The organism is Pseudoalteromonas sp. MMG024, assembly GCF_021654175.1.
In the GTDB taxonomy this organism is placed as follows: Bacteria; Pseudomonadota; Gammaproteobacteria; order Enterobacterales; family Alteromonadaceae; genus Pseudoalteromonas.
Genome location: NZ_JAKFZO010000013.1, coordinates 1 through 57,671 on the forward strand (window position 1 = coordinate 1; position 57,671 = coordinate 57,671).

Sequence of the window (57,671 nt, forward strand, 5' to 3'; positions counted from 1 at the left end):
TATTTAGCGCCTTTTCTATGTCGTACGTTAACTAATGAAAGTTAAGCAATACCAATATACTTATGCACTTGCACCGATAAGCGCCAGTTTTTAGCCTTACACACTTCAATCGCTAAGCGCGTTGCCTTTGCCTTTTGGCTAATAGGCTGTAAATAAACGAGTTCTGGTGTATGCCCTGCTTCAGCAAATAGCTCTTCTAACTCTTCAACATGGCGCATCATCGCAACTGGGTGCTTAATCTCGTTAGCACGTTGCATGGCGCTTTTAAGTACTTTATAGCCACCACGCATATTAATTTTTGGTGATACCGTTACCCACGTTGTTGCTGGCGCTAAAATTTCAAATGTGCCACTGGTTTCAATTTGCGTAGAAAACCCGTGTTCATGAAGTAATTCACAAAGTGGGTTTAAATCGTACATGCATGGCTCTCCACCGGTGATCACAATATGCGTTGCTTGATATTGCTTGTCGCGAATTAGCGCAAGAATTTGTTCTGCGGTGCAATTAGCAAAATAATCCGAGTCAGCTTTCTTTTCAACTGTGTCAGCAAGATCAACTAAATAAGTATCGTCCGTATGCCATGTTTGCTTAGTGTCGCACCAAGCACATCCAACAGGACACCCTTGCAAGCGAATAAATATAGATGGGCAACCTGTGTAACTTGCCTCACCTTGAATGGTTTCGAATACTTCGTTAATTTTGTACAACGTACGCCTCTAATTACTGCTAGATTTGTCTTCAAGGTCACGAAGGTGTAGACTATCGCGCCCGCAAAAACCGCTATTATAGCTAAAGTGAGAGAAATATGTCGCAAAAAGTTGTTGTAATTTACTCTGGTGGAATGGATTCATATACCGTTTTAAATAAAGCCATTCGCCAAGGTTATGAAGTGTATGCACTTTCGTTTGATTACGGCCAGCGTCATGTTAAAGAATTAAAAGTTGCAGCAGACGTATGTGCGGAATTAAACATTTCTCATAAGGTTGTTGATATTTCAGCAATCAACCAGTTAATTGGTGGCTCATCACTGACTGACGATATTGACGTACCGGAAGGTCACTACGAAGAAGAAAGCATGAAATCTACTGTGGTACCAAACCGCAATATGATTTTATTATCACTTGCTGTTGGCTATGCAGTTTCACTTAAAGCCAACAAGGTATTTTACGGCGCTCACTCAGGCGACCATGCAATTTATCCAGACTGCCGCCCTGAATTTGTACAAAAAATGGATGATGTGTGCCGCATCGCTAACTACGAAGAAATTGAAATAGTTAGCCCATACTTAAATAATACTAAAATTGAAATTTTAACCGACGGTTTAAATATGGGCCTCGATTACAGTAAGACATGGACTTGCTACAACGGTCGAGAAAAAGCCTGCGGTAAATGCGGCGCTTGCCAAGAGCGTTTAGAAGCATTTGAGTTAAACCAGGCAAGCGATCCACTACCATATGAAGCAAATTAACTAAAACCTGTTAGTTAACACACATAAAAAGCACCCAATGGTGCTTTTTTGTTTTCCTCTGTCCATTCGCAAAACCCATTTTCATTGCTGTTATGCACCTTAAAAACTAAAGCCACATTTGTACTCCGCGCATAAGTTACACTCTTTCGCGATAAGCCATTCTAATTTGTTTACAATCTCCTCTTTTTAAGCACCGAAATTACGAATAAACTATTGGCCTTTCCCACAACTGGATTTATTTATGCCTAAGACATTGAAAGTACCTCATACGCTAGTTTTGCTACTCGCGATGATGTTTGTCGCTTATCTTGCTACTTGGATTGTACCCCAAGGATTTTTTGATACCGTAGAAACAGCAAATGGCCGTCAAGCCGTAGTACCTGGCACTTATCAGGTCGCCGCTGAAAGTCATTACCTTACCCCTTGGGACTTTCTAACGGCAATTCCACGTGCATTTGCCGCTGCACAGGATGTTATCTTTTTTGTGTTAATTGTGGGTGGTGTACTCGCAATCGCGCGTGCTACAGGCACAGTAGATGCGTTAATTGGCCGTTTATTAGAAAAACATGGCGATAAGCCGCAAAAACTCATTTTTGCCGTAGTGTTTTGTTTTGCCCTTGCTTCGAGTGCAATTGGTACCGCAGGCGAATACATTCCATTTGTACTTATTTTAGTGGCATTATGTAAAGCCATGCGCCTAGATGCGATGACGGCAGTCGGTATGATTGTTGCTGGCTATGGCATCGGTTATGGCGTATCTGCATTTAATCCATTTACTGTATTAATCGCCCAACAAATTGCCGAAGTACCTGTGTATTCAGGTTTATGGCTACGTTTAGCGATTTTCGTGCCGTTCGTATTAATTGGCTTCCATCATGTATGGTCATACACCAAACAAGTACAAGCAGATCCATCTCGCTCGTTGATGGCAGGCATTCCTTGCCCATTAGAAGGCAAAGAAACCCATGACTATCCTAAGCTTAATCGTAGTCACCAATTGGTGTTATTAAGCTTTATTGCCACCTTAGTAATCGCTGTATGGGGCATTGCAACCAAAGGCTGGTACTTGTATGAACTTGGCGGCTTATTTGTTGCTTGGGGCCTTGTTATTACTGTATTGGGTAAACTTGATGCAAACACTGCTGCAAATAAATTTATTGAAGGCACCTCAGATTTAGTAACAACCGCAATTCTAATTGGTGTTGCACGTGGTATCGCACTTATTCTTGATGACGGTAAAATTCTTCACAGCCTAGTGTACGGTATGAGCTTACCGTTATCTTATGTCAGTGCTGAAATCTCAGCTGTTGGCATGTTGGTTATTCAAACTCTTTTAAATACCTTTATTCCATCTGGCTCAGGCCAAGCATATGTCACCATGCCACTCATGGCACCTCTGGGTGATTTAGTTGGTGTACCACGCCAAGTTGCGGTACTTGCATACCAATTTGGTGATGGTTTCTCAAATATGATTATCCCAACGAATGCCGTATTAATGGGTATCATAGGTATGGCGGGTGTACCTTATGGTCAATGGTTTAAGTTCTGTTTGCCGCTATTAGTGAAGCTAATGATTGCTGCTTCTGTAGTGCTAATTGCTGCGACTTTCTTCGGCTATGGTTTGGATGTACAACCGCAAATTGCAGCGGTTGTTAGTCAATAACAAACTTTTTCTCTTCGTTACAGCAGTCACCCATTTAACTGACTGCTGTAACACATTAACGATTCCATACATTGCTATTTAGCTGTAAACACCACTTCTCCCTGAACATAACTTTGTAATACCCTTGTTTGCTTTATTTGGGCGGCGTCCAAGGTGAGAATATTGCGATCTAATACAATAAAATCAGCTTCCTTTCCTGCAACTAACGAGCCTACTCTATCCTCCTGTCGCATCGCATAAGCCGCATTGATAGTATATGCCTCGATAGCCTGTTCAATGCTAATTGCCTCAGGTGCACGACTCACAGCATGTGCAATACCAACAAAAGGGTTGAGTGTGCTCACGTTCCAATCACTACTAAGCGTAAGCATCGCACCTTGCTCAACTAAACTGGCAATAGGCACTAAACGATCGCTACGTTGATGCCCGAGTAAAGGCGTCATTTCAGGCCAGTGATGGGGCTCTGTAAACTCCCCTGCAACCTGTGCATCTGCTATCACACTGAGCTCTTTAAAACGAGGTAAATCGAGCGAGTCCACAACTTCAAGATGCGTGATACGATGGCGTCCAATGCCTTTGGAGCCTGCTTCAATAGCGTTAAGGGCTTCATGAATGCCACGATCGCCAATGCCATGAATGTTGAAATCAAAACCAATAGGCTCTAACACTTCAATATATTTGGCTAACCGCGCTTGTGTGAAATAGTTAAGACCTTTATCACCATCCAGTGCTAACCAACTGTATTCATAAGGTGCCTTTAATGCAGCCGTTGTATTGACTAGGATTCCATCCATGTAAACTTTAACCTGATCTACTTTTAGTAAAGAATCTTGAGACGCTTGATACAAGGATTTTAATTTAGCTAGTTGAGATTCATCACTGGCTTCAGGGTAAGCCCAAAGCCCCAAACTCACCCGCATTTTAAGTGCATCATCGTTTGCTAATTTAAGCCAGGTATCTAGTTGCCCTCTTTGCCAATAAACACGTGCATCACTGATTGACGTAACGCCATGCTTTAATAATTCAGGCTGGGTATACTCAAGAAAACCAAAATAGTTTTCTGTTGCTTCATCACCCTGGCTTTGCATTGCAAGATCCATCACCAAATTGCCAGCATTGTCATATAAAATGCCATTTAATACGTCACTTTCATCACGACCAAATACTCCGCCGATGGGGTCGCGACTTTGCTGTGTAATATTAGCAATTGAGAGCGCTTTAGAGTTCACCCACATGGAGTGAGAGGTTTGCTCCATAATAATTACAGGTCGGTCATTAACTACTTGATCGATAGCAGCACGCGGTGATTGAGTCAGTTCAAGTAAGCCATCAATATTGTGACCATAACCAATAAGCCACTTTGCATCTGAGTGCTGTATGCTGGCATTCTCAATCACAGCTTGATATTCGTTAATATAGGCATATTCTGGCAAGGTAAAATGTGTTGCCTCTGATGCGGATTCAAGTGGATGAATATGCACATCATGCAAGCCAGGTAATACCAAATTGCCAGCCAAATCTTTAATTTCTGTATTATCACCAATAAATTCATTTACAGATTCATTATCGCCTACATAAATAATCTTACCGTTTTTAATGGCCATACTTTGTGCCAAGGGTGATGCGTTATTAACCGTATAGATAGTCGCGTTGTTTACTACTAAGTCAGCCCCTGTACTTGCTTGATTAGGTGACTCAGATACGCCTCCACAGCCACTCAATGCTGCAGCAATTGCAATAATATTTGACGTCATAACCGTTTTTCTCTTCATAACTAGATGCCTCCGATATCAAATAGCTTACAATTAACAAGGTAACGAAAAGGTAACTGCAGTAATAATAGTCGAGTTATGATTATCCTTTATTGAAACCTTAAAAATAGAATGAAGTGGGAAATAAATGCTAATTTTGTTTGTTGAAGACGACAGGGCACTGGCTGCAAACACGATCGATTTTCTCAATAATGAAGGTATTGAAGTCGATTTTGCCGATAGTGTGCACGCTGCCAAAGAGATTTCTTCCAAGCAAGAGTATGATGCGATTGTTTTAGATATCGGTTTACCTGATGGCACTGGGTTTGTACTCGCTACACATTTTACAGCCGCACAACCAGATACTCCTATCATCTTTTTAACCGCCGAAGCTGCGTTAGATAATAAACTTTTGGCTTTTTCGCTTGGTGCCCTCGATTACTTAACCAAACCCTTTGAGCTGGCAGAGTTAACAATTCGCCTTAAATTGCTTGAGGCTAAAAAACCGAGTATCAGGTCTAAACCTTTTGTGTTGGGTGATCTGACCATTGATTTACAGCAACGAATTGCTACCCGAAGTAAACGTGTTATCAGCCTATCGCCACAACAATGGCTGTTACTTACACTGCTAATCAATCACTACCCAGCACCGGTAAGTAAAGCAATCATTTTAGAAAAGTTATGGCCCGATAATAATGTGACAACGGCTATGTATAAGACGCTCGTTAGCCGCTTAAGAAACAATATAAGCCATCAACAAGAAACGCCGTTATTACATACAATTAAAGGTGTAGGAGTTGTACTTCGTGAAGCCAACTGAATCCTTAACCGCTTACCTTAATCGCAATATTCTCATTCCATTTATTGTTTTTGGTTTATTGTTTGCAGCCTTATCAATAGTTTTTTATTGGTTTGCATTGGACGATACTGCTGAGTTTTATCTTTTTGAGGATGCAGAACAGTTTATCAGTACCCAGCAAAAAATTAGCAGCGGAGCTCGCAAAGTCAGTGACGTACTCTTAGACTTTTCCCTTTTAAATCGTGATCAATTAAACAATTTATCAGAGGTTAATACCGTTTATTTTTTTGAAACCGAGAAACATGATAGTTATTTTCTGATTTACCAAGCCCATGAAACAGCAAGAAAAGTCTATGTTGTGCATCAGTTTGATAAGGGAGAATCATTTGATATTAGACCATTGCTGTTATATGTATGTTTGAGTAGTTTGTTTTTATTCACCTTTTGGTTATCCCATGTTTTATCTAAAGTGCGTAATCAACTATCACGGTTTGTAAAGAGCATTAAAACTCGAGACATAGCTACGGAATTACGCTTTAGTGAGTTAGATACCGTAAAAACGGTAACGCTAAGTGCACTTAAAAATGAGCAACAAGCAATAGCAAGAGAGAAAGCTTTCTCTAGTTTTCTTAGTCATGAAATCCGCCACCCTCTAACTTTACTGGGCCACCAATTGTCTCAATTTGACCATATGGATGATTTGACAGAGCAAGTACTTAAGAAAGTTGCTGAACTTAAGACAACTCATCAAACCTCGGTAAAACTTGCAAATACCATCTTAGGGCTATGGGTAACAGGGGATAAGAAAAATCTATCGAGCACTGACTTTATAAGCTTTTTAAATCATTGGCAGAAAAAGTACAGCGATTCACTTTTAGTAGAAATTAAAGCCGACACCTTCTTTGTGTCATTAAACGAAGACGAATTAAACTTATTAATGGCACAGATTGATTCAAATTTTCGTACTTATGGCGAAGGTAATTTATCTATTACAGTAAGCAAACACAGCATTTCTTTTAGTAATCGCATTAACACAAAACCAAATAACGAAAATAATTATGGGGTAGGCACTTTTATAATAAATGCACTATCGGCAAAAGCGGGGTTAGCAGCAAATAAGCTAACCAATGAGTGTTATTACACTTTAAAAATAACACGCATATAGTTTGGTAGATAAAATGAAGAAATAAAAAAACCCAAGCATTAGCTTGGGTTTTAAATACATGGTGCGGATGGAGGGACTTGAACCCTCACGTGATTGCTCACACAGCGACCTCAACGCTGCCTGTCTACCAATTCCAGCACATCCGCGAAGATGTTATTTATTAATTTGGAACGTCGTTGCTTTTGTCTTGTGAAGCAGGAACGTCTTTATCTTTTGGTTCAGCAACAACTGTAGTTGCAGCAGGCGCTTCTGATGATAAATCTGACCACTCGTCAGTTTGTTTAATCTGACCTGCTGTTAAGTTACCTAACACAATGCTTAAAATAAAAAACACTGTCGCTAAAGTGGTTGTTGTTTTTGTCATAAAGTTGCCAGCACCGCTTGAACCGAAAACAGTTCCAGACGCACCAGCACCAAATGATGAACCCATATCAGCACCTTTACCTTGCTGGATTAATACAAATCCAATTAAAGCAAGTGCGACGATAAGATAAACTACTAATAAAATTTCGTACATTGTTAGCCATTTCCTTTTGCGCTATTACAGATGGTTGCAAAGCTATTAGCTTTAAGGCTTGCTCCGCCTATTAGCCCACCATCAATATCTGGTTGCGCAAATAATTGTTCGCTATTGTTCTCGTTAACACTACCGCCGTAAAGCAGTTGTATTTTTGCAGCTAACTCGCTATTAAGTTCAGCCAGCTTGCTACGGATAAATTTGTGCACAGCTTGTGCTTGTTCAGGCGATGCAGTTTTACCTGTGCCTATTGCCCAAACGGGCTCGTATGCTACCACACTATTAGCAAGTGCATCTACACCTAATTTGCTAATAATCGCATCGATTTGCTGCCAAACAACTTGTTCGGTCAATTCTTGTTCACGTTCTTGTTCACTTTCACCAACACATAGGATTGGTGTTAGATTATTTTCTTGTGCTTTGGCAAATTTAGCAGCAACTGTTTCGTTACTTTCACCGTAAATAGCACGTCTTTCTGAGTGACCAACTAAGGTGTAATTTGCACCTAGTGCGCGAATCAATTGGGCGTCAACTTCGCCAGTAAATGCACCTGCATTATTTTCTGACACTGTTTGTGCGCCTGCTTTCAAACCTGCATCAAGTGCTGATTTAATTAAAGGGAATGGCGGGAAAACTAAAATATCAACGTCAGAGGTATCAATTTTCGTGATTACTTCGGCAAGTTCAGATACAAGCTCAAGTGAGCCATTCATTTTCCAGTTGCCTGCAACCATAGGTTTGCGTTGTGCCATTGCTTACTCCAATTTAGAAAGCGAGCAGGATGTTATCCTGACTCGCTAAAAGTTACAAGAAGTTATTGTGCGTTTTCGAGTTGTTTGCTTATAGATTCAACAACATCAGCAATTTTCTTTGAGAAATCGAAGACTTGCTTCTCTTTTTCTGCTTCAACCATAACGCGGATCACAGGCTCTGTGCCTGACTTACGAATTAACACACGGCCTTTATCACCCAGTTGCTGTTCAACTTCAGCAATCACAGACTTAACATCGTTGCTTGCAAGCGGTTCAGTGCCTTTTGCATAGCGCACGTTAATCATATTCATTGGGTACTTTGTAAAGCCTTGACCTAAATCTTCAAGTGTTTGATTGCTCTCAACCATGGCAGCAAGCACTTGTAGACTAGATATAATGCCGTCACCTGTTGAGATGCGGTCAAGATTTAGAATGTGGCCCGAGCTTTCGCCACCAATTTTCCAGCCTTTTTGCTTTAAAAGCTCTAGCACATAGCGATCGCCCACTTTTGAGCGTTCAAATTCAACGCCGAGTGACTTAAGCGCATTTTCAAGGCCCATGTTAGACATTACAGTGCCAACAACACCGCCGCCAAGTTCACCTTTCTCGAACGCGTATTTCGCAATGATATAAACAATGTCATCACCGTCAAATACACGGCCTTTATGGTCAACCATCATCACGCGATCACCATCACCATCGTAGGCAATACCTACGTCAGCTTTTACTTCAAGCACTTTTTGGATCATGGTATCAACATGGGTTGCGCCGCATTTTGCGTTGATATTTAAACCATTAGGCTCACACGCCACTTTAATCACTTCAGCGCCAAGTTCGCGCATAACATCGGGTGCAATGTGATAAGTTGCACCATTGGCACAATCAACCACAATACGTAAACCTTCAAGCGATAAGGCACTTGGGAACTGGCTTTTACAATATTCGATATAACGTCCTGCCGCAGTATCAAGGCGCTTTGCTTTACCGAGCGATTTTGAAGAAACGCACGTCATTTCTTCATCCATCATGGCTTCGATTTCAAGTTCTAACGCATCATCTAGCTTAGTGCCTTGTGATGAGAAAAACTTAATGCCATTGTCTTGATAAGGGTTGTGAGAGGCACTAATAACGATACCTGCTTCACCACGGAACGTTTGTGTTAAATACGCGATTGCAGGCGTTGGCATTGGCCCTAATAAAATAACATCAATGCCAGCTGCTACTAAACCTGCTTCAAGCGATGTTTCAAGAAGGTAGCCCGAAATACGTGTATCTTTACCAATAATCACTTTTTTAGTGCCCGCTTTAGACAGTACTTTTCCTGCCGCCCAGCCAAGCTTTAATGCAAATTCAGGGGTGATTGGGAACTGCCCTACTTCACCACGTACACCGTCGGTGCCGAAATATTTTCTATTGCTCATTTGTAATTCCTTGTTCACAGGCCTGCCATACATTAAGTGCATCGGCGGTTTCTGTAACATCGTGTACTCGAATAATCTTAGCGCCCTTTTGCGCGGCGATAAGCGCGCCCGCAACTGAGCCAGCTAAACGCTGATCTACATCGCGTCCTAATAAATTACCAATCATCGACTTGCGCGATAAGCCCGCAAGTACTTCACACCCCATCATTTTAAACTCGTCTATGTATTTTAAAATATGGTAGTTATGTGCAAGGGTTTTACCAAAACCAAAGCCTGGATCGAGAATGATTTTATCGCGTGATATACCTGCACCTTCGCAAGCAGCTATGCGCTCAACAAAGAACTGTTTAATATCATTTATCACATCATCATAATGAGGATTTGATTGCATGGTACGCGGTTGCCCTTGCATATGCATTAAGCACACCGGTACACCCAACTCTGCCGCTGTCGCCAAAGCATTGGCTTCTTGCAGTGCACGAACATCGTTAATAATATCAGCGCCCGCATTCACCGCCTGACGCATTACCTCTGCTTTGCTGGTATCGATGGAAATAAGGCAATCTGACTTTTTGCGGATCGCCTCTATAACTGGAATAACGCGCGCAAGCTCTTCTTCGAATGCAACATCAGGTGCACCAGGACGCGTTGATTCGCCACCAATATCAATAATGGTCGCGCCATTTTCAAGCATCGCCACAGCGGAAATGACAGCGCTGTCGACTTGTTGATAACTGCCGCCATCAGAAAAAGAGTCTGGAGTAAGGTTAAGTATTCCCATTATATGGGTTTGGCTTAGGTCAAGTACCTTGCCGTTTGGTAAATTGATAGTAGACATAGAAATGTAGATTTAAAAAAACCCCGAATTGCTCGGGGTTTTTAGGGTTGTTAGTTTACCGATGGTTGATCGGTGTCATCAAGTTTATTTTCAGGTTTTTTCTCTGTATCAACCTGTTTTTCTGCTTGAGGTTCTTTGTCGCCAGTGGCTGTTGCGCCAGCACTTGGCTTGTCATCGTCTTTACGATCATGTGCATCACGTGGTGGGCGCACTTCGCGACGTGCCATTAGGTCATCAATTTGCGCAGCATCAATCGTTTCATACTTCATTAGCGCGTCTTTCATTGCGTGAAGGATATCCATATTTTCTTTCAGAATACCTTCAGCGCGCTGATAGTTGCGATCTGAGAAGTCACGTACTTCTGCATCAATAAGCTTAGCCGTTTCACCAGACATGCTCTTGTTCTGCGTTTGACTACGACCCATGAAAACTTCGCCTTGATCTTCCGAATAAAGAAGCGGACCTAGTTTTTCACTTAAACCCCATTGCGTAACCATTTTGTGTGCAATATCAGTTGCACGTTCAATATCGTTGCTTGCGCCGGTAGTCACTTTATCTGCACCATAGATGAGTTCTTCAGCAATACGACCACCGTAAAGGCTTGAAATCATCGACTCTAAGTGTTGCTTAGAATGACTTACACGGTCTTGCTCTGGTAAATACATAGTTACACCAAGTGCACGACCACGCGGGATAATTGATACCTTGTAAACAGGATCATGTTCAGGCACTAAACGCCCAACAATAGCGTGACCAGCTTCGTGGTATGCCGTCATTTCTTTTTCTTGCTCGCTCATAACCATTGACTTGCGCTCTGCGCCCATCATGATTTTATCTTTTGCAGCATCAAACTCGGCCATGCTAACTACACGCTTATTACCACGCGCAGCAAAAAGAGCAGCTTCATTAACAAGGTTAGCAAGATCGGCACCTGAGAAACCCGGTGTACCACGTGCAATTAGTGCTGGCTCAACGTTGTCTGCCAGAGGCACTTTGCGCATATGTACTTTAAGAATTTGTTCACGACCGCGGATATCAGGTAAACCAACAACTACCTGACGGTCAAAACGACCAGGACGCAATAGCGCTGGGTCTAATACATCTGGACGGTTAGTTGCAGCAATTACGATAATACCTTCATTGCCTTCAAAGCCATCCATTTCAACAAGCATTTGGTTAAGTGTTTGCTCACGCTCATCGTGACCACCACCAAGACCTGCACCACGCTGGCGACCTACCGCATCGATTTCATCGATGAAGATGATACAAGGCGCAGCTTTCTTAGCTTGTTCAAACATGTCACGAACACGCGATGCACCAACACCAACGAACATTTCTACGAAGTCAGAACCTGAAATTGTAAAGAATGGTACTTTTGCTTCACCTGCAACCGCTTTTGCAAGTAACGTTTTACCTGTACCTGGAGGACCTACCATTAGTACGCCTTTCGGAATACTACCGCCCAACTTTTGGAATTTTGATGGGTCACGTAAGAAATCTACTAACTCAGTAACGTCTTCTTTCGCTTCATCACAACCAGCTACATCGGCAAATGTCGTTTTAACTTGATCTTCGCTCATTAAGCGCGCTTTGCTCTTACCGAATGACATGGCACCTTTGCCGCCACCGCCTTGCATTTGACGCATGAAGAATATCCAAACACCAATAAGCAGTAACATTGGGAACCATGAAATGAAGATAGTTGCCAATAATGACTGCTCTTCCGGTTCTACACCTTCAACAATTGCACCGCTTTTGATCAGTTCGTCAACAATGTACTGATCGTGCATTGGAATAACAGTTTTAAACTGTTCACCATTTAATTTTGTGCCATATACGATGCCAGCTGTGCGATCAAACTTCGCTTCGCGCACTTGCTGTGCTCGGGCATCCTTTACAAACTGCGAATATGCGAGCTGGCGGTTAGCGCCTTCGCCTGGATTGAAACTCTGGAATACCGACATTAAAACTACGGCGATTACCAACCAGAGAATTAAATTTTTAGCCATATCACTCAAGGCATTAACCTCTTGTCTTATCTAACATTGAAAAAATATTTATCTTTAAATACTGTACTACAGTTTGTAACCTGTCGCTACTATATAAACTTCGCGAGAACGGGCACGCGACGAATCTGGTTTGCGAATTTTAACGGTCTTAAAACTATTACGTAAGTCTTTAACAAATTGATCAAATCCCTCTCCTTGGAACACTTTGACAGCAAAATTGCCGTTTGGTTTAAGTACTTGATGGCACATATCAAATGCAAGTTCGACTAAGTACATACTACCTGCCTGATCTGTCACGTTATTTCCGCTCATATTAGGCGCCATATCCGACATGACAAGATCAACGTTCTTACCATCAATTCGTGATAACAGTGCATCCAGTACCGCTTCTTCACGAAAGTCACCTTGTAAAAATTCAACGCCAGGCAGAGGATCCATTGGTAAAATGTCACAAGATATTACTGTGCCGTTATCACCAACCTTATCCGCCGCATATTGCGACCAACCACCTGGTGCTGCACCTAAATCCACCACGGTAAGTCCCGGGCGAATTAATTTATCTTTTTTGTCGAGCTCTTCAATTTTGAAGTAAGCGCGCGAGCGATACCCGAGTTTACGGGCTTCATTGGCATATACATCATCAAAATGCTCCTTTAACCAGCGTTTTGAACTTGCCGAATGCTTTTTATTAGCCATTAAATTCTACTCTAGAATTAGTAATATTGGATATATGGCGGTAGAATACCCTTAATTCAAGATTATTTCTGCGAAATTTACTAAATATGAAGTTATCAAACAAACAAAAGCAGTTTTTAAAAGGCGAAGCACACGCGTTAAATCCAGTTGTTCTTTTAGGTGCAAATGGTTTAACTGAAGGTGTGTTACTCGAAATCGAAAACGCACTTGGCATTCACGAACTAATTAAAGTGAAAGTACCAACTAGTGACCGTGAAACTAAAGCGCTTATTTTTGAAGCCATTGTTCGCGAAACAGGTGCTATCAAGCTACAAACAATTGGTCATATTATTGTGCTTTATAAACAAAGCGAAGATAAGAAAATCCAACTGCCAAAAGGTTAATGTAAAACATATGTTAACCCGTAAAAAAACGCGCTTTAAGCGCGTTTTTTATTGTATTGCTTTAACGTTAAATCAATAAAATCCGTAGTCAGTTCGTTCAAAATACCGGCTTCGGCATTTATCATCAAACTAAAGCCTAATTCTAATCTTGGAATAACCAACACATCAGCACGGTACCCTTGTACCCAACCACTGTGATAATAAATTTTCTCGCCTTTGTAGTCGTAAATGCGCCAGCCCAGTCCGTAATGAGCTTGATTGAGGTTTTTACGCCAAACTCGACGCCTTAACTCTTTTTTGGTTTTAATTTGTGGAGTACTTTGCAGCGCTAGTGATTCTTTCGATAACACACTTGGGTATTGACCAAGCTGCGCTTTGAGCCACTGCACCATATCATCTGCACTGGCATTCACGCCTGCTGCAGGACCAACCTTATAGTAATTTGGTTTAATTTTTGTGGTGTACCAACGCTTGCGTGCCCGCACGTGTGGATGAGCATAATTATCATCTTGCATCATGGCTTGTATACCAAGACTCGCGTTTTTCATGTTTAACGGCTTAAACAAAAATTCATTTACCCAAGTGCTGTAATCCATCTGCGTGGATTTTTCGATTACATCACCAATTAGGCTAAACATCACATTTTGATAACCATAACAACGCCCGGGAGAACAAATCGGCTCTACTTCTGCAAGCTTGATTTTAATTTTGTCATAAGGCATGCGTGATTCGATAAGATTGTCATACGCATTGGGTACCAGGCCACTGCTATGGCTTAATAAATGCGACACCCGCAGCTTTTTATCTCGACTGTGGAAATGAAAATCCGGCAGATATTTCGTCACCGTATCGTCAAGCTTTAACTGCCCTTCACTGGCGAGCTTTGCAGCCAAAGATCCCGCAAATGTTTTTGATACCGACGCTAAACGAAAGCGTGTACTGGTGTTAATAGGTTTACCGCTAATGCGTTTAGTTTTGCCATAGCCATAGGCAAACTCCCCCGCATCTACTTTTACAACTGACAGTGCCGCACCCGGGATCCCCTTTTTTCTTAATTTAGATACCATGGTGTTCTTGTAACCTTTAACAAAACGGTCAAAATCAACCTGTTCGTTTGCGTTATCAAGACTATCCGCAACTGAAAAACAACTAAAACTCAAAAATGTTGAGAAAAACAAAAACCGCATATATATCGCTATTCTCGGAATAAATACACACATAGTTTAACAAGCCAATAACAAGGATGCAGGCAAAACTTTTAAATATTTTGTTTGTCCAAGCTGAACAACTACATTTTTTTACATGTGAACTACACATTTATACATATAATACGTATTTTATTAAACAGCATTTAGCCACTGATCAGTACAACTATAATTATTACAATGAACAAAATTACAATTTCACTTCTTATTTTGAGCACCTTGCTTGCGACGCCCTGCCTTGCTAGTAATCGGCTTTATGCAGACAACACACTCGAGGCAAGTGACGGGTTCACGTGGGATTGGAGTTTTGGTGCTGGCTACTATGTCGATAAACACTATTTACAAGGTGTGGACTACCAAGATGGCTTTGAATTAAACATCAATGTTGCCATCAACTACGACAAATTTTATTTTGATGTTGATAACTCACAACTTTCAGGTGGTTTGACGATTGGTTACAACCTCGTTGATAAGTATGACTGGAGTCTCGATTTATTCGCGATTAACGCCCATGAAGGCTTTGACGAAACTGGTACCTTTTACGACGACGATTTAGTATCTGAACTACGCGGAGTGAAAGAACGTGAAGATGACTTTAATGCGGGTCTTCGCCTTACCCGTAAAGAAAAAACCCACCAGTTATCGTTAGAAATTCTCCACGACATCTCAGGTGCACACAAAAGCCTTTGGGCAAGTGGTTTTATTAGTACTATTCAAGATTATCGCAATTGGGAATTTCGTGTTGGCTCGGGCCTAAATATTTATTCATCGGATTTCACCGGTTATTACTTTGGCGTAGATGCCAACGAAGCAATCGCGGGATTTAGACCACAGTACAATCCAAGCGCCGCGTATAGCCTGACCTTTGAAATTCACGCCGAATACCCAATTAATGAAGATTGGGTGTTTCTTGGTGGCTGGTTATCCTCTTGGTATTCCAAAGAAATTAGTAACAGTCCATTAATCTCTAACAGCTTGCGACACAAAGCTAAGGTTGGCATACGCTATGTATTTTAACCTTAAATTTGTCCTGATTAAGCTCAAGCTAATTGCGTTATTTTTCTTCGCAAGCTTGTGCTTTGCCGACGCCGAAAAGAACGTCAATTTGCCACTATCGAATCCTGAACTGGCCATTTTCCCTGAAAAATGTGTGGCATTGCGTCAAGGAAAGCACTGTTACACCAAATTAAAGTTCCAGTGGCATGCGCCGGTCAGAGGCGATTATTGTATTCGCACAGTAAGCGATAAAAAACTGATTCGCTGCTGGTATAGCAGTACCTTTGGCGAATTAGACAGTGAGTTTAACTCGCCAGAAGCAGTGCAATACGAATTAGTTGAAATTAGCTCAGGGCAAATCAGCGAGCCCGCAGAAATGAAAGTAAATTGGGTATACACCAATAAGCGAAAGAAACGTCGGTGGAGACTGTTTTAATGGATATAGCAAAAAAAATACTATTAGTTGAAGATGACACATCGCTTGCACAATGGGTAAGTGAGTACTTAGTTGAACAAGGCTTTGACGTTGTTTTGTGTCATCGTGGTGACGAAGCTGTGCAGGCAGTAAAAAAACATAACCCCGATTTAGTATTACTTGACTTAATGCTGCCAGGTAAAGATGGCATGAGTGTGTGTCGCGATTTACGTATTTTCTATCATCAGCCAATTATTATGATGACTGCTAAAGGTGATGAAATTGATGAAGTACTTGGCTTAGAAGTAGGGGCAAGTGATTATGTCATAAAACCAGTGCGTCCACGTGTATTACTTGCGCGTATCAATGCAGTTATGCGTGAAAAACAAGGGGGCTCGGATGCCAATTCTGATGAGATCAGCATTGGAAGTTTACAAATCGACACCTTGTCACGCGACGTATTTTTAGATGGTGCTAAACTCGCCCTTTCAAATGCAGAATATTCTTTGTTGTTTTACTTGGCATCAAATGCGGATCAAATTCTCGACCGCGATAGCGTGTTTTTGGCGACCAAAGGCAGGGAATACGACGGCTTAGATCGAAGCGTTGATGTGCTTATTTCTGCACTTCGTAAGAAAATTGGCGACGACCCACAAAGCCCAAATAAAATAAAAACCATTTGGGGTAAAGGTTATTTGTTCGTAAGCCAAGCTTGGTAGTTAATGAAAAAGCTTTATATTAGCCTGATCACAGGCGCACTGATTTCATCATTTATTCTTGGTTGGTTAATTGATTCATTAAGTGCGCCTCCAAGCAATCACGATAATTTTAAAGTTGAAAAGCAAATACTTGCAGGCGTGGTTGCTGAAATAAGCCATCACCCTAAAAGCGAACATGAAGCCTTTTTAGAACGCTTCACCCAAGCAAGTCATTTTAGCTTGAGTTACCACAGCAATAGTGAGCTTGCGTTGCCTCGTGAACTACACGGTGAATTACTGGTGCCTGGCGGTATTACCCTAGAAGACGAATTAGGTTTTTATTTGATTCAAACAAGTGCTGCATTAGCTGATAGCCATATTCAGTTGCGTGTTGAAAAGCCGCCAATGCCAACTAATCGTACCGATCTCTTTTTGACCGTTGGTTTTTATCTAGGCATTTGTATTTTTATGTGGTGGTGGCTCGCACCGCTTACCAAACGATTAAGTTTGCTAAACAAGGCCACCGCACAATTTGCCAATGGCAACCTCGATGCTCGTATCAACTTAACCGGGCTAAGCTATATTCGTGAGCTAGAAACCAGTTACAACCGCATGGCCGACCAAATTCAGCAGCTGATCGAAGAAAACCAACTACTCGCATCGAGTATGTCGCACGATATCCGCACTCCCCTTGCGTGTTTACGATTTGGCTTAGATGCCGCGATAGATACCAAAGATCCAACTAAAATTCAGCATTACCTTGAACGCATGGAAAACGACTTAGATCAAATGGAATCCATGCTCAACAGCTATTTAGAATACGCGACCCTTGAGCAAAAATCGTATCAAATATCGCCTACTGCCATCACCAGTACTGAGCTATTTGATAACTGTTTTTATCAAGTTGAACCTAAGCTCAATGCGCAATCTATCAAACTTGAAATAAAATCAGATACCCAGCAGCTTTATGTGGATCCACACTGGTTAGCCCGCGCCATTGTTAATTTACTAAGTAACGCCGCTGACTTTGCAAAAACCACCATTACGATTAGCACGACGCAAACCCACGCTGACACGTTTATTGAAATTGAAGACGATGGCCCGGGCATTGATGAAGCAAACCTAGATAACGTATTAAAGCCTTTCTTCCAGCAAGAAAATCACCGTAACCGCGCGGCCAAAAACTATGGCCTTGGGCTTGCTATCGTAGCAAAAGTCATCGCATGGCATTTCGGCGATATTAAAGTATCTCGCTCAAAAGAACTCGGCGGTGCAAAATTTACTTTACGCTTGCCACATCGCTGCCATTTAAAGAACAAGACCAGTTCATGGTAGCGCGCTCGCCCTTTATCGAATTACGCAACTATTACATTTAACAATTTAGCGAATTTGATTGTTTACATTTTTTTAATCTTATTGATCTAAATCAAGTGAACTCACTCTATTAATTTATTTCAATTTACAGTAGATTGGGCGGCAAACTAATAACGAGAAAAATATATGAGTGCTTCACGTGGAGAGTTTTCCTCTCGACTAGGATTTATCATGGCGGCAGCAGGTAGTGCTGTTGGCCTTGGCAATATTTGGGGCTTCCCAACACAAACGGCAACTAATGGTGGCGCTGCGTTTGTATTAATGTATTTAATTTTAGCGTTTTGCCTAGCATATCCTGCATTTATGGCTGAAATTCTAATTGGGCGATACGGCCAAGCGAATGCCGTAACGTCTCTTGAAAAACTTTCTCGTACGCAAACACAAAAACGCTTCGCATTTATTGTCGGCTTTGGCGGCATTGTTTGTGCAGCGCTTATTTTAAGCTTTTACGGTATTTTAGCCGGATGGATGACATCATACGCCGTAGAGGCAGGTGCAACCATCGTCGGTGCCACCAGCGTTGCAGAGTGGGCCGTTAGCGATAGCGTGGCACGCAATATTTTCTTCTGTGCAATTTTTATGTTTTTAACCGTGATTATTATTCGTAATGGCGTAGAAGATGGCATAGAGAAATGGTCTAAACGTTTAATGCCAGCAATGATTGCTCTGCTTATTTTACTGATCATCTATGTATTAACCTTAGATGGTGCCGACAAAGGATTAGAAGCTTACCTTAATCCTGATATTTCGCGAGTACTTGATCCTGACTTACTAATTAGTGCACTTGGCCAAGCATTCTTTTCACTGTCGTTGGGTACTAGTGTTATGGTGATCTATGGTTCATACATTTCGAAAAAAGAAAACATGGTTACCATCGGCGCACAAGTTACATTTATTGACGTATCGATTGCATTTTTAGCAGGCCTTTTAGTCATTCCCGCAATGTACGTTGCATTGGAACAAGGCGTGCAAATTTTTGCTGAGGATGGCTCACTGCTCGCAGGCCCAACCCTTGTATTCCAAGTCTTACCAAGTTTATTTGATTCTATGGGTCAGCTGGGTGTGTTTGTTGGCTTGGCATTCTTTATCCTAATGTCGATTGCCGCACTTACGTCGTCAATATCGATGTTAGAAGGCCCTGTATCTTATCTTGTTGAGCGCCATAATATTGAGCGTAAAACCGCGACTACGTGGACTGGTATTGGTATTTTAGCAATCAGTTTTGTGATTATTTTTAACATCGGTACGATGCTCGACTTTGTGGCAACATTGGCGACAGAATATGGTCAGCCAATTATCGCGATGTTCTGCTGCGTATTCGCAGGCTGGATTTGGCAACGAAATTCACTTATTGAAGAAATTAAACAAGGTAATGAAAACGTTGAATCAGGCGTGTTCTGGAAAATCTGGCCATGGTACACAAAATTTGTGTGTCCGCTCGCTATTGCGGCGGTATTTATTCATTCATTTATCTAACCAGCAGATAAAGACATAAACAGATAAATAAAAAGCCGATGATATGCATCGGCTTTTTACTTTTAGGCTTAGCAATTTTTTTACAAAACCGCTTTCATATGAATGTGCGGAATACCATCTTCGAGGTATTCTTGCCCGTCTACTTGAAAGCCAAGTTCAGTGTAAAATTCGGTTAAATAGCACTGCGCTGATATTTCAACCCCTTGCTCAGGCCAATGTGAAATACAAATATCTTTAGCAAGCGACACAATAGCGTGTGCAAGCCCTTTGCCCCGCGCATCTTTTTTAACGAGCACTCGACCAATCGCTGCGCTGTTCTCATAGTTAATTTTTGGCGCTAAACAACGCGCATAGGCAACAACGTCATTATCGTCATAACCAATAATATGCTGGGTTTGCGGCTCGCAATCTAACCCATCAAGCTCTTCATACGGGCAGTTTTGTTCAACCACAAAGACATCAACGCGCAACTTTAAAATGGCGTAGAGTTCTGCCGTTGTGAGTTCATTAAATGTTTTACTATAAAATTTTGTCATTATGCACCCAATAAAAAAGGGGCCTAAGCCCCTTAGATAATTATCTTCACTTAGCTGAAAATATGTTCTAGCTGATCGCAAATTTGGCTCAGGTTGACCTGGTCATGCTCAATGGTCAAATCAGCGTAACCATCTGAGCCAAACATTCGGTCTACTTCAATTAACACATGAGTTTTCAATGCCTCAGGCACAAATGACAACTCAACTTCCTTCGGACCAAACACTTTTAGGCCTGCAGGCTTGTATTCAAGCTCTTGATAACACCCTGATGTGGAATTGAAATTAGACGTACGTAAATAGCCTTTTTCAACATCGCTTTTAACCAATTTATAGCCCAATTTTTCCATTGCTAGCATAAAGGTTTTTACCGCTTCATTTGGGTATACATAAACCGGATCTCGGTCGGTTGCGTCGAGCGCAAAATCAATATTTAAACCAGTCGCTATCCAAACTACGCTTTGATTAATGCCCTGTGATATTTCGGTAATTGGTGTTTCTGAGTGCAGGCGCGCTTCAAATGGAATACGTAATTCTTCACCTGGCTGCAATGCTCTTTGATCGACAATCGACCATTTATCTAACACATGGTCTGCAAAATACTCGCCTTCGTCTGACTCTACTTTAACCTTAGTCATTAAGGCTAACTCTAATCCTGAAATATCTTGCTCTACATCGCCTGCTGTTATGATAACTTCTGCTGAAAATTTTTGCCCTGGCAGTAAATGCTCAGTATGTAGCACGGTATCCACTTTTGCCGCACCAATACCGATAGATGCGAGAACTTTTTTGAACATATAACTCACCTTGTTCTTTATACTTATACTGCATATTAACCATAAAAATAATAATTTGTCAGTTAAAAGTTATACTTGTTAAAAGTTGATTACATTTTAGTTTAGATTGCACCTTTGATTGGCTTGCGCTGAGCGTATTTCGTAGCACAGCACGGCGTTTTTAGATAGACTAAGAAAAGCCTTACTATTTAACTGAGAATTATAAAATACTCTATGGAATTATTGTTTTACGCAACAGCCTTTATTTGCGGCTTCATTATTTTACAGTTTAAATTACCACCGCTGATCGGCTTCTTATGTGCCGGTTTTGTGCTTAATCTTGCGGGGTATCAAAGTACCGAGTTGCTTGAAACAATGGCTAATCTAGGCGTGACCTTACTGCTATTTAGCATTGGCCTAAAATTAAAGATTGGCAATCTAATCAAAGCCCAAGTTTGGGGGCCTGCAACCTTGCATATTGTATTGTGTAGCGTGTTGTTTTGGGCGGCTTTACTGGGGCTCAGCTGGTTAAAACTGCCTCTATTTTCTGAATTATCGAGTCAATCAGCGGCCATTTTGGCATTTGCTCTAAGCTTTTCATCCACCGTTTTCGCGGTAAAAGTGCTTGAAGAACGCGGTGAAATGGCCAGCTTACACGGTAAAGTCGCCATCGGTATTTTGGTAATGCAAGACATCTTTGCTGTTGTTTTCTTAGCGGTTAGTACAGGTAAGCTGCCAAACTATTGGGCAATTGCATTGGTGCTTGCCTTGCCACTTATTAGACCCGTATTTTACTGGATGCTTGCACGTTCAAAGCACGGTGAAGTGCTCCCGCTATTTGGTTTTTTCTTTGCATTAGTGGTTGGCTATCACGCATTTGAATTTGCGGGCTTAAAAGGTGACTTAGGTGCACTGATTATTGGTATGATCTTAGCGCCACATAAAAAGGCGAGCGAACTCTCTAAGGCACTATTAAGCTTTAAAGATCTCTTCTTAGTCGGATTCTTTTTAACGATTGGCCTTAATGCCGAGCTCACACTCAATGCACTCTTAGTTGCCGCGGTTTTAATTATTGTGTTACCCCTTAAAGTGCTACTTTATTACCTATTTACTAACGTTTTTCACTTGCGTGCGCGCACTTCCCTACTCGGTGCATTTTCATTATCAAACTACAGTGAATTTGGCTTGATTGTCTGTGCGCTTGCCGTATCGAGTGGCTGGTTAACGGGTGAGTGGCTCGCGGTACTTGCAGTTGCGGTATCCATAACCTTTATTATTGCGTCACCGCTTAATAACAAATCAAACGAGCTTTACGTAAAATATGAGAATTTCTTACTGCGCTTTGAATCAAGCAAACGCTTAGCCGAAGAAATGCCGGTTAACTTAAACAAAGCGAAAATCTTGATCTTTGGTATGGGCCGTGTTGGTACCGGTGCCTATGAAACAATTGCGCAAAGCTACCCTGAATCGGTCGCCGGTGTAGATATTAACCCTGATACAGTAGAAAAGCATATCAAGCGCGATCGATTTGCCATTTTAGCCGATGCCACCGATCCCGATTTTTGGAACCGCATTAACCACTCGGACGTAGAAATGGTAATGTTAGCCATGCCAAAACACGCGCAAAACCTGTACGCCCTTGAGCAGCTAAAAGCGTCGGGCTTCTCTGGTCAGGTAACCGCAATCGCCAACTATCGCGACCAACAAAAAGAGCTAGAAGATATGGGTGTTCATTCAACTTTTAACTTCTACTTAGAAGCTGGTAGCGGTTTTGCTGAACACGTAAAAGAAAAGGTGTTTTCTAAAACGAGCTAGCATAAACCACTCAGCACGATTACGTTCATTTACATTTTTGTAACACTTTTATCGTTATTCAGAGTAATATTTACCTATCTATTACTCTGAATGACGTGACTATGCAGCAACATCCTAAAAAAACCGCATTATCACCCGAAATGCGTGATTTTATCAGTAATGAACTTAAACACCTTGATTCAGACTTAGCCAAGCGCACATTTTATTTTTTACTGCTTGATAAATACGCGGTGCCAAAAAACCATGCCCTGCGCCATAACCCGCAACACCATTTGCCTGTAAACCAACTCGATAATTTATTGCGAGAAAAAGGGTTCACTCCCTCAAAACCAGTCAAAATTAATTGCCATTAAGGTATACTAGCTGAGACTTTCACAATCTCACTTTATTTATGCTCGCAGATAAACACGCTTTATTGGAAGCAATCAATCAGCCTATGCCGTTTGGTAAATATGCCGGCTTCCCACTCTTAAAATTACCAGAACCCTACCTTGTTTGGTTTAAACAAAAAGGCTTCCCTGAGGGAAAGCTTGGACAGCAACTTGCGTTAATTTATGAAGTGAAACGTAATGGCCTTGAAAAAGTGTTAATGCCATTACTTAATTAATATTCAAGGAACACACTGTGACTCAACTTTCTCAGTTATCGCCACAGCCACTGTGGCAAATTTTCGAAAAAATATGCAGCATTCCACACCCGAGCAAACACGAGCAGAAAATTTCTGCGTGGATCCAACAATTCGCTACTGAGCTTGGTCTTGATGTTAAAGAAGACAAAGTAGGCAATCTAATTATTAAAAAACCTGCAACAATCGGTATGGAAAATCGCAAAGGTGTGATTTTACAAGCGCATATGGACATGGTGCCGCAAAAAAATAACGATAAAGAGCACGACTTTATCAACGACCCTATTGAAGCTTATGTAGATGGTGAATGGGTAACCGCAAATGGCACAACATTAGGTGCCGATAACGGCATTGGCCTTTCGGCAAGCCTTGCTGTTTTAGCAAGCAAAGATATCCAACATGGTCCACTTGAAGTATTAGTTACCATAGACGAAGAAGCCGGCATGACAGGTGCTTTCGGCCTTGAAGCAGGCTGGTTAGAAGGCGATATATTACTAAACACTGATTCAGAAGATGAAGGCGAAGTTTACATGGGCTGCGCAGGCGGTATTGATGTAAACATTGAGCTGCCAGTTGAATGGGAAGCGACCAATACAACTAAATCAGCTGTTAACGTATCGCTTAACGGTTTAAAAGGCGGTCATTCGGGTGTTGATATTCACTTAGGTCGCGCTAACGCAAATAAACTATTAGTGCGAGCATTAAGCTTATTAGATATCGACTTTGCCATTGCCAACTTACAAGGCGGCTCACTGAGAAACGCAATTCCACGTGAAGCAGAAGTAACGCTAGTAATTGATGGCCAAGATAAAGACACGCTAGTTAATGCACTTAAAGATATCAATTCACTGTTTTTAGCGGAACTAAGTAAAGTTGAGCCAAATATTTTACTATCGGTTGCTGATGCGTCATTACCCGAAAAACAACTTGCTAAAGTATCGCAGTCCGCGGTAATCAATAGCATAAATGGTTGTGTGAACGGCGTTATTCGCATGAGTGACACCATCGACGGCATCGTTGAAACATCGACCAATTTAGGTGTTGTGTTAACAAACGAAAACGCTGTAAGCGTAAAATGCCTGGTTCGCTCATTAATCGATTCTGCCCGCACTAATACGCAAAATATGATTGCATCAACATTTGCCCTAGCAGGTGCGAGCGTTACTTTCACAGGTGCGTACCCTGGCTGGGAGCCAAAAGACGATTCTGAAATTAAAGATATCTTACGTGAAACCTATCAAGGTATGTTTGGCACATTACCTAAAATTATGGTGATCCATGCTGGGCTTGAATGTGGCTTGTTTAAGGATGCGTACCCACATTGGGATATGGTGTCGTTTGGACCGACGATTCGCTTTCCGCATTCGCCAGATGAAAAAGTGAAAATCGATACAGTTGAGCCATTTTTCAATCTACTCGTTGAAGTACTCGGTAATATTCCAAATAAAAACTAGATTTCGTCTACGCGTTATAAAAAACCGAGCTCTAGATGCTCGGTTTTTTGTCATTAGTGATCTTACTTTTATTCGGCGCAATTTTATTTATGCCTTTTTTTGCACTTAGCTTTAATGATTTTGCAGACTCTAAAAACGGTTTACTATAAATCGCAAATAACGAATCATGGCCGCAATCATACTGCCCTACCCCGATGGAGATCTTGCCAACTTCTGATGCTTTAATTAGGGTACCTGTCATACGGTCCCATATAGCCAGTGCGGAACCCAAGTTAGTATCAAAGTGTTTAGGGTTATCACTGTGGTGGATTTGATGTTGTGCAGGGCTAATAAAAATGCCTTCCAACTTATCGCCCCACGACAACCAAATATGTGAGTGGCGTAAATTTGCGCCAAAAACGTTAAACAAAAACACAAACACATTGGCACCTAACACATCAAACATGCTAATTGCATCGGCAAATAAATAGTAGCCAATACCCACAGCGACTCCTTGTACGATTGCCATGCGGCACGCGTATAAATAACTCTCCACAGGGTGAGAACGATAAATTGTAAATGGCGTGAGTACTTTTGCGCTGTGATGTACTTTATGAAATTCCCATAAAAACGGTATTTTATGCAGAGCGTAATGCAGTAAGAAACGCGTTAAGTCATCAATAATAAAGAGTAGAAAAGTGAAAATAGTGATTACTTGCCACTTGGCCAATGCCAACGGCTCTGTGCGACCGAACAGCCACTCTAAAGCGTCACTTAGCGCAATTGCTATCGGTGCCATTGTTAATACAATAGGGCCGAACATTAAGGCTTTGATCAGTTTATTAACTACCCACAAGGCATAATCTTGTTTGGCACTTTTTGCTAACCAAACGGATTTAGGGAATAAGAATTTAAAAAAGCCTAACGTTGTGCGCTGTTTTGTTGCAGCAAAATACACCGGCAGCGCTAACGCCACCGCACTTAACAAATAAAGGTAAAAAATACGTTTATTCGCATCACTAAAATAACGCGGTAGTTCACTTAAACTTGTTGAAAAAATCTCTAACACAGTAGTTCCTACAAAAAAGGGGCCGATAGCCCCTTATTCGCAATGCCAAAGCTTAAAACTGGTATTTGTAACCAATTACAAACTGTCTTGGTTTATTTGGTCTTGCGCCATACGGGCGGCGACTAATAATGTACGCTTCATCAGTTAGGTTATCAACCTTACCGTAAATGCGGCCATATTGACCAAGATCATACGTTGCGGATACATCGACGATAACGCTCGACTCAGTTTTAAAGCCCGATAACGTAACATTATCACCTGCTGCTTCATCCATTTCGCTTACGTATTTAACGATTAAATTGGTTTCCCAATTATTCGCCGCTAAACCGATTTCAAAGTTAAATTGATGTTCAGGTAAATACTGCACTGAGTCGCCATCCGAAATATCACCCCACTGTTCAAAATCTGATTCAAAGCTTTCTAAAAATTCAGACTTGGTATAGGTGTAAGTAAAGCTATATGGCATATCAAATTGCGTACTGATTGGATAACTTTGACGCAATTGCGCTTCCAAGCCATACACATTCACTTCGCCACCGTTAAACTCACGGTCAAGGTCGCCTTGTGTACCACAGCTTGATTGTGAACAGCTTTCTTTTAAGTTGCTGTAGTCATTAAAAAAGCTAACTAGTTCGATATTAGTAGCACCATCGTTAAAACGACCACCAAACTCATAGTTAATGCTTTTCTCAACTTTCACATCAGATGCCTGTTGCGGACTGCTTGGCACAAAACCTTGGTGCACACCAAATAATACACCTGCGTTTTCTGTCACTTGATAAAAACCGCTCACGCCAGGTAGCCAAATTTGAGTTGATTTACGTTGCCAATCATCTCTGTCCACAAGATCGGTGTAGTACATGTCCATGTCTTCGCCACGAACACCCGCAGACACCGTTAAGTTGCCAAGTTTTACCGTGTCTTCAATATAAACTGAAAGCGCTTCAGTACTTTCGATATTGGTTGTGGTAAATACTTTATCACCAGCTGTTTTCTCAGCATAACCATCAAGCATCTGATAGTTTTCACTAAAGTGTTTACGTTCAATTTCATCTTCATGATAACGCACACCAAACGCTAGCTTATGATCTAAACCACCAAGTGAAAATTCGTAATCAGCATCAATTTGAATACCCTGTGAATAGTATTCGCGGTCATTGGTACCCATAACTAAGAACATCGATGTTTCACCATCTAGCACTGAGTTTTGCTCACCGGTTATAACAGCATATTCTCGTTCATATAATTCTGGGTTTGTCATAATACTTGTTAAGCCGCCTAATTTTCGCCAAGCACGCTCGTAATCATTACGGTAAATACGCGTTGTTGCAGAGAAAACATCGTTAGAGAGATTATGGGTAAACATAATTTGCGTATGCTCAGTGTCCATATTCGCAGGTTGGGAAGCCGCGTAGCGACGATACGGATTTGCATTAAAGTCCGCATCCGTTAACCCTAGGTAAGTTTCATCTGAGTTTTCATCTGCATAGGAAAGCTTAAGTTCAAAACTTTGGTCAAATGCCTGTCCGTCTAACAAATATTTGGTTTTAACAAGTAAATCATTCTTTTTAAAGCCTGAATCACCACCGTTATCAATTTCTTTAAAACCATCCGCTTGTAAACGAACACCTTCAACTAGCAAACCCAAATTTTTGGTTACTTCAGTACCAAAATATCCGTGCGCTTTTTGATAACCATCAGTGCCCGTTGCTAAATCCAAACCACCGGTCATTTCAAATGGCACTTGGCGCGTTACCATATTAAGCGTACCTGCAACCGTTTGCGGGCCGTGCTTAATTGCCGCAGGGCCTTTAAACACTTCTACTGCGGTCATCCGGGTAGTGACTGGAAAATAGTATGCCGCCGGAGCTGAATATGGCGCCGGGCCAATTAACACACCGTCTTCTAAAATAGTTACTTTTTTACTACGCTCGGGTGTAACACCACGAAAGCCAATGTTTGGACGCAGACCATAACCGTCTTCTTCACGAATATTCACGCCCGGTACTTTGGCTAAAATACGGTGAATATCATCGTATTCATATTTTTCGAGTTCAACTTCTGAAACAAGGGTTGCTGAACCTGACTCTGTACGCAGTTTGTCACCATGACTAATTATGGTGATGTGCTCGATATCGTTTGCTTTGTTATCTTTTGCAACAACTGACGTTGCACAGCTTGCAATTGCTAATGCTAAAAGTGTTTTTTTCATAATAAAGCTCTAATCATTATCGCCGGCTGAAGATTTAGGTAATTCAAGCGCAAGTTTGTTAATAAAGTCATGTTTTAACTGATCGGTCACATCTTTTACTTTTGCGTGTGACGTTTCTACTTTGTCTTTTTCATCAATCAGAGCTTGCTGCAGCGAACCATTAATCGCATCTATTGCGGCATTTGATTGCTCAAGGCCAGTTAACATTGCGTCTTTAACGTCTGTGCCCTCTTCTTCTACAAGAAAATCATCAAAACCCGTAGTGTTACCTTGCACTACACCATTGCCAGTAAAGAGCTTTTCAAACGCAGCAAGGTTTGCTTTGATATTAGCGAGCGATTGCGCCGCTATTGGTGACTCAACATCTTGAGGACATGCTTCTAAACCACACGAGTTACTCTCGTAACCTAGCGGTAATGCTAATTTTTGGTCTTTTAGTTCTTCAGTAAGATAGAAAAGTGCGTCGGAAATCACATTAACTGCCGCATGCACGCTATCAAAACTACTGCCAACTTCACCGGCATTTTTTAACGTCATTGCATACCCATTGTCACCATTCCATTTATCAAGTAACACTTGGCTGTTATCAACTAAATCGCTGGCAACTTCAACAGCGAACTCACAGCGCGCGATACGACGTTCGCTATCACTGCGGTTATTCCAAGTTGCAAGTGCATCATTAGCGACTGAACAGCTATGATTTAGCTGCTCTGTGAACAATAAATGTTCAAGGCTTACTAGACCACGACGCGTTGCGGTACGCTGTTTAATATCGTACGGACGCGATGCATTTTGATTAATCACGCCGTCTTCGAAATACACAGTATCTTGATCTACGCCACATAAACTTTTAGCAGGCCAAGAGTAAATTAGATTGCGCAGTTCGCCTTCATTTTCTAAAAGCGGCCCCATTTGCATCAGCTCTGCATGTTGCCAAAGTGCCGTTGTATCGCGCCAACTAGTTTGCGCCGATGCTAATGCAGCTAAACGTTGCTGTTCAGTTGCATCGCCTGCCATGGCTGCTTTTTCAATGGCACAATAGCTTTCAATGTTTTGTTTGTTCGCACTCGCTTGTTGATGAAACGAGGTAAATGTTGGCGTGATTACATTATCTACTAAGTTTGCCACTAACGCTTTTTCATCAAACGTTGTGCCGCCACCATTCCCTGGCTCGCTTGTACCGCCACCAAAATTTGGTCCCTGTGTACTTGAGGTATCTTCCGAACACGCTGCCAACGTCAATACTAATGATGTTGCCAATGCTATCGGTTTAAGTTTTGCGGATATCAACATAAAATTATCCTAAAATCTCGAATTATAAATACAGCAAAAGGTTAGTAACCGAAATTACTAACCTTTTATATCAATTTAAAATGTATTTTAAATTACCAGTTCTCTGAGTTCGCATCAGCAAAGTCATACGCGTTATCTAAGATATCACGAGCCGCAATTAACTTAGCTTTGTAATTCATGAACTCATCTGCACCTGCTAACACTGGCATATCACCAAATAGCTCATGCACTTCAACAAACTTAGCTTCACCTACCGTATCTTTTTTCGGGTTTAGTTCATGGTTTGCAAATGGTGAGAACGGGCTAAATTGGAAGTTCAGTGCGAAACCTTTCATTTCACCCCAATGCTTAGCGTAACCTGCGAATTCAGCTGATGTGTATTCGCCGTCTTCAATATTCTCAATATCAGCAATTACATCATTAATGTAATGCACTACTGTTGCTGCGATTGCTTTTTCCCATGCTAATGCTGCTTGGAATACATGGTTGTCAAATTTTGTTTTGTCATCTGCAGAGAACTCAGCAACATTTTTGCCAACGTTGTCTGAAATCATTTTACGACCAGCAATAAAGTGAGTCATTGCCTGTGCTGTGAAATCTGTCGCTTCTTCTGCGCCAAGGTCACGTTTTGCAGCGTTAGACGAATTCCCCCAAACAAACTCTGACGTTAGGTCAATTACGCCATCGATATTAATATCATTTTTACCTTGGAAGTTTTCGCGACCGCCTTTTTTAGCAATTTCGCTGTCTGAGTATTCTAGGTAGTTGCGCGCAGCACCAAAGTAACCAAAGCCTTCATCAAATTGATGTTCAAGTGCTGTGTAAGTTTTAGTACCTTTGTCAGCTACTTTGTTATCAGAAGCTAAGCCTTCACCTAGGTAATCATCAGTACCTTGTGAGAACATTAATGCGCCAAGTGTGTGCTTTTGAACTAGTTGAACTAAATCTAAGCCTTCTGGTGTGATGTAAGCTTTTGAAATTGCAACACCGTTTGTGTCTACTAGCGCTTCACCGGTATTTACTTTTTCGATTTGTGCGATAAATAAATCGAAATAGTGGAATACTAAGCCTTCAGGTGTGCTCGCTTGTTCACCAAAATTGTTCCAACCTTTAAAGTTGCCCGCAACATGCCACTCTTTATACATTTTTGATGTATCACGACCTGCGATTTTACCGTTTTCACCACCTAGGTTTTTATCAGAAGATGAAATATCTGAGAAAAACTTTTGTTTATACGCAGACAGGTCATCGCCTAAGTGCGAGATTGGTGAATCTGAAATCGCCGCGTAGTCACTCCAAAGAGCGTTTAGATTAGCGCGTACATCTGCAGCCATAATGTTATTGGTTTCAATGTATTCAACTGTCATTAAGCCCATGTAATGCTTAAGTTCTGCTGAAAGCGCGTGACGCGCTGTTTGACCAGAGTACGATACTGACGAGCCAGAAAAGCCGTTTAGTTTAGTGTTAAACTCATAAACGTTAACACCATTTTCTGCTTCGATATCACTTACTGTTAACGTAATCGTTTTAGTAAACGTAAGGCCACCCGCGTCTGTTACTGTTACGTCAACAGCAACTTCTGCTGCTTCTTCAAAATTAAACGCTAAGCTATCTTTTACTTTAAGTTCGCCATCAACAATTTCAAAACGCGCGTCTGATACTGTGAACGTATGACCTGATGTTGCATCATCTGATGCAGTTAGCGCACCAATCGCAACACCAAGTGTATCTTCGGTAATTGAAGATGCAGAGATTTGGATATCAGTTGGAGCTTGGTTTACAGGAGTTACAGGATCTTTTTTGCTATCGCTACCACCACAGCCAGTTAAGCCAAGAGACACAGCAATTACTGCTGATGCTAACGCAGATTTACGAAAATTAATCATTATGTGACCTATAAAGTATAATTTTTATTAATGAAGATTTATAAACTAACGCTATTATAAACCCCAAAACCAATGAGAATCAATCTCATTTAGTTTATTTTAATGTTTTGTTTACAGAAAATCATCATAGCAGTTTTATGTTGCTTCAATTTAGCAGAGATCAAATTAAGGTTTTTTAGGTAACGCAATTACAAAACATGCGCCTTTTAACGGGCCACTTTCAAGGTAACATTCACCTTCGTGCCAGTTTATGATTTTTTGCACGATTGCTAACCCTAAGCCGAACCCTTTGATTTTTTTATTGCGGCTTTTATCTAAACGGGTAAATGGTTTAAATACGTTTTCCCACTCGGATTGTTCAATGCCAGGGCCATCGTCAGCCACTTTAATAAAAATAGTGTTTGAGGTTTGCGTCAATGTAACGATTACTTGCTGCTCTGCGTATTTCAGTGCATTACCAATAAAGTTTTGAATTGCGCGGCCAATGAAATGTGGGTCGGCGTTTAACTCAATGGCTGTGTTTGCTTCAATTTTGATTGCAGCTGCGTGGTTAAAACCAAGCTTTTGCACAAAGTGTTGTGTTTGCGCGACCACATCGTACAACTCAATATTAAGTTGCGGTTTTTCTCTTTCTAATTTTGCAAACTCCAGCATTTCACTCACTAGCGACTCTAGTTCTTGAATGTCAGACTGCATACCGTCAAAGTACGGCTTACTTTTATCGTCGCTTTGTGTTTGTTCCAGCATCGCAATCGCAAATTTAAGACGTGCTAATGGCGTTCTAAATTCGTGAGATACAGACGAGGTCAGTTCGCGCTGACTGTCTAATAAGTGTTTTATACGCGCTTTCATCGCCATTAATGTTTGTTTTATTGGCAATAAAGCAGACTTGTCGTCACCGCTAATTTGTAAATCTTCCGGCGCGCTTATATTGTGACATGCTTTTTCTAACTGATTAAAATCACGCCATAGCCAATAACTCCAGGCCGCAACGGGTAAACCAATAACCAACAACATAATGAAAAATGGCCATACCGAGTCGTAACTATTAACATCAAAACGATACGGACCAATTTTCAGTAATTCTTTATCATTTACCCGCAAATACCAGATTACTTGCTGCGGACCGTCAAACACTGGTACTGCTAGTCCTTGCTTTAAATCAGCGCTTTGTTCTGGCAAAAATGCAACAAGATCAGACGAAATCACTTCGTTTTGATAAATGTCTTTTAGTTTCGTAATGCCATTAGCAGTTTTTGCTAGCTGGGAGAGAGATTCAGTGACTTGCGGCGCAAGCGGTAGCGCATCTATGCCATTGGGTTCAGGCCATAGTTTCTCAAGCGCACCGCTAAGAATAAAAATAGAGATGATAATATAGGCGTATAAGCTAACAAATAACTTGCCCATTTAAATTCCTTGCAGCTTGTGGTTATCCCCAAGCATCTGATACGAACAAGTAGCCTTGTCCCCATACGGTTTTAATGCGATAAGGTTTGTCACTATTATCGCCAAGTTTTTTACGTAGTCGAGACACACGCACATCTACAGTTCTGTCTAAGCCATCGTACTCACGGCCAATCATTTTCTCGTGCACAAAGTCACGGCTAAGTACTTCGCCTGCGCTGTTTGACAGTAACCACAGTAATTCAAATTCGTGCGAGGTTAAGCTCACTTCTTCACCAAGCAACTTAACAATACGGCTGTTTTTATCAATGGTAAGCGTACCAAAACGCAGTTCTTCACTGCTTTTTTCTACTGCTCCACGACGTAAAAGCGCAGAGATACGTGCTAATAATACTCTTGGTTCAGCAGGTTTAATAACATAGTCATCGGCGCCCAGCTCAAGACCAATCACCTGGTCAAAATCTTCGCCTTTTGCGGTCAACATTAAAATGGGCAGCTGATAGCGATCGCGTACTTCACGACACACGCTAAAACCGTCTTTACCTGGCAGCATGACATCCAAAATCATTAAATCAGGCATATTAGCTTCAAGTGCCGCCATCACTTCAGAACCATCACTTAACACATCAACTGTCATACCGTTGTGTTCTAAATAATCTTTGGTCAGTTGTTGTAAGGCAAGATCGTCTTCCACTAATAAAATATGCGCCATCTTTATCTCCTAGAAAAAGCTCCAAGGGGTGCGTAATCGCCTACGCTGTGACTTGGTATTGCTGCTTTGTACTTTGATTTTCGCACTGGCAATTTGTTTGCCAGTTTTCCGATTGACCAAGGAGTATACTGTGCCAAACTGAACGTCAGCTTTATAACTAAAACGCCCTTCAGTGGCATTTTGCCAACATTTTAAGGGTGTTTGATCGCGTAAAATGCAAACATCCTCTGCCTTTGCAATTTGCCATCCAAAGTTAACATCAACCTGACACACATCATCACTGTTTTGCACCATGCACACCGCAGGAGCTAACTGAAAATGCGCTTTTTGCTCTGCAGCAACGCCCGCACTGTTAAATGCGCACAATATTAAAAACAGACAGTATCTAAAAAACATGGGTCACCCCAGTAAATACTGTCACGCTTTGATTACTCGAAAATAAAGGACTATCACTAAGCGAACCATAATAGTGGTATTTTACTTTTGCTAACAAACCAAAATGTTGATTAATTTGCCTATGCCAATTTAGTTCTACGTGAGGCAACCAGGCAGCATTTTGCAAAAACGTAATGCCAACCTGATCGTCGGCTTGAATACCATAATAATAATCTGCGAGTTTGTGAGATAAATAATCAAGCCCCAAACGCACACTCAATAATCCAGATTGTGTTTGCCAGCCTTTACTTAAGCTTAATGCAACGCGCTGACCTTTGTGTACATTAGAAATATCGTGCAACGCACTGGCTGAAAAGCGCCAAGTATCAGCAATATACTGATAATTCACACCACCATCTAATGCCCATTTAGGGCTATTTATTTCTGAAATAGAGATCCGTTCAGAATTTGCAGGTTCCGTGAATGCGTTTCGAGCAATAAATACATTGGCAGGGTGCCATGTCACAAAAAAGCGATTTTCTGGATTGAACTCGGAGATAAGATTAAATACATGTCGGTTGTGTTCAGATAAGGTAAAACCGAGTTGACCGTTATCAAAGTAAACACGTTCACCATAGTATGCAATATCGGGGATCACGATTAACGGAAAGTTATCACCGTCATTGAGTGGACTTGTAATTGTGCCAAAACCTAATGCCACGCCAAGTCGTAATTGACTTAGTTCGATTACATTTTCGCTTTGCTGAGCACAACTTCCCCAACTAAAAAACAATATAATTATGCAAACTATATGCTTCAATATTTAAAATTCTCCGAGAAATTACGCGCACTTTACCAATCCGAACAAATCCTGCAACAAAAATTACAATTACTTACATGCTTCGGCTAAAAACACACAAATATTCACCCATTTTCATTAGAGATAAAAGCGTTTTGTTTAAAAATAAATCACTAGTCTTTATTTGGTGTTACTTAAGCAGCTGCCAAATTGCATTCATAATAGGTTGCTGCAAGTGCGCCTTTTTAGTCACCAAGCCAACATCAAATGCAGGTACCGGATCCGGCATCGACAAAATCTGAACTTTATCTTTTATTGGACTATTATCGACAACAACTTTCGGAATAAGTGCCACACCAAAACCTAAACTCACCATAGAAACGGCCGCTTCATTACCTGCTACTTTGGAGTAAATTAAGGGGTTAATGCCATTTTTTTGCCACCAGTCGGCTAAGCGCTTACGACTTAACCCTTGATCTGGCACGATAAACGGTAATTTTTGCCAAGGTATATCAACCCGGTCGCTTAGCGCATCATTGATTATGGTGCCTAAAGGTCCATCATCATTCGGTGCAATAAACACCAAGGGAGAGGAGCCGAGTGAGAAAAACGCAAGGCTATCGTGCAGCTTATCAGGTCTTGCCGCAATAGCCATATCCTCAAAGCCTTTCATGACTCGTTCAATTGCCAGTGCCGGATCACCGGTATTCAATTTTACTTCGATATGTGGATGCGCCAATCTCACTTTTTTAAGCAAATCATACAAAAAGCTATACGTTGCGGTAACAGAGCTAAATAACTTCACTTCCCCCGATAGCGCCTCCCCTGCTTCATTGAGCGATGCGCGAAACATCTGCCATTCACCAATAGTGGCTCTGGCATAACGGACAAATGCTTCACCTTGCTTAGTTAACGACACACTGCGTTTATTGCGATTAAAAAGAATAGCCCCAACTTCGTCTTCTAGTTGTTTTATATTGCGGCTAAGCGTTGGCGCGCTGACATTCGCCAGTTCACTCGCTTTTGCAAAGTGCAATTGCTCTGCCAGCACCAAAAATAATTGCAGTCGTTTGATATCCATTGAAAAACTTATATTTCATTTTTTGTAATACAATAGTTCAAATATATCATTTTACGCAATTAAAAATTTCTTTTATGGTTAAATCAATGCTGCAAAAGGCAGCGATTTTTTTATTTAGGAATGAGACATGGCAACGAATTATTTTAACAGTTTACCGTTACGCGAGCAGCTTGCGCAGCTTGCTCAATGTGAGTTTATGGACCCATCTGAATTTGTCGATGGTGTTGATGCGTTAGTCGGTAAAAAATTGGTTGTAGTTGGTTGTGGCGCACAAGGACTTAACCAAGGCTTAAACTTACGCGATTCCGGTCTTGATGTATCTTACGCATTACGTGAATCAGCGATTGCTGAAAAACGCCAATCTTACCTTAATGCAACCAATAATGGTTTTGTTGTAGGCACATACGAAGAACTTATCCCAGATGCTGACTTAGTACTTAACTTAACGCCTGACAAACAACATACCAGCGTAGTAGAAGCGGTAATGCCACTAATGAAGCATGGTGCGACACTTGCTTACTCACATGGCTTCAATATTGTTGAAGAAGGCATGCAAGTACGTGATGACATTACCGTAATTATGGTTGCACCTAAGTGTCCAGGTACTGAAGTACGCGAAGAATATAAGCGTGGTTTTGGTGTACCAACGCTTATTGCAGTGCACCCTGAAAATGATCCAGAAGGTAAAGGTTTGGCTCAAGCTAAAGCTTATGCTGCGGGTACCGGCGGTCATCGTGCAGGCGTACTACTTTCATCATTTGTTGCGGAAGTAAAATCAGATCTTATGGGCGAGCAAACTATTTTATGTGGCATGCTACAAACGGGTTCACTACTGTGTTTCGATAAAATGGTGAAACAAGGTATTGATGCTTCATACGCTTCAAAGTTACTGCAATATGGCTGGGAAGTGATCACTGAAGCACTCAAGTACGGTGGTGTAACTAACATGTTAGATCGCCTATCAAACCCTGCAAAAATCAAAGCGTTTGACTTATCTGAAGAGCTAAAAGTAATTATGCGTCCGCTTTATAACAAGCATATGGACGACATTATGAGTGGTGAATTTTCATCAGGTATGATGGCTGACTGGGCTGAAGACGATGCTAAATTACTAGGCTGGCGCAAAGAAACCGGTGAAACTGCCTTTGAAAAGCAAGCAAATACCAGTGAGGAAATCACTGAGCAAGAGTTCTTTGATAAAGGCATTCTAATGGTTGCTATGGTTAAAGCGGGTGTTGAACTTGCCTTTGAAACCATGACAGCTGCAGGCATCAAAGACGAGTCAGCATACTATGAGTCACTGCATGAAACGCCGTTAATCGCCAATACAATCGCGCGTAAGAAGCTCTATGAAATGAATGCAACCATTTCAGACACAGCAGAATACGGTTGTTACTTATATAACCATGCCTGCTTACCATTATTGAAAGACTTTATGACCACCGTTAACACAGACGTAATCGGTAAAGGACTATCTCCAACCGATAATCGCGTAGAGAACGCACGTCTGATTGAAGTAAACAAAGCGCTTCGCACACACCCAGTAGAGGTGATTGGTGAAACACTGCGTGGTTATATGTCAGCAATGAAACCAATTATTTAAGGTAAACCCTGAGTAAACTGCCCGCTTAAGCGGGCTTTTTTTTGCCTTATTTCTGGGTTAATGTAGCGCAAACAAATAAAGGGGCCAATCAAATGGAACATGCACAACCTGGTATCTTCGATGACAATAATAGGCATAGCTACTTTTTAGAATATGTCATTACCAACCGAGATGCAGACACCATTAACGCACTAAAAAATGCATTAAAAAATATTAGCGACAACCTCAACTGTAGTTCAGTTATCGCGTTTGGCAGACGCCTTTGGCAACATTTAGACAACCAAGCTGAAGCACTTGACTTTACTGATTTTGCAACCCTTTCAGGGCCGTTTGGTCACACTGCGCCCGCCACCCAACACGATTTATTAATTTGGCTACACGGTGATGATTTAGGTGGTGTGTTTGACGCTATGCAATTATGCCAATCACAGTTAAACGGGATCGCTATCTTAGCACTTGAGTGCCCAGGGTTTCGATACAAAGATAATCGTGATCTCACCGGTTTTGTCGATGGCAGTGCAAACCCAAAAGATTTAGCAGCAAAAGCAGACGCAGCACTACTGCCAACGTCACATTCTCATCAGCAAGGCAGCTTTGTTTTAACGCAGAAATGGGTGCATAACCTGAGTGAATTTGAAAAACTGCCCGTTACCGTACAAGAGAAAATAGTGGGTCGCACAAAACCAGATTCCATCGAACTTGAAGGCGATGATATGCCAAAAAATTCGCATGTATCGCGTACCGACGTGAAAGTAGATAATGTCGCCATGAAACTCTATCGCCGCAGTGTGCCATTTGGAAATGCACACGAAAAAGGCCTCTACTTTTTAGGCTTTGCCTGTGAACAACAACGCTTTCAAATTCAACTCGAACGAATGTTTGGCCTAACCCAAGATGGTATTTATGACAAACTGATCGATTACTCAAAAGCAGTTAACAGCGCATATTGGTTTGCGCCATCACAAAAACAATTAACACAGATTGTGACGACATAAGCTGTAACAATTTAAACAAGCAAATTGCGCATATTTTATCTATCTTTAACAATAGGTATGGTGTTCAAAGAGGTTCAATATGCGCATCTTGATTTGCTTAATTTCAGTGTTAATTTTGGCGGCATGTAACAGCACACCAAAAGACATTTCACCGCCAAATCAACTTATCAACGACACGCAATTTACGCGTATTCCTGTTGAAACAAAAAAAGACGTCTTCAGTTTATCTGACAATACCAAAGCCCTTATCGAACAAGCCGTGTCACGCGATATTGATAAACGTGTTGTGACCCGCTCACTGGTTGAATACATTTTCAGCCCACAAAACCAAAGCCTGGACTACCTATCGGGTGCAACCCTTACCGCAGAAGATACATTCAACAACAATAATGCCAACTGCCTCTCGCTGTCGATTATGGCCTACAGCATGTCTAAACACCTTGGCTTAGCGTCGCGCTTTCAGCAAGTGTATATTCCTGAATACTGGGCGAGTGAAAATGGCTACAGCTTGCTCACTGGGCACGTTAATTTACGTGTTTTGCGTCCAAGTGCCAGTGATGTTGCGCTTACCTCAACCATTTACGATACCACAGGTGATCTCATCATCGATTTCAACCCGAGTAGTTTGCGTCACAAATTTCGTTCTAAAATTATCAGCGAAGACGTAATCTTAGCGATGTTTTACAACAATAAAGGGGCTGCCGCGATGATTAATGGCGAACACCACCTCGCCTATTCGTATTTTAGTGCAGCAATCGAAAGTGCTCCCATCTATGGCTCTACCTACGGCAATTTAGGCGTGCTTTATCGCATTAATAATCAATTTGATAAGGCAGAACTCGCCTACAACCACGCGCTTTCTCTCGATAATGATAACAATACTGCCAAGGGTAATTTAGCTCGCTTATATGAACTAACAGGACGTAGCCTTGAGGCCCAAAATATTCGGATTGCACTTGAACGAAAACGCAGCAAAAACCCCTATTATGCGATTGCTAAAGGCAACGAAGCGCTTTATCAAAATGACTACCGAACCGCTATCAGCTTTTTTAAAAGAGCGATTAAACTCGACCGCGAAATTCACGAAAGTCACTTTGGCTTAGCTAAAGCATACTTTATGCTTGGCGATATCGACAAAGCGCTCAGCGAATTACAACAAGCCGAAAAACATGCGTATTTTGACAGCGAAAAACGCCGTTATCGAGGCAAAATAATGTCGTTAAGTGCGCAGCTATTGAGATGATACTCGCACTTTTCTTCGCTTTATCACTGAGTGTAACAGCGCAAGATACACTTAAGGCCCACAGTCATTTACAAATACTCAGCCATGACCAACTTGCTGGGCGAAAAACAGGCACGCTTCACGCCAGCATTGCAGCCGACTATATTGCAAAACAATTTCAAAATGCGGGACTCACCCCCGTATTTACCAATTACAAAGTGCCGTTTCGCTACAGTAGTGGCTTTTTTGATGAAAAAGAAGCGCACAATGTGCTTGCAGTCAGCGAGCAAATTGCCAACAGGCCAACGGTAGTAATCTCCGCTCACTTTGATCATTTAGGTACTAAAGGAAGGCACATTTATAATGGTGCCGACGACAATGCTAGCGGTGTTGCCGCGTTAATTACCTTGGCGTCACTCATCGCCAAGCAACCCAATAGAAAACTTAACTACCTTTTTCTTGCAACCGATGCAGAAGAGTCTGGCTTATTTGGCGCCCGCGAATTTATCAAGGCTTCACCCATCCCGCTGTCAAATGTACTAATCAATATTAACTTAGATATGCTTGGAGTAAGCAAGCGTAACAAACTACTTGGCCTTTATAATGCGCCATCTAAGGCGTTTATTGAATCACTGCGCACAAACATTTGGCATAAAGACAGCGAGGTAAAATTCACAAGAGGTAATGGCTTTTATAATCGAACAATTAAAAATCAACGCAGACGCATACTTGATGCTGGCGACCACCGCGAATTTCACCGCAAGCGCATTGCTATTTTGTATTTTGGCGTAGGTGAGCACAGCAATTATCATAGCCAACACGACACCTATGAAAATCTTGATCACGCTTTTTTTGATGGCAGCTTACACAATATTGCTAAGGTTATTTCTCAATTGGATGCAAACTATCAGTTGCTAAGCAGGCATTAACCCAGCTAATTTTTTGCTTTTTTGATAATTTTTTAACTTGATATTCTAACTTACTGGCCTCACTTTTGCTGCCCACTTGCCGCTCAAGCATTAATTTTAACGGCCCCTTACCAATTAACGCTTTCGCCCCTTTACCTGAACTATGCTGGCAAAAACGTCGTGCAACATCTGTTGTAATACCGGTATACCAATGTCCATAGCGGGTTTCAACTATGTAAATAAACCAAGTTGACTGTACATGACTTTGTTTGGTGGGACTTTCTAACTGCGACATAAAACAAACACTTGGGAACTTCATTGTAAAATTTAGGTCAAATTTACACTTTTATAACCTGATAGCAAGAGGTATCATGGTGCGATTAGTAGTAAGGATTAAAGTATTCAATGAAATGGTTTAAGTATATTTCGCTGTGCGCAGTGATCGTTTTTACCTCAGGTTGCTCATCTTGGCTATATAGAATGCCAATTCCTCAAGGAAACTTTTTAGAGCAAAGCGATATTGATAAGCTACGTGTTGAAATGACACGTGAACAAGTACTCTATGTATTGGGTCAACCAATCGCAAAAGATGCATTTGATGAGAGCAATTGGTATTACTTATATCAATTTAACCCAGGCAGAGACAGCGAAGTGCGCAAAGAGCTTGTGGTTGAATTTGAAGGCGACAAACTAAAAGCGTTACGCGGTGATTATGAAACGCCAGAAACATTTAATACACCGCTAGAGCAATAAGTTAACACTTATTCTGACTTCAAATTAACGTAAAAAAAGTCATGCAATTGCATGACTTTTTTGTTTTTATGATTGGCGACGTCCTGAACGCCCACCCGTAATCTTATTTGCCCTACCCTCATCTTTCGCTTTTTCTGCGCGGCGTCTGCGCGCTTCTTTCGGGTCAGCAATTAATGGACGATAAATTTCGATTCGGTCACCGTCTTTTACGATTTGATGCAACTTACAGGTACGATTCCAAATACCTACCGCAAGCTTTGTTAAATCAATCTCAGGGCATTTCTCTAAAATACCGCATTGTACAATAACCTGTTCAACGCTTAAGTCGTCCTCAGTATTAAACGTCAACATTGTTGCGCTGTCAGGCAGTGCGTAAACTATTTCAATCGACTTCATTTATTTGTAAACCTGTTTCGCGCGCTGAGTGAAGGCTTTTACCATATTGTTTGCCACTTCATTAAATACTTTGCCAAATGCAAGTTCGACCAGCTTGTTGGTAAATTCGAAATTAAGTTCTAAGCTCACTTTACAAGCGTGATCATCAAGTGCTGTGAACTTCCAACCACCCGCCAAGGTTTTAAACGGACCATCAATCAGGCGCATATCAATCGCTTGACCTGCTTTTAATGTATTTTCCGTTGAAAACCATTTACGCATGCCAGCTTTCGAGATTTCTACTGATGCAGACATACATAACTCATTTTGGTTATGTACTTTTGCACCAGAGCAATTTGGCAAAAATTCAGGATATTTAGAAACATCATTAACTAAATCATACATTTGCTGCGCACTAAACATCACGAGCGCAGATCGACTAATTTGCGGCATATTCTCTCCAGATTTAACATGGCGAATTCTACCAAGGTTTGACGCAGAAACAAAAAATAACCCGTGTAATGGCAAAAAATAGTGTAAAACCATAGCGGATAAGTATAATGGCGGCATTATGGCAAAATACAAAAAACCAAAAGCACAAAGCAATACCATCGCGCTAAACAAAAAAGCGCGCCACGAGTATTTGCTGCAAGATAAATTTGAAGCTGGTATGGAATTACAAGGCTGGGAAGTGAAAAGTATTCGCGCCGGCAAAGTAAATATTACCGAAACCTTTATTCAAGTTAAAAACGGCGAAGCTTACTTGCATGCGAGCCAAATTACGCCTTTAATTCAAGCGTCTACACACGTTGTGTGCGATCCAATGCGGCCGCGAAAACTGCTGCTCAATAAACGTGAAATCGATCGTTTAGTAGGTGCAGTAGAACGCGACGGCTTTTCTTTAATCGCCACTGCAATGTATTGGAAAAAATGCTGGGTTAAACTTGAATTCTGCCTTGCTAAAGGTAAGAAGCTGCACGATAAGCGTGCCGACAGTAAAGATAAAGATTGGGCTCGTGAAAAAGAACGCATGATGAAACACTCAGCACGTTAAACGCCCAGTAAATTATTAAAAACCACGCCTCTGCGTGGTTTTTTTATGCCAAATTTAAATCAACTTATATCGCCTCACACCTCACATACCTCTAGATAAGATTTCTCATCAAGCTATATCTTTTCACAAACAAAGTTACACTTTAGTTTTAGGGACAAAAGTAAGCTTATTGTTAATTTTTGATTAACATGTTATTAATTTAAAAGGTTAATTCACGCTATGGGTTAATCATTAAATTTATAATAATCAAACAAGGAATGGTCCATGAAACGCGCTACAAAGTTTAAGCTTAACTCCTTAACCTCCGTTATTTCTGCGTCACTACTGTTTTCAGCCTATACAGTTAATGCTGAACAAGAAAAACAAGTCGAACGCATAGAGATCACCGGCTCTCATATTAAACGTACCGATCTTGAAGGCCCTTCACCTGTAACAAGTTTATCAGCTGATGATATTGCCAAAACAGGCGTTACCGACTTAATTGGCTTATTCGCAAAACTGCCAATTTCTGGCCAAGGTACATTTTCAACGCAAGCCAACAGCAGTGACGATACCGCAAATGGCGGCTCGAGTGTGTCATTACGGGGGTTAGGTGCTGACTCTACATTAATTTTAGTGAATGGCCGCCGCGTGTCGGTAAGCCCGTTTGCAAAAGGTATTGATACCGCATTTGTTGATATTAACAATATTCCAATCGCCGCAATTAAACGTGTCGATATCCTAAAAGATGGTGCATCTGCTACTTATGGTTCTGATGCGATTGCTGGTGTAATTAACGTTATTTTACGTGATGACATCGACGGTGTAGAAGTTAGCGCTAAATATGGCGATACCGCAGATGGCGGTGGTGAAGAAACAAACGTATCTGTGGTTTTTGGTAACACCACAGATAACAGCTCTCACACCTTTATTCTGGATTATTTTAACCGCGAAGAAGTGCTTTACGCCGACCGTGATTACAGTGCAACAGCCAATCAATTAGCACGCACAGGTGATGTTTACGCAGATGATTTTCGCTCTTCGTCAGGTATTCCTGGCACTATAGCACTAAAGTCTGATTCAACTAATCGTATGCCAGACACCTTTGGCAATGATGTGTGTGCGCCTGAGGATATAGTTACAAATTACTGTAGTTATGACTATGCACCTTATATGACCATGTTCCCGCAAAATGAGCGCTTTAGCTTTAACTATTCAGGTCGTTATGATGTGAATGATACTTTCCGTGTTTTCACAGAGCTTAACGGTCAAAATTCTAAAACCATGATCCGCGGTGCTGGTAGCCCGAGCTTTAATGAATTGAATATGGATGGTGACAACATCAACCATCCATTTGCCAATATGCCTGATCATGAGTTCCATGGTCAAGATTTAACGATGCGTCGCCGCATGGTTGATATTGGTAACCGCGAAAAGCGTGTTGATGCAGATTATTACCGTGCAATCTTAGGTTTTGAGGGTGAGTGGGGCGATTGGGGCTATGAAGCTGCCTACTCTTACATTAAAAGCCAGTCGGTTGAACGCGGTGTAGACGGTTTCCCTAATAAAGTACGATTACAAGAAGCGATTGACTCTGGCGCATACAACCCATTTGAACCGTCATCAAATGGCCAAGAAGTGTTAGATTATATTGAAACCACTACCACACGTATCGGTAAATCAACCAATAAAACATTCGACTTTAAAGTAAATGGCCCATTAGCAGAATTACCTGCAGGTGAATTGATGTTGGCTGTGGGTGCTGAATATCGTGAAGAGTCAATTAGCGATAACCCAGATGACCAATATTTACGTGGTCAAATTTTCGGAACTGAAGCGACACAAGCAAACGGCACACGTGACAATAGCTCGTTGTTTGCAGAAGTTGCGGTACCGGTAATTGATAATTTAGAAGTACAGTTGGCGGTTCGATATGAAGACTACAGTGATTTTGGTGATACCACTAATCCAAAATTGTCATTCTCTTGGCGCGCGATAGATAACCTGCTGTTACGCGGTTCTTGGGGTACAGCATTTAGAGCACCATCGCTACACCAACTTGGCCTTGGCCGCACTGATGAATCACCTACCTTGGTTGATAAGTATCGCTGTGACTTGGTTGGCCTTGGCTGTGACCCATTCGAGTACACTGCTATTTTTGAAGGTAACCCAGATTTAGGTCCTGAAGAGTCTGAAAGTTTTAACCTTGGTGTGGTGTATAATATTACCGATGATTTAAGCGTATCAGTTGATTACTACAGCTATGATATTGAAGATATTATTGATTCTGATACTCAGTTCATATTTACTACACAAGGCGGAAACCCAGACGTTGTTGAACGTATACCAACCGGCATTGCTAACGATCCAGGCGAAGTTGTTGTTATTTACGATACATTCCAAAATATTGGTGACTTAACCACATCAGGCCTTGATGTCGATGTAAAATACAATTTACCGACAGAAATCGGCGACTTTAAATTCTCGTACGTGATGAATTATATGCTGGAGTATGAAGATAAGCGACCTGATGGAAATGGTGGTCAGCGTATCGATACTGAAGCCGGTGACTTTGAACAACCTGAACTACGCTTCACACTAAGTGCTGATTACGCGATAAATGATTTTACTACATCACTTGCACTTAACTATGTTGATTCATTTAAACAAGATGATTCAGTTCGCATTCAAGCAGCAAGAGATGCGCAAGGTAACAAAATTGACAATCAAACAGTTACGTTATCTGATGTCGATGAATTTATCACGGTTGATGCAACCTTTAACTACCATGGTATTGAAAATACAACACTCACATTAGGTATTACCAACCTATTTAATGAAGAGCCGCCATTTACTTACAACGAGTTTATGGGTTTTGCGACCAATGTGCACAGTGGCCAAGGCCGCTTTATGTACTTACAAGCAAATTACAAGTTCTAAACGCTAAATCAAAAAAGCCCCGCAAGGGGCTTTTTACTGTTTGGGATAGTTAAGTTTTACATTAAATTAGAATACAAAAATCAACAAACTTGCGTTTGATACTAAACATGGTCACGTTGCTTTTTACACTCAAGCATTTCTTTCCAGTGCACAATTTCTTCATGTAGCTTTGGCGCTTCGCCATCAAAACCTGCTGCATCAAGCATTTCTTCAACGCTTACAATACCACCTTTTCTCTTAAATACACCTCGGACATAAGCAACTGCATGTAAGCCACGCTCCGATTTAAACGTTTGCTTAATATAAAAATACTTATGATCCCAGCCAACTAATTGTGTTGCCACAGTGAAAGTTTGCAGAGGTTTAATATCTTTAATGTAGGTAATTGCTGTGGCATTAACAATTGGAAACCAACGGCGCTTCATTACCACTGAAAATAACCCCAAACGCTCAGTCATCCAAGTACGCGCCAAATCCATAAAGGCAAGATAACGCGAATTAGTGAGATGAAGGTTAATATCACAGTCGCTTGGTAGTGCTCGAAAATCAATTTCAACTTCATCTAACAAAGGTTGATAAAGTTTATTACGCTTTATCCGATAAAAGAGTAATAGTAATCTAAAATATAAATTCATTTGTCTTGAGTGGTCTTACCAGAAAAGTTTATTCTCTCAGGTTTAATAATAATCTCAAGTACAAAAAACAATACTTTAAGGGTTTTATGAAGTCGTATATCTCATTTATTATACTTATGTGCGTTAGCTTCCAGCTTAAGGCGAGTTTTGAGTTACCTGGTAGCGGCACAGTTATTTACCCATCTGGTTTAAAGCAAGAATTTAGTTTTGGCTTTAAATGGGACAAACAAAATAAATTATTTACCATAGGTGATGAACAATATCCTATGGATCAAATGCCGGACTCTTATTCAATTGCACTTACGCTGGCAGGAGACGATCAGGCGGTTTTTGTACAGGAGTTTGCCAATGGTTATATATCTGAGTTTGAATGGCGATTAGGGCCGCATGTTATTAAGCTTGAAAAAAAGCGTTTAGAGTACCCTGTGCGTGGCGACTATATCCTGTGGATTGATCAATACAACTATTATCTAAAAAATGGCAATCCCAGCGTCAAAATCGTATTTAATAAAGACGGTATTAATTACATTATTCCAAGTGGTATTACCAAAGACAACGGAAGACGACGTTAGGGCTAGCCACTTAAAGTAAACTAGCCCATCTACTTTAAACCATTACACCTTAATGGTTTTACGATTAATGCCATACTCGCGTAGCTTATTTGCAATTGCGGTGTGGCTTAAGCCTAAACGTTTCGCAAGTTGACGCGAGCTTGGGTAAGCAGGATACAACTTTCTTAACAGGGTCGATTCAAAGCGCTTCACCGCTTGGTCTAGCGTACCTTCAAAATCAGACTCAAGATATCCCAAATCATTGGTGAAACTAGGTAGCTGTAAATGCTCGATACTTAAATTCTCATCATCAAGTAGTGAAATAGCTCGATACAGAGAGTTCTCTAATTGACGCACGTTACCCGGCCACGGATATTGCTGTAAAAACGCGGTAATGGTGTCATCTAATACCGGCGACTTGCGCCCTAATTGATGCGAATAACGGCTAATAAAGTGCTCTGTTAGCGGCACAATATCGGCTTTACGATCTCTTAACGGCGCAAGCTCTAGGCTAAGTACGTTAATGCGATAATAAAGATCTTCCCTAAAGCGGCCCTCTTGTACCATGCCCGGAATATCTTTTTGTGTTGCCGCTAAAATCCGTACATTAACTTTAACTTCATTTTCACTGCCAACACGTCTGAAAGTGCCGTCTTGTAAAAACCGCAGTAGTTTAGTTTGCAGTTGCGCCGACATTTCCCCTACTTCATCAAGAAATACAGTTCCGCCGTCGGCTTGTTCTAATACACCCCGGCTTTCAGCATTGGGTAGTGCACAACCAAACAATTCAGGTTCAGCCACATCATCAGGCAAGGATGCACATGATAGCGTAACAAACGGCTTGTTTGCGCGATTTGACGCATAGTGACACGCTTTCGCTAACAGCTCTTTGCCTGTGCCCGTTTCACCTGTAATTAAAATTGGTGCCTCTAACTGCGCCATTTTGCGCGCTTCACGTACTACTTTGCGCATGGCGCTACTGTGGGTATGAATGGTTGCAAAACTCTCGTTGCCTTGTCGTCTAAAGGCACTCACCTGCTCACCTAAACGGCTTTGCGATTTAATATTAACTACCGCACCGACAAAAATCGTTTCATTTTCAGCGTCAGGCACTGAAATTGGTAAGATATCGGCAATAAAATCTTCACCGTTCACTTCAACACGCGTCGTTTGTGCAAGCACTTCGGCGCTTTCTAACCAACGTGTAAAGTTAAACCCTTTAAGTTGGGTATTAATATGCTGGCCAATTACTTCTGTACTTGATGTATTTAAATCGCGGCAAGCCGAATCGTTACATTGGCGCACAATACCTTTTACATCAATAGAAATAACCCCATCGGGTAATGCGCTTAGTAAAGTGGTAAGTTCATTATGCTCTCGCTCAGAAGGTAAAAATGCGGTTGTTCTTACATCTTCTACACCTTGAATTAAACGAATCTCAGGCATAATTTTCTGAAACTGTTCAAACTCAATTGGCGGAAAAGAGACATACATCCGACAGTTAACTGAATCAACTTCAATACCTTTTAAGTCAACTTGGTAACTTACTAAAATATTGAGTATTTCCTGCGCGATACCAATTCGGTCCGCACAATGGATCTCTAAGCGCATAATTTCCCCATTACCAGCTTAAGCACAATATTTTGATAATACTGAAAAAACCAAAGATTGGAAGAAGTTTTGTAAACATAAATGAACAAAAAAGCTATAACCCATAACTATTCATTCAAATCAAAAAAGGGAGCAAACGCTCCCTATTTTGATTAACCCGATTTCAGGTTATTTAGTATCCTGGGTAAACCATCCATTCACCATCATCGAGCTGAATATATGGCTTACCATTAAACATCTGCATTCGTGTACCCGAGTTCTCACCCACCATAGGTGTTTTCGGTAAATCAGCTGCTAGCATGCCAAGATCTAAGGTGCCGCTAAAGATGTTTTGTCGCGTTGCGCGGGCGATTAGCTCTGAAATAGCTAGATAACTAGACGGCTCAGAAATCACTTTTTGTGCACTATTTGGTTTGGCATTTGGCCCAATAAACTTAACGCCCACCGGAATATCTAGAATTGCAGGGCTTGGAATATCACGCATACCTGCAATTTGCATCTTATCGCCAGCCAATGATGCACCGTGCTCTGGCACCATAACCACCATATAGTTACGGCCGCTTTGTTCTAAACGCGTAAAGAACTGGTTAAATTGCTTAAATAATATTTCTGTACGCGTGCCGTAGCTTTTTAAACTGCTGCCAAACTTACTGCGTCCTTCAATCACATTACCATCGTGCAAACTAATGGTGTTGTAGTAAAGTGCCGCACGTGGCTTATTTGAGGTTAGTCTTGATTTAAGCCACTTATTTAATACCTGACCATCATCAAAAATAGGTGTGCCATCAAATGAGCGCTGTGCAATTTTAACACCTTGTAACGACTGTAGTTTTGCATCAACACGCCCTTGGCTTTCCACCATACCAAGGAAATTATCAAAATTACCATTGTGGTTCATCGCAAAGTCGTTATCAAAACCCAGCGACTTTAAATTCTCAAATAAGTAACACTGCTTATTCGCATCTGAATATAAACCTTGGTGAGATGTCTGCCCGCAGCTTGCTTTTAATAAACGAATACCGGCAGGTCCACTATACGAGGTGGCCGAGCTGAAATTATCAAACAGTAAATCAAACTGATTAAACAAAGGGTGCTTACTAAGATTCACTCGTTCTAAATCATCCCAGCCAAGTGAACACACATTGAGTAGCACAATATCAAAGTCACCACCTTGGTTAGATGCTGGAAATTCGGTTTTTAAGCGTGCTTGTTGTTGATAGAACGCCGACATTGCTTGCTCTGGGTTTAAGGAGGTATTTTGAACATTTTGTTGCATTGCTTGAGCACTATTTTGTACATAAGTCGGCGCGGGTGGCATACTCTCTTGGCTGGCAAAAAATTGTAATGCGCCAATATACAAAATACCCACAATACTCACCGTGGTAAAACGAACCCAATTTACTAAATAAATATAAACAATGACCAAGACCAGCGCCATGGCGACAAACTGCCACGATAAAAAGCGCGACAACAACTCGATAAGGTACGGCAAACTAAAATCACTAAGCAGATCACCGCTTTCAAGTAAGCGACTAAGCGGTGGCAAGTAAGAGTCATAATGCAATAAAAATAATGCGACAAATGCCCCGATAATATGTTTAGCCTTAATCAGCAAAGTATGCTTGAACGGCAATAAAAGAAACGCAATAAACGCAATATTTTCCAGTACATGCAAATCGATAACATCTGAGAAAAATAAGCCTAGCTTAACTAAGAAATATAAATTCCAAAGCCCTAGTGCGTCATAACGCAACGGATCTTTATCTGGGTGTGCAATGCTCATTGATTATTCTTTTTCCTGCGGCTTATATGGATGAATCGCTTTATGTTTAAACGTCCACGCTTTGTAGAGCTTAGTAACAAAATGCTTAAGCTCTTTTGAAAACTGCGCTATTGCAATACCTATCACAATGCCAAAAATAAACGCCAAAATAATATAAGTTAAGTACATTAATTGTTTTCCAGAAACTTAAGAGGATGCGCTTTACAAGGCTGACGACTTGGAAAGCGGTTTATATCGTTTACAACAGCCGTGCGTCCTGATGTACTCATTGCAAGTGGCACTTGCTCTACCGTAGATTCAAGTAACTGCATCGAGAAATCTTCCAATTCTTTGTTGTCGTCGGCATGTTTAAGTTCTCGGCAAACTTGTTCTATGTATAAGTCTTGCGAAAAAATGCTGTGAGCGGCAAAGAACTCACTGATTGCTAATCTGAACAATCGCTCAATGGCGTTATCCACATCATTCTCTCGGCAAGCATGCAAATAAAGCAAAACTTGCGATTGGTTCGCAGTAAAAATATCACCGTTACGTTTTACAGAAAAAAGACGTAATGCATCAATTGGCTCAACGCCTTTAATTAAATCCAATATCACCAAAACGCCGCTAATCCCTGTCGATAAACTGGCTTCACGTTGCAGTTTCACGGCATCAACAAAGCTGCTTGGGGTTAAATAACCTTTTGCTTCCACCCCTTTGGCATGAGCCAACACTGCTTTGTAATCTTTTGGCAGCGTACGCACAAACTTAACGCCTTGCAAAGCTTGTACCTGCGACATCAAACGTGAAATATCTGTAGTTGTATGCAAAATTAAGTTAACGCCTAAGGTTAAAAATACACACTCATCGTGGTGACGTAACACGCCATCTTTGTTTTTAATTACAATTTTTAGCCAAGGCCCGCAAACATCTCGTAATTCATAACAAAGTTCAGCAAGTTCAGCCTTTTTAACATCATGCGACGCACACAAAACCACTGTTGCAGCTTTATTTTCGCGAGCATGTTCGGCTACGCTTTGGTTATCGTCGCACACTAAATAATGTGGCGGTAATTTTGTCTCGCTAGGCAGCAACTCTTTGCTGATAAAAACCTGCTCTAAATTTTGATAAACAGGTTCAGCATTCGCTTCATTTTGAACGTTTAGTTCCGCCGATACCGGTTGTTCAAAAAACAACTGATAACTTACCTGGCTTACCACCCCTCTTTCACTGCGCCAAAAATCAAAGTACAAGTTATGGTTCATTAAATGGCTGTTAAGATGGGCAACACCGTCAATTAATTTGCTGTGAGCTAAAAAAGTGGGCGCTTTTTGTTGTGCCGTTTTCCCCGTAAACAAAAAAATCAGGCTTATATTGTAGCGCTCTGCTATAGATTGCGTTTTATGCAATAAATTTTTAATTAATTTAGCTTCAAAATGGTTAGCTAAATCTTCGGAAAAGTGAATAATTAAATGCGCACCACGAAAGCCAGAATAATAACTTAGCTCTTCAATTGTTTGTGAAATAAACTGAGTGCTGTTTTCGATAAAAAAAGATGTGTCTAAGGCAAAAAGTTGCGCTTTTTTAAGTTGCGGCCATTTATCTGATTTAACAGAAAATCGTTCAGGGTCTTGCGATATTAGAAAGCTTTTACTTTGTTCATTTATTGAGCTCAAGGCAAGCTCAATACCTGCTTCTTCGCTGTTGGCAAAAAGCGTATAAGTTGCAGCTTTAAAAATAAGCCCATGCTCGCTCTCAATACCCAAAAAGTTTAATTTATGCACATTTAACCCACTTTTGCTTTATAAACACATTGATAATACATGACGCAATGCTCTATAAAAGTAATACTTTCTATTTAGGTGAAAATATGATTTTATATACAATCATTTAGCCAAGTCCAGCACGATTGACTAGAAACTGCTAAAATTAAATTTGCATGAGCCGATAACAATTATGACAAGTTGAATCAAGCTCGCAAAAATCAAGGCCTACAAGGAAAAAACACTTATTTTGTCTCACGAGCTACGTAATAGAGTGTAATAGTTTAGCCCAATCTAACCGACTAATAATATAAAAGTTGTAATTTATAAGGTTAACATTGTGACTAATAAACAAAATGCAGAAACAATAGAAAATGCATATCATGCGCACGATATTTCTAAATTAGAAATGAAAAGCAAGATTGCTGTCGCCGATTACGTGGAAATTACAGAAAAGCAAAAAGAAACGAAAATCATTGCTAAGTATGATCTTTTTAGTGAAATCGAAGAAATTAAATAATTATACGTTTTAACAAAGTCCATTTGTATGAATCGAGTATTTTTTAAAGGCTTGAAAGGTGGTACAGGAAGTACATCCATTATTGCCAATATAGCAACACTGTTATCTCAAAGCCATCACGACGTGTTGTGTATTGACCTTGATTCGAAAAATGAGCTGTGTCTGCACCTTGGTCATGAATGGCAAAACCAATCAGGTTGGACAAATAAAATAGCAGACGCAGAATCTAGCTGGGCTGATATCGCATTTATTAATGAAGATAACGTCAAGTATGTGCCCTATGGCTCTGAACTTGCTAATAGTTTTTCGTATAATACGCTGTTAAATCAATCAAAACGTTTGGATATCGACCGCAACAGTTGGCTGTTGTTTGACGTACCAAGCCATATGTCACTAGATGACTTAGCGCTTGATGACAGCGATATCGTTATCAATGTAGTGACCTGCGATCCTGCGTGTTATAGCCAAATTAAAAAAGGTAACACACATAACCAAGCGTATTACTTAATTAATCGCTTTAATGCCAGTAACCCGCTTGAACTCGATGTATACCAAATTTGGCGTGCAAACCTAAAGCAATTAGCACCCTTTTTTATTCATTTTGACAGCGCAGTACCTGAGGCACTTGCAGCTAAAAATGTACTTATTAACACTTCACCGCTCAGTGTAGTAAAAGAAGATTTTCACGCACTCGCAAGCTGGTTAAACAACAAACGCAAGAGTCTGTCGTAACACATATGAATACGTCTAGCCTCGTTAGCACAAAGCACAATATTGGTAGAGTAAAGTCACGCTATCGCTTCTTTTTTGAAGAAAATAGTTACAGTGTATTTATGTCACTGTTACTTACTGTGGCTTACTTTGTTTTGCATGCCTTTATTAAATTAGAGCGTATCGATTTTGATAATGCTTTTTATCGTTACTTTCCACAATTAAAACCGAACCGTTTTCGCCTTGGTGACCCGATACGCTTTGTGATTCAATTAACCTTTCTTACGCTAGTAAAGTTTAAACGTGATGGTAAACAAGCTGTTGAGAAAGAATCAAAATATTCCATTTTCAAAATTTTGCCTCTGTTTATCGACTGGGCAATGCGATTCGATAAATGGTTTACCCTGCGTGTGCGGCAATCACTTAACAAAGAGATTAATGAAAATACCCAAACCGGATTTCAAAAATTAACCTCCGCCGATTTTTGGGAAAAACCTCATATCACTAAGATACTGCTTACTGCGGTACTTTTTTTATTGGCGATATTTATAACGGTTCCTTTTTCCCTTGAAGCACAAGCGATTTTTATGAGTTTGATCTTATTTATCGCCTACTCGTTGCGAGGTATAAAAGGACCATTACCGACAATTGTAATGATAACCTTGTCAATCACGACCTCTACCCGTTACATTTGGTGGCGCGTAAATGAAACACTTAATTGGGGTGATCCTATCGCCTTGTTTTTAGGCTTTGGCTTACTTGCCGCAGAAGCGTATGCCTGGTTTATTCTAATTTTGGGCTTTTTCCAAACCATGCGCCCGTTAAAACGCAAACCCGTAAAACTACCAAAAGACACCAGTAATTGGCCTACTGTTGACGTTTACATTCCAACCTATAACGAGCCTTTAAGTGTTGTAAAACCAACGACTATCGCAGCTCTGGCGCTAGACTGGCCGGAAGACAAGCTAAATGTGTATATTCTTGACGATGGCAAACGAGACGAGTTTAAAGAATTCGCCGCTGAGATTGGTGTTGGCTATATTGTTCGCCCAAACAACTTTCACGCTAAAGCAGGTAACCTCAACCATGCAATGCGTTACACTGATGGTGAGTTAATTGCCATTTTCGACTGTGACCACGTACCTGTACGTTCGTTCTTACAGATGACCATTGGTCAATTTGTCGAAGACCCTAAAATGTGTCTGGTACAAACACCACACCATTTTTTCTCTGCCGACCCGTTTGAAAAGAACCTCGGTAATTTTGCCCAAACGCCTAACGAAAACATGCTGTTTTACGGTCTAATTCAAGACGGAAACGACTTATGGGATGCTACGTTTTTCTGTGGTTCTTGTGCCGTAATTCGTCGCAGTGCAATTGAAGAAATTGGCGGCTTCGCATTTGAAACAGTAACAGAAGATGCTCACACAGCACTCAAAATGCAACGTAAAGGCTATCGCACCGCTTACATTAATATTCCACAAGCTGCCGGGCTTGCTACTGACAGTTTGTCGACCCACGTGGGCCAGCGTATTCGTTGGGCGCGGGGTATGGCGCAAATATTTAGGGTGGATAATCCTTTGCTTGGGCGCGGGCTCTCGTTAAGCCAACGTTTTTGTTATTTGAACGCGGCAATGCACTTTTTCTCTGGTATTCCGCGCATCGTGTTTTTAACGGCTCCTTTGGCACTCATTTATTTTGACGCCTATATTATTTATGCGCCGTTTTTAGCAATTTTACTGTACGTTGTGCCAACCCTAATGCAGGTTAAAATTACCAACTCCCGAATCCAAGGTAAATGGCGTTATTCATTTTGGGGTGAAGTATATGAAGCAGTGCTTGCTTGGTATATTTTAAAGCCTACAACCGTGGCACTTTTTGCGCCTAACAAAGGTAAGTTTAACGTAACCGAAAAAGGTGGTTTAACCGATAAAGACTTCTATGATTGGGAAATTTCAAAACCATACCTTTTTCTCGCAACCATTAACTTAATTGGCTTAGTTGTTGGTGTTTTTCGTATATTTTTTGGCGACCCCGTTCAAATCGGCGTATTGTTAATCAGTATGGCATGGGCACTATATAACTTTATGATTTTAGGTGCGGCGATTGCGGTTGCGGCAGAAGCAAAACAAGTAAGGCGCTCACACCGTATTACGGCGAACTTCCCTGCTGCGCTACGCGATGCGAATGGCAGAACATACAAAGTACGCGTAACCGATTTTAGTGATGTTGGTGTAGGCGTACAGTTACCAGCTGATGATTTAATCAATGTGGAAACTGATGTTGACCTGATTATGTCACGTGGACGCCGACAGTTTTCATTTCCGTGTAAAGTGATAAACGCACGTAAAAATCGAGTTGGATTGATTTTAAGTAATCTGACACTAGAGCAAGAGAAAAACTATATTGAATCAACCTTTAGTCGCGCTGATGCGTGGCTCGGATGGCAAGAGAATTTTACGCATGATCTTCCCTCTGAAAGTTTTAAGCATGTAAAACAAACCAGTATTCGTGGTTTTAAAAGCTTAATTTTTCATGCACCAGCGAAAGCAAAGAAATACATAACAAAGATTGGTAATATTTTAATTTTGGTTGGCTCATTTATGCCGCAAAAGCCAAAACTGGGAAATTTAAATTATGAAAGTGCTAACTAAAGTAGCAGGAAGCATATTGGCGCTCAGTTCGCTGTGTAGTATCAGTGGCTACGCAACAACAAGCGGCGACAATGCAACAGGCAACTTTGCCCGCAACGCAATCAAAATTGCTGAAAATAAAGAAATATACAAACAAGGTTACCCTGAGGCAGGTCCTCAAAGCACCTTGTCTTATACATTTGAGCAATTGAATCGACCGGATATGCGTTTGCGCGGAGTGCAAGCAAGTCGTACGGTTGATTTTACTAACCGTGTTGATCACATTATTACCGATTTAAGTCTCGACTTTGCATTTACCAGTTCACCTGCATTGATCAAAGAACTTTCCCATTTAAAGGTGTATTTAAATGAAGAAGTTATGGCGACAATTCCGGTCACAGACGCGAGTCCAGATAAAGTTAACGAGGGCATGCAGCGCCATAGCATTAAGCTTGAGCCTAAATTCGTTGAAGACTTCAACACCCTCAGATTTGAGTTAATTGGTCACTATACCCGTGAATGTGAAGACCCATTTCATTCCAGTATTTGGGCCGATATTAGTCGTACCAGTCGTATTACCTATACCGAGCAGCAATTACCATTTGAGAGCTTACTCGCTCAGTTCCCAGAACCGTTTTTTGATGAACGTGATTACGCTCAGTTAACACTGCCGTTTGTATTTAACGAAACGCCAGATAACACAACCTTGCACGCTGCAAGTATTTTAAGCTCATGGTTTGGCGCAAAGGCAAACTGGCGTGGTGCAAAATTCCCAGTTAACTACAATGCACTACCAAGTTCACACAGTATTGTTTTTGCAACCAATGATAATCGCCCTGATTTCTTGGCGGATTATCCAGGTGTTGATGGCCCCGTTGTTGAAGTAATCGCAAACCCAGAGCACCGTTACCAAAAACTCTTGTTAATCTTAGGCCGTAATAGTGATGACTTAAAAGTTGCTGCCGAAGGCCTAGCATTAGGCTTGCCAATGATGACTGGCCGCAGTGCAAAGATTAACAAGGTTGAATACATTGAGCCGCGTAAAGCTTACGACGCGCCGCGTTGGATCCGCTCAGATCGCCCAGTTCGTTTTGGCGAATTGGTCGAGTATAAAAATCAACTTCAAGCTGTTGGCTACAGTGCGCCACCAGTAAAACTAGATGTACGTGTTGCGCCCGATTTATTCACTTGGTACACCGACGGCTTACCAATTGAATTAAAATACCGCTATACACCACCAACAGATAAAGGTGTTTCACGTCTCAATATGTCGATTAACCAAGAGTATGTGCAAGGTTACAAACTCGACCCGAATGAGTACTCAACGTTAGTCGATGAAGATATTCGTATTCCACTGCTATCGACCGATGATACCGATAAAGAACGTTACTTTACCGTCCCCGGTTTTAAAGTGGATATTAAAAATGACGTAGCCTTTGAGTTTTTATTCTCAACTGAAAAAGAAGGGTTTTGTCAGACTACGGCACCTGAGGGCACCATAGGCGCAATTGATGAGAACTCGACAATTGATGTCTCTGATTATCACCATTATATTGCGATGCCTAATTTGCATGCTTACGCACAAGGTGGTTTTCCATTTACTAAGTTTGCAGATTTAAGCGAAACCTTAATTGTTTTACCACAATCACCTAACCGTGATGAAGTCGAAACCTTGCTTACTGCAACAGGTCACTTAGGACAAACAACGGGTTACCCATCACTAAAAGCAACGATCCTCACCGATAACGGTGCAGACATTGATTTCGACGATAAAGATATCTTGCTCATTGGCTCGCAAACAGGTGCAGAAAGTTTTGCTCAAAACGAGCATATGTCGGTGTTGATTAATCACTCTCTACGTGAAATAAAACAAGCAATTTATGAAACTCAACCTTACAAGTACGCTAAGAGTAATGAAGATGCCTCAACGCACGTTTCACTTGAGAGTTATGGTTCACTTGCAGCCATTGCAGGATTCCAATCGCCGTTTAACGACGAGCGCAGTGTAGTATCAATTATG

Annotated in this window: 54 protein-coding genes and 1 tRNA gene (1 of these 55 running past the window's edge); 26 read left to right on the forward strand and 29 right to left on the reverse strand. The window is 41.1% G+C overall.

The window, feature by feature from the left end; translation table 11 throughout:
- Window positions 1-41 precede the first annotated feature (41 nt).
- A complete protein-coding gene (gene queE, locus L1068_RS13485; protein ID WP_237130696.1) occupies window positions 42-707 on the reverse strand; it encodes a 7-carboxy-7-deazaguanine synthase QueE in 666 nt (221 codons plus the stop codon).
- Between the two features lie 98 nt (window positions 708-805).
- Here queE and queC point away from each other — a divergent pair, with 98 nt between their 5' ends.
- Window positions 806-1,468 carry a 7-cyano-7-deazaguanine synthase QueC gene (gene queC, locus L1068_RS13490; protein ID WP_010560474.1) on the forward strand — a complete coding sequence of 221 codons (663 nt, stop codon included), beginning with the start codon at window positions 806-808 and terminating at the stop codon, window positions 1,466-1,468.
- A gap of 241 nt (window positions 1,469-1,709) precedes the next feature.
- Window positions 1,710-3,131, forward strand: a complete 1,422-nt coding sequence (locus L1068_RS13495) for a TIGR00366 family protein (RefSeq protein ID WP_237130697.1) — start codon at window positions 1,710-1,712, stop codon at window positions 3,129-3,131.
- Window positions 3,132-3,205: 74 nt separating this feature from the next.
- On the opposite strand, the gene L1068_RS13500 is transcribed toward L1068_RS13495, so the two are convergent.
- Window positions 3,206-4,903 carry an amidohydrolase gene (locus L1068_RS13500; protein WP_237130698.1) on the reverse strand — a complete coding sequence of 566 codons (1,698 nt, stop codon included), beginning with the start codon at window positions 4,901-4,903 and terminating at the stop codon, window positions 3,206-3,208.
- Window positions 4,904-5,030: 127 nt separating this feature from the next.
- Here L1068_RS13500 and L1068_RS13505 point away from each other — a divergent pair, with 127 nt between their 5' ends.
- Together L1068_RS13505 and L1068_RS13510 are read left to right on the forward strand one after the other, a co-directional pair.
- Window positions 5,031-5,702, forward strand: coding sequence for a response regulator transcription factor (locus L1068_RS13505; protein ID WP_237130699.1), 672 nt, complete (start codon window positions 5,031-5,033; stop codon window positions 5,700-5,702).
- Window positions 5,689-6,846 carry a hypothetical protein gene (locus tag L1068_RS13510; RefSeq protein ID WP_237130700.1) on the forward strand — a complete coding sequence of 386 codons (1,158 nt, stop codon included), beginning with the start codon at window positions 5,689-5,691 and terminating at the stop codon, window positions 6,844-6,846. The genes L1068_RS13505 and L1068_RS13510 overlap by 14 nt, the downstream gene beginning before the upstream one ends.
- A gap of 59 nt (window positions 6,847-6,905) precedes the next feature.
- Here L1068_RS13510 and L1068_RS13515 read toward each other — a convergent pair.
- From L1068_RS13515 to rlmE, 7 genes are all read right to left on the reverse strand, one after another.
- Window positions 6,906-6,992 (reverse strand) — tRNA-Leu (locus tag L1068_RS13515).
- A gap of 14 nt (window positions 6,993-7,006) precedes the next feature.
- Window positions 7,007-7,363 carry a preprotein translocase subunit SecG gene (secG, locus tag L1068_RS13520; protein WP_237130701.1) on the reverse strand — a complete coding sequence of 119 codons (357 nt, stop codon included), beginning with the start codon at window positions 7,361-7,363 and terminating at the stop codon, window positions 7,007-7,009.
- A gap of 2 nt (window positions 7,364-7,365) precedes the next feature.
- Window positions 7,366-8,115, reverse strand: coding sequence for a triose-phosphate isomerase (gene tpiA, locus L1068_RS13525; protein ID WP_237130702.1), 750 nt, complete (start codon window positions 8,113-8,115; stop codon window positions 7,366-7,368).
- 62 nt (window positions 8,116-8,177) lie between these two features.
- The gene (gene glmM / locus L1068_RS13530) at window positions 8,178-9,536 is read right to left on the reverse strand and encodes a phosphoglucosamine mutase (RefSeq protein ID WP_237130703.1); all 1,359 of its coding nucleotides are present in this window, start codon (window positions 9,534-9,536) and stop codon (window positions 8,178-8,180) included.
- On the reverse strand, window positions 9,526-10,374 hold the full coding sequence (gene folP, locus L1068_RS13535) for a dihydropteroate synthase (RefSeq protein ID WP_237130704.1): 849 nt from the start codon (window positions 10,372-10,374) through the stop codon (window positions 9,526-9,528). Before folP ends, glmM begins: the two co-directional genes overlap by 11 nt.
- 50 nt (window positions 10,375-10,424) lie before the next feature.
- Window positions 10,425-12,383, reverse strand: a complete 1,959-nt coding sequence (gene ftsH, locus L1068_RS13540; RefSeq protein ID WP_237130705.1) for an ATP-dependent zinc metalloprotease FtsH — start codon at window positions 12,381-12,383, stop codon at window positions 10,425-10,427.
- Between the two features lie 66 nt (window positions 12,384-12,449).
- Window positions 12,450-13,079: a 23S rRNA (uridine(2552)-2'-O)-methyltransferase RlmE gene (gene rlmE / locus L1068_RS13545; protein ID WP_010560484.1), complete on the reverse strand. Its 630-nt coding sequence runs from the start codon at window positions 13,077-13,079 to the stop codon at window positions 12,450-12,452.
- Between the two features lie 86 nt (window positions 13,080-13,165).
- Here rlmE and yhbY point away from each other — a divergent pair, with 86 nt between their 5' ends.
- Window positions 13,166-13,462, forward strand: a complete 297-nt coding sequence (gene yhbY / locus L1068_RS13550) for a ribosome assembly RNA-binding protein YhbY (protein WP_010560485.1) — start codon at window positions 13,166-13,168, stop codon at window positions 13,460-13,462.
- Window positions 13,463-13,497: 35 nt separating this feature from the next.
- Here the strand turns inward: yhbY and L1068_RS13555 are convergent, their stop codons facing one another.
- On the reverse strand, window positions 13,498-14,649 hold the full coding sequence (locus L1068_RS13555; protein ID WP_237130706.1) for a serine hydrolase domain-containing protein: 1,152 nt from the start codon (window positions 14,647-14,649) through the stop codon (window positions 13,498-13,500).
- A 198-nt stretch (window positions 14,650-14,847) separates the two neighbouring features.
- Between L1068_RS13555 and L1068_RS13560 the strand changes: the two genes are divergently transcribed.
- The 5 genes from L1068_RS13560 (at window position 14,848) to L1068_RS13580 (ending at window position 19,626) form a co-directional block, all read left to right on the forward strand.
- Window positions 14,848-15,684: a MipA/OmpV family protein gene (locus tag L1068_RS13560; RefSeq protein ID WP_105170631.1), complete on the forward strand. Its 837-nt coding sequence runs from the start codon at window positions 14,848-14,850 to the stop codon at window positions 15,682-15,684.
- Window positions 15,674-16,099, forward strand: coding sequence for a DUF3019 domain-containing protein (locus L1068_RS13565; protein ID WP_237130707.1), 426 nt, complete (start codon window positions 15,674-15,676; stop codon window positions 16,097-16,099). The genes L1068_RS13560 and L1068_RS13565 overlap by 11 nt, the downstream gene beginning before the upstream one ends.
- Window positions 16,099-16,797: a response regulator gene (locus tag L1068_RS13570; RefSeq protein WP_237130708.1), complete on the forward strand. Its 699-nt coding sequence runs from the start codon at window positions 16,099-16,101 to the stop codon at window positions 16,795-16,797. The genes L1068_RS13565 and L1068_RS13570 overlap by 1 nt, the downstream gene beginning before the upstream one ends.
- Before the next feature lie 3 nt (window positions 16,798-16,800).
- Window positions 16,801-18,111 (forward strand): ATP-binding protein, encoded by a 1,311-nt coding sequence (locus L1068_RS13575; protein ID WP_237130709.1) that lies wholly within the window; start codon window positions 16,801-16,803, stop codon window positions 18,109-18,111.
- 165 nt (window positions 18,112-18,276) lie between these two features.
- Window positions 18,277-19,626, forward strand: coding sequence for a sodium-dependent transporter (locus L1068_RS13580; protein ID WP_237130710.1), 1,350 nt, complete (start codon window positions 18,277-18,279; stop codon window positions 19,624-19,626).
- A gap of 80 nt (window positions 19,627-19,706) precedes the next feature.
- On the opposite strand, the gene L1068_RS13585 is transcribed toward L1068_RS13580, so the two are convergent.
- Complete coding sequence (locus L1068_RS13585; RefSeq protein ID WP_237130711.1) at window positions 19,707-20,162, reverse strand: GNAT family N-acetyltransferase; 456 nt, start codon at window positions 20,160-20,162, stop codon at window positions 19,707-19,709.
- A 50-nt stretch (window positions 20,163-20,212) separates the two neighbouring features.
- Complete coding sequence (locus tag L1068_RS13590) at window positions 20,213-20,956, reverse strand: sporulation protein (protein ID WP_237130712.1); 744 nt, start codon at window positions 20,954-20,956, stop codon at window positions 20,213-20,215.
- A gap of 213 nt (window positions 20,957-21,169) precedes the next feature.
- On the opposite strand from L1068_RS13590, the gene L1068_RS13595 reads away from it, so the two are divergent.
- The 4 genes from L1068_RS13595 to L1068_RS13610 all read left to right on the forward strand — a co-directional run bounded on the left by L1068_RS13595 (window position 21,170) and on the right by L1068_RS13610 (window position 24,829).
- Complete coding sequence (locus tag L1068_RS13595) at window positions 21,170-22,750, forward strand: cation:proton antiporter family protein (RefSeq protein ID WP_237130713.1); 1,581 nt, start codon at window positions 21,170-21,172, stop codon at window positions 22,748-22,750.
- Window positions 22,751-22,851: 101 nt separating this feature from the next.
- Window positions 22,852-23,103 carry a hypothetical protein gene (locus L1068_RS13600; protein WP_237130714.1) on the forward strand — a complete coding sequence of 84 codons (252 nt, stop codon included), beginning with the start codon at window positions 22,852-22,854 and terminating at the stop codon, window positions 23,101-23,103.
- Between the two features lie 38 nt (window positions 23,104-23,141).
- A complete protein-coding gene (locus L1068_RS13605) occupies window positions 23,142-23,357 on the forward strand; it encodes a DUF3820 family protein (RefSeq protein ID WP_237130715.1) in 216 nt (71 codons plus the stop codon).
- 17 nt (window positions 23,358-23,374) lie between these two features.
- Window positions 23,375-24,829, forward strand: a complete 1,455-nt coding sequence (locus L1068_RS13610; protein ID WP_237130716.1) for a beta-Ala-His dipeptidase — start codon at window positions 23,375-23,377, stop codon at window positions 24,827-24,829.
- A gap of 31 nt (window positions 24,830-24,860) precedes the next feature.
- Here L1068_RS13610 and L1068_RS13615 read toward each other — a convergent pair whose 3' ends face one another.
- The 9 genes from L1068_RS13615 to ilvY all read right to left on the reverse strand — a co-directional run bounded on the left by L1068_RS13615 (window position 24,861) and on the right by ilvY (window position 35,639).
- On the reverse strand, window positions 24,861-25,877 hold the full coding sequence (locus L1068_RS13615) for a sterol desaturase family protein (protein WP_237130717.1): 1,017 nt from the start codon (window positions 25,875-25,877) through the stop codon (window positions 24,861-24,863).
- A 52-nt stretch (window positions 25,878-25,929) separates the two neighbouring features.
- A complete protein-coding gene (locus tag L1068_RS13620; RefSeq protein WP_237130718.1) occupies window positions 25,930-28,089 on the reverse strand; it encodes a TonB-dependent receptor in 2,160 nt (719 codons plus the stop codon).
- A 9-nt stretch (window positions 28,090-28,098) separates the two neighbouring features.
- Window positions 28,099-29,382: an imelysin family protein gene (locus L1068_RS13625; protein ID WP_237130719.1), complete on the reverse strand. Its 1,284-nt coding sequence runs from the start codon at window positions 29,380-29,382 to the stop codon at window positions 28,099-28,101.
- A gap of 92 nt (window positions 29,383-29,474) precedes the next feature.
- Window positions 29,475-31,268, reverse strand: a complete 1,794-nt coding sequence (locus tag L1068_RS13630) for a DUF4856 domain-containing protein (protein WP_237130720.1) — start codon at window positions 31,266-31,268, stop codon at window positions 29,475-29,477.
- Between the two features lie 165 nt (window positions 31,269-31,433).
- Window positions 31,434-32,675 carry an ATP-binding protein gene (locus L1068_RS13635; protein WP_237130721.1) on the reverse strand — a complete coding sequence of 414 codons (1,242 nt, stop codon included), beginning with the start codon at window positions 32,673-32,675 and terminating at the stop codon, window positions 31,434-31,436.
- Window positions 32,676-32,697: 22 nt separating this feature from the next.
- Window positions 32,698-33,384: a response regulator gene (locus L1068_RS13640; RefSeq protein WP_054978376.1), complete on the reverse strand. Its 687-nt coding sequence runs from the start codon at window positions 33,382-33,384 to the stop codon at window positions 32,698-32,700.
- Window positions 33,385-33,393: 9 nt separating this feature from the next.
- Window positions 33,394-33,780 carry a DUF3019 domain-containing protein gene (locus L1068_RS13645; RefSeq protein WP_237130722.1) on the reverse strand — a complete coding sequence of 129 codons (387 nt, stop codon included), beginning with the start codon at window positions 33,778-33,780 and terminating at the stop codon, window positions 33,394-33,396.
- Complete coding sequence (locus L1068_RS13650; protein ID WP_237130724.1) at window positions 33,770-34,552, reverse strand: MipA/OmpV family protein; 783 nt, start codon at window positions 34,550-34,552, stop codon at window positions 33,770-33,772. The genes L1068_RS13645 and L1068_RS13650 overlap by 11 nt, the downstream gene beginning before the upstream one ends.
- A gap of 196 nt (window positions 34,553-34,748) precedes the next feature.
- Entirely contained in the window at window positions 34,749-35,639 is an 891-nt protein-coding gene (ilvY, locus tag L1068_RS13655; protein ID WP_054978373.1) for an HTH-type transcriptional activator IlvY, read from the reverse strand.
- 127 nt (window positions 35,640-35,766) lie between these two features.
- Between ilvY and ilvC the strand changes: the two genes are divergently transcribed.
- From ilvC to L1068_RS13675, 4 genes are all read left to right on the forward strand, one after another.
- Window positions 35,767-37,242, forward strand: coding sequence for a ketol-acid reductoisomerase (gene ilvC, locus L1068_RS13660; RefSeq protein WP_237130725.1), 1,476 nt, complete (start codon window positions 35,767-35,769; stop codon window positions 37,240-37,242).
- Window positions 37,243-37,334: 92 nt separating this feature from the next.
- On the forward strand, window positions 37,335-38,237 hold the full coding sequence (locus L1068_RS13665; protein WP_237130726.1) for a Dyp-type peroxidase: 903 nt from the start codon (window positions 37,335-37,337) through the stop codon (window positions 38,235-38,237).
- A gap of 79 nt (window positions 38,238-38,316) precedes the next feature.
- Window positions 38,317-39,480, forward strand: a complete 1,164-nt coding sequence (locus L1068_RS13670; RefSeq protein WP_237130727.1) for a tetratricopeptide repeat protein — start codon at window positions 38,317-38,319, stop codon at window positions 39,478-39,480.
- Window positions 39,477-40,388, forward strand: a complete 912-nt coding sequence (locus tag L1068_RS13675) for a M28 family peptidase (protein ID WP_237130728.1) — start codon at window positions 39,477-39,479, stop codon at window positions 40,386-40,388. Before L1068_RS13670 ends, L1068_RS13675 begins: the two co-directional genes overlap by 4 nt.
- Here the strand turns inward: L1068_RS13675 and L1068_RS13680 are convergent.
- Entirely contained in the window at window positions 40,342-40,662 is a 321-nt protein-coding gene (locus tag L1068_RS13680) for a GIY-YIG nuclease family protein (protein WP_237130729.1), read from the reverse strand. The two genes, L1068_RS13675 and L1068_RS13680, sit on opposite strands and share 47 nt — an antisense overlap.
- Window positions 40,663-40,772: 110 nt before the next feature.
- Here L1068_RS13680 and bamE point away from each other — a divergent pair, with 110 nt between their 5' ends.
- Window positions 40,773-41,120 carry an outer membrane protein assembly factor BamE gene (gene bamE / locus L1068_RS13685; protein WP_010560512.1) on the forward strand — a complete coding sequence of 116 codons (348 nt, stop codon included), beginning with the start codon at window positions 40,773-40,775 and terminating at the stop codon, window positions 41,118-41,120.
- A gap of 66 nt (window positions 41,121-41,186) precedes the next feature.
- Here bamE and L1068_RS13690 read toward each other — a convergent pair whose 3' ends face one another.
- Both L1068_RS13690 and L1068_RS13695 read right to left on the reverse strand, forming a co-directional pair.
- Window positions 41,187-41,516 (reverse strand): RnfH family protein, encoded by a 330-nt coding sequence (locus L1068_RS13690; protein ID WP_237130730.1) that lies wholly within the window; start codon window positions 41,514-41,516, stop codon window positions 41,187-41,189.
- Window positions 41,517-41,948 (reverse strand): SRPBCC family protein, encoded by a 432-nt coding sequence (locus tag L1068_RS13695; protein ID WP_010560514.1) that lies wholly within the window; start codon window positions 41,946-41,948, stop codon window positions 41,517-41,519. It lies immediately after the preceding gene.
- 118 nt (window positions 41,949-42,066) lie between these two features.
- On the opposite strand from L1068_RS13695, the gene smpB reads away from it, so the two are divergent.
- Together smpB and L1068_RS13705 are read left to right on the forward strand one after the other, a co-directional pair.
- Window positions 42,067-42,549: an SsrA-binding protein SmpB gene (smpB, locus tag L1068_RS13700; protein WP_237130731.1), complete on the forward strand. Its 483-nt coding sequence runs from the start codon at window positions 42,067-42,069 to the stop codon at window positions 42,547-42,549.
- A 264-nt stretch (window positions 42,550-42,813) separates the two neighbouring features.
- A complete protein-coding gene (locus L1068_RS13705; protein WP_237130732.1) occupies window positions 42,814-45,468 on the forward strand; it encodes a TonB-dependent receptor in 2,655 nt (884 codons plus the stop codon).
- A gap of 101 nt (window positions 45,469-45,569) precedes the next feature.
- Here L1068_RS13705 and L1068_RS13710 read toward each other — a convergent pair whose 3' ends face one another.
- Window positions 45,570-46,103: an acyl-CoA thioesterase gene (locus L1068_RS13710; RefSeq protein ID WP_237130733.1), complete on the reverse strand. Its 534-nt coding sequence runs from the start codon at window positions 46,101-46,103 to the stop codon at window positions 45,570-45,572.
- Between the two features lie 86 nt (window positions 46,104-46,189).
- Between L1068_RS13710 and L1068_RS13715 the strand changes: the two genes are divergently transcribed.
- On the forward strand, window positions 46,190-46,675 hold the full coding sequence (locus L1068_RS13715) for a hypothetical protein (RefSeq protein ID WP_237130734.1): 486 nt from the start codon (window positions 46,190-46,192) through the stop codon (window positions 46,673-46,675).
- Window positions 46,676-46,717: 42 nt separating this feature from the next.
- On the opposite strand, the gene tyrR is transcribed toward L1068_RS13715, so the two are convergent.
- The 4 genes from tyrR to bcsE all read right to left on the reverse strand — a co-directional run bounded on the left by tyrR (window position 46,718) and on the right by bcsE (window position 51,808).
- Complete coding sequence (gene tyrR, locus L1068_RS13720; protein WP_054978363.1) at window positions 46,718-48,265, reverse strand: transcriptional regulator TyrR; 1,548 nt, start codon at window positions 48,263-48,265, stop codon at window positions 46,718-46,720.
- 172 nt (window positions 48,266-48,437) lie between these two features.
- Window positions 48,438-50,048, reverse strand: coding sequence for a cellulose biosynthesis protein BcsG (gene bcsG, locus L1068_RS13725; RefSeq protein WP_237130735.1), 1,611 nt, complete (start codon window positions 50,046-50,048; stop codon window positions 48,438-48,440).
- A 3-nt stretch (window positions 50,049-50,051) separates the two neighbouring features.
- Window positions 50,052-50,216 carry a hypothetical protein gene (locus L1068_RS13730; RefSeq protein WP_158523435.1) on the reverse strand — a complete coding sequence of 55 codons (165 nt, stop codon included), beginning with the start codon at window positions 50,214-50,216 and terminating at the stop codon, window positions 50,052-50,054.
- Complete coding sequence (gene bcsE, locus L1068_RS13735) at window positions 50,216-51,808, reverse strand: cellulose biosynthesis protein BcsE (protein WP_237130736.1); 1,593 nt, start codon at window positions 51,806-51,808, stop codon at window positions 50,216-50,218. The genes L1068_RS13730 and bcsE overlap by 1 nt, the downstream gene beginning before the upstream one ends.
- Window positions 51,809-52,127: 319 nt before the next feature.
- Here bcsE and L1068_RS13740 point away from each other — a divergent pair, with 319 nt between their 5' ends.
- The 4 genes in view from L1068_RS13740 to bcsB are tightly spaced (at most 27 nt apart) and all read left to right on the forward strand, a layout consistent with a single transcriptional unit that may run on beyond the window.
- Window positions 52,128-52,307 carry a hypothetical protein gene (locus tag L1068_RS13740; protein WP_237130737.1) on the forward strand — a complete coding sequence of 60 codons (180 nt, stop codon included), beginning with the start codon at window positions 52,128-52,130 and terminating at the stop codon, window positions 52,305-52,307.
- Window positions 52,308-52,334: 27 nt separating this feature from the next.
- The gene (gene bcsQ / locus L1068_RS13745; RefSeq protein WP_237130738.1) at window positions 52,335-53,039 is read left to right on the forward strand and encodes a cellulose biosynthesis protein BcsQ; all 705 of its coding nucleotides are present in this window, start codon (window positions 52,335-52,337) and stop codon (window positions 53,037-53,039) included.
- A gap of 5 nt (window positions 53,040-53,044) precedes the next feature.
- Window positions 53,045-55,672 (forward strand): UDP-forming cellulose synthase catalytic subunit, encoded by a 2,628-nt coding sequence (bcsA, locus tag L1068_RS13750; RefSeq protein ID WP_237130739.1) that lies wholly within the window; start codon window positions 53,045-53,047, stop codon window positions 55,670-55,672.
- Window positions 55,656-57,671, forward strand: the 5' portion of a protein-coding gene (gene bcsB, locus L1068_RS13755; RefSeq protein ID WP_237130740.1) for a cellulose biosynthesis cyclic di-GMP-binding regulatory protein BcsB. The gene runs 297 nt beyond the window's last position; only the first 2,016 of its 2,313 coding nucleotides appear in the window; its start codon is at window positions 55,656-55,658; its stop codon lies off the right edge, out of view. The genes bcsA and bcsB overlap by 17 nt, the downstream gene beginning before the upstream one ends.

What these genes read in the sequence shown, in the direction of transcription:
- bamE (WP_010560512.1), top strand. Translation starts at nt 40,773, where the DNA reads ATGAAATGGTTTAAGTATATTTCGCTGTGCGCAGTGATCGTTTTTACC.
- L1068_RS13670 (WP_237130727.1), top strand. Translation starts at nt 38,317, where the DNA reads ATGCGCATCTTGATTTGCTTAATTTCAGTGTTAATTTTGGCGGCATGT.
- L1068_RS13620 (WP_237130718.1), bottom strand. Translation starts at nt 28,089, where the DNA reads ATGAAAAAAACACTTTTAGCATTAGCAATTGCAAGCTGTGCAACGTCA.
- L1068_RS13645 (WP_237130722.1), bottom strand. Translation starts at nt 33,780, where the DNA reads ATGTTTTTTAGATACTGTCTGTTTTTAATATTGTGCGCATTTAACAGT.
- tpiA (WP_237130702.1), bottom strand. Translation starts at nt 8,115, where the DNA reads ATGGCACAACGCAAACCTATGGTTGCAGGCAACTGGAAAATGAATGGC.
- L1068_RS13500 (WP_237130698.1), bottom strand. Translation starts at nt 4,903, where the DNA reads ATGAAGAGAAAAACGGTTATGACGTCAAATATTATTGCAATTGCTGCA.
- smpB (WP_237130731.1), top strand. Translation starts at nt 42,067, where the DNA reads ATGGCAAAATACAAAAAACCAAAAGCACAAAGCAATACCATCGCGCTA.
- glmM (WP_237130703.1), bottom strand. Translation starts at nt 9,536, where the DNA reads ATGAGCAATAGAAAATATTTCGGCACCGACGGTGTACGTGGTGAAGTA.
- L1068_RS13695 (WP_010560514.1), bottom strand. Translation starts at nt 41,948, where the DNA reads ATGCCGCAAATTAGTCGATCTGCGCTCGTGATGTTTAGTGCGCAGCAA.
- L1068_RS13565 (WP_237130707.1), top strand. Translation starts at nt 15,674, where the DNA reads ATGTATTTTAACCTTAAATTTGTCCTGATTAAGCTCAAGCTAATTGCG.
- L1068_RS13640 (WP_054978376.1), bottom strand. Translation starts at nt 33,384, where the DNA reads ATGGCGCATATTTTATTAGTGGAAGACGATCTTGCCTTACAACAACTG.
- L1068_RS13730 (WP_158523435.1), bottom strand. Translation starts at nt 50,216, where the DNA reads ATGTACTTAACTTATATTATTTTGGCGTTTATTTTTGGCATTGTGATA.
- tyrR (WP_054978363.1), bottom strand. Translation starts at nt 48,265, where the DNA reads ATGCGCTTAGAGATCCATTGTGCGGACCGAATTGGTATCGCGCAGGAA.
- L1068_RS13585 (WP_237130711.1), bottom strand. Translation starts at nt 20,162, where the DNA reads ATGACAAAATTTTATAGTAAAACATTTAATGAACTCACAACGGCAGAA.
- folP (WP_237130704.1), bottom strand. Translation starts at nt 10,374, where the DNA reads ATGTCTACTATCAATTTACCAAACGGCAAGGTACTTGACCTAAGCCAA.
- L1068_RS13590 (WP_237130712.1), bottom strand. Translation starts at nt 20,956, where the DNA reads ATGTTCAAAAAAGTTCTCGCATCTATCGGTATTGGTGCGGCAAAAGTG.
- L1068_RS13505 (WP_237130699.1), top strand. Translation starts at nt 5,031, where the DNA reads ATGCTAATTTTGTTTGTTGAAGACGACAGGGCACTGGCTGCAAACACG.
- L1068_RS13630 (WP_237130720.1), bottom strand. Translation starts at nt 31,268, where the DNA reads ATGATTAATTTTCGTAAATCTGCGTTAGCATCAGCAGTAATTGCTGTG.
- L1068_RS13625 (WP_237130719.1), bottom strand. Translation starts at nt 29,382, where the DNA reads ATGTTGATATCCGCAAAACTTAAACCGATAGCATTGGCAACATCATTA.
- rlmE (WP_010560484.1), bottom strand. Translation starts at nt 13,079, where the DNA reads ATGGCTAATAAAAAGCATTCGGCAAGTTCAAAACGCTGGTTAAAGGAG.
- queC (WP_010560474.1), top strand. Translation starts at nt 806, where the DNA reads ATGTCGCAAAAAGTTGTTGTAATTTACTCTGGTGGAATGGATTCATAT.
- L1068_RS13495 (WP_237130697.1), top strand. Translation starts at nt 1,710, where the DNA reads ATGCCTAAGACATTGAAAGTACCTCATACGCTAGTTTTGCTACTCGCG.
- bcsG (WP_237130735.1), bottom strand. Translation starts at nt 50,048, where the DNA reads ATGAGCATTGCACACCCAGATAAAGATCCGTTGCGTTATGACGCACTA.
- L1068_RS13705 (WP_237130732.1), top strand. Translation starts at nt 42,814, where the DNA reads ATGAAACGCGCTACAAAGTTTAAGCTTAACTCCTTAACCTCCGTTATT.
- L1068_RS13715 (WP_237130734.1), top strand. Translation starts at nt 46,190, where the DNA reads ATGAAGTCGTATATCTCATTTATTATACTTATGTGCGTTAGCTTCCAG.
- L1068_RS13605 (WP_237130715.1), top strand. Translation starts at nt 23,142, where the DNA reads ATGCTCGCAGATAAACACGCTTTATTGGAAGCAATCAATCAGCCTATG.
- ilvC (WP_237130725.1), top strand. Translation starts at nt 35,767, where the DNA reads ATGGCAACGAATTATTTTAACAGTTTACCGTTACGCGAGCAGCTTGCG.
- L1068_RS13580 (WP_237130710.1), top strand. Translation starts at nt 18,277, where the DNA reads ATGAGTGCTTCACGTGGAGAGTTTTCCTCTCGACTAGGATTTATCATG.
- L1068_RS13600 (WP_237130714.1), top strand. Translation starts at nt 22,852, where the DNA reads ATGCAGCAACATCCTAAAAAAACCGCATTATCACCCGAAATGCGTGAT.
- L1068_RS13635 (WP_237130721.1), bottom strand. Translation starts at nt 32,675, where the DNA reads ATGGGCAAGTTATTTGTTAGCTTATACGCCTATATTATCATCTCTATT.
- L1068_RS13675 (WP_237130728.1), top strand. Translation starts at nt 39,477, where the DNA reads ATGATACTCGCACTTTTCTTCGCTTTATCACTGAGTGTAACAGCGCAA.
- L1068_RS13710 (WP_237130733.1), bottom strand. Translation starts at nt 46,103, where the DNA reads ATGAATTTATATTTTAGATTACTATTACTCTTTTATCGGATAAAGCGT.
- bcsQ (WP_237130738.1), top strand. Translation starts at nt 52,335, where the DNA reads ATGAATCGAGTATTTTTTAAAGGCTTGAAAGGTGGTACAGGAAGTACA.
- L1068_RS13560 (WP_105170631.1), top strand. Translation starts at nt 14,848, where the DNA reads ATGAACAAAATTACAATTTCACTTCTTATTTTGAGCACCTTGCTTGCG.
- L1068_RS13575 (WP_237130709.1), top strand. Translation starts at nt 16,801, where the DNA reads ATGAAAAAGCTTTATATTAGCCTGATCACAGGCGCACTGATTTCATCA.
- L1068_RS13690 (WP_237130730.1), bottom strand. Translation starts at nt 41,516, where the DNA reads ATGAAGTCGATTGAAATAGTTTACGCACTGCCTGACAGCGCAACAATG.
- ilvY (WP_054978373.1), bottom strand. Translation starts at nt 35,639, where the DNA reads ATGGATATCAAACGACTGCAATTATTTTTGGTGCTGGCAGAGCAATTG.
- yhbY (WP_010560485.1), top strand. Translation starts at nt 13,166, where the DNA reads ATGAAGTTATCAAACAAACAAAAGCAGTTTTTAAAAGGCGAAGCACAC.
- L1068_RS13570 (WP_237130708.1), top strand. Translation starts at nt 16,099, where the DNA reads ATGGATATAGCAAAAAAAATACTATTAGTTGAAGATGACACATCGCTT.
- L1068_RS13680 (WP_237130729.1), bottom strand. Translation starts at nt 40,662, where the DNA reads ATGTCGCAGTTAGAAAGTCCCACCAAACAAAGTCATGTACAGTCAACT.
- secG (WP_237130701.1), bottom strand. Translation starts at nt 7,363, where the DNA reads ATGTACGAAATTTTATTAGTAGTTTATCTTATCGTCGCACTTGCTTTA.
- ftsH (WP_237130705.1), bottom strand. Translation starts at nt 12,383, where the DNA reads ATGGCTAAAAATTTAATTCTCTGGTTGGTAATCGCCGTAGTTTTAATG.
- L1068_RS13555 (WP_237130706.1), bottom strand. Translation starts at nt 14,649, where the DNA reads ATGCGGTTTTTGTTTTTCTCAACATTTTTGAGTTTTAGTTGTTTTTCA.
- bcsA (WP_237130739.1), top strand. Translation starts at nt 53,045, where the DNA reads ATGAATACGTCTAGCCTCGTTAGCACAAAGCACAATATTGGTAGAGTA.
- L1068_RS13595 (WP_237130713.1), top strand. Translation starts at nt 21,170, where the DNA reads ATGGAATTATTGTTTTACGCAACAGCCTTTATTTGCGGCTTCATTATT.
- L1068_RS13665 (WP_237130726.1), top strand. Translation starts at nt 37,335, where the DNA reads ATGGAACATGCACAACCTGGTATCTTCGATGACAATAATAGGCATAGC.